A 56,394-nucleotide genomic window follows, 5' to 3' on the forward strand; every position below is an offset into this window, starting at 1 on the left:
TCGGTCAGCCAGAAAAGATCGCTCATGTTACCGCTCCGTTTGTGGAGCCGTGAATCACGCGGCGCGGCGGAATTCAATGCATCCTGACCCTAGGAGAGATCTGAAGCTTTAGTCATCGAATAGTGGAAGTTTTATGTCAGAGCACTGGCGATACCTGAAAATACTTGACGACGATATTCAGAAAATTTCTCGGTTTATAGAGCCGACAGAAGGTAATCTTTCGTCTTTTTCACTTGAGCTGGCGCGTTTACTTATGATCGCAACGCAAGAGTGCGATGTTCTACTTAAAGCGATTTGCCGCAAATTGGGCGATGAAGATTCGACCAAGGAGGGCGGCTACAGAATGACGATCCCGCCATCGTTACCGAGTTTCTCGATAGTGAAGGTCGCACTTGATCCACTCGGGCTGTCCTTTCAACCGTTCCAGGCGTGGGTAAGTGGTGATACGCCGGAGTGGTGGACTGCCAACAACAAAACCAAGCTCGACCGAATTTCTCACTTTGAAAAAGCCAATTTGAGCAATGTTCTCAATGCGGTTTCGGCTGTTTTGGTGGCAAATCTCTACTTTCACCGTGATGATCACAACAGAGCTTCTGTGGTCCACCCACTACAGCACTTTCGGCCAGAATTGAGAGTTGCGCAGTCTACAACGATTATGCAGCGGTCGTACCAAGTACCAGACTGAAGAGCGCAACGGTGTACTGAATAAACAATAAGGAGAGGCAGGTGGGGAGAATTGCATTTCTGTTCGCTGTTATTTGCTTGGGCGGCCAGGCGTCTGCTTTGAACAAGGAAAGCTTCACATGCGTTTTCCCGGAGTGGGAGATTAGTGATGAATTTCGAAAGGTTGGGTCTCCGGTATCCTGAGTTTAAAATCTTTGGGTGATGGGTCGAAGTTTAGCCAAGAGTTCGTCTGTGACACGGGGTTTGGCAGGAGTCGTGGTTTCAGGTGCAATTCTCTTCGGGGATTCCTGCGCGACGTTCACTCTCGGACATGCCGTAGTTCGGATCGGGATATCCATGGTCCTTTCGGTCTTGACTTTTACAATGGGGCAGTACTCAAAGATTCCTGCCAAACGCTAGAAATACCTGATTGAGAAAATCAACAATAAGGAGCGGGATCTGATGGAACTTTTATTGCTCTTAGGCTTCTGCGTTTTCATCGGAAACATGATCGGCAAGGTGCTAACACGCAGGGTGAATCGCAAGCTGGATCAACGGGCAGAACGTAGGGCAAACGGTCAACAATAAGGAGGCGACGTTCGCTATGCGGACTAAGCTGCCGTTCGCCGAAGTTTCAAGCGTTTGTCACATCACGTAGCGGCAATGCATAGATCTGCAATAGGTCTCATGGCCGTCCTCAGAAGCCAGAAATGCACCTTTTTTGCTCCCACCACGGGATCACGCTGTTAGAAATTTTGCAGGCTTTGTGCGCAGGCTTCTCCCACAAAGCGGGAGAAGCGGTTTAGCTTGTCAGAAGCCGAGATGTCGAGGCGCTACTCTAAGCATCGAGCTTGTTTCCACGTGGCTTGCTGAAACTCACCACTTGTTTCAGGATGCTGCTTGAATTTTTTCGACTGCTTCGTCGGTGGTCCAGAGACCGTTAGCAACATAACGGAAATTGATTAATGCTGCCAGATACCCGTCCCCTTCCGGGAGCTTCGCTGCCGCAGTGGCATCCCGAACAACGGCCACTTGATATCCCTGCTCCAATAGCTCGTATAGATGGGCCTGTAGGCATAGGTTGGCCGACATGCCAGCCAAAATAACCTTCGAAACGCCATGTTTGCGCAATTGTAAACTCAGATCGTTGTTTTCGGGTCCGTAGACTTTGTGCGGGCTGGCGACAATGGTTTCACCGTCCAGGATGTACTCTTTGTACTGGGGCATGAAGTCGGCACCCGAGCCGTCGAAGCCGTCAAGTGTCAACGGTCCTTTCCGATCGAACATTCCGATCTTGTGCATGAGTTTTTCGAGTGGACCACCAAAGGTCCAGCCATGATCAGACGGGTAATAATAGTGAGGCGAAATGGCGACCGTCATTCCGCGGGCCTTTGCAGCTTCAAACAAGCGGCCAATGTTTTCAACGGTGTTGTGTTCCTGAACAGACGCTCCGACAACTCCCCAGGTGACGCCATCTTCACTCAGAAAGTCTACCTGCGGGTCGGTCACGACCAACGCTGTATCAGACAATCCGACTTCCACGTCAGTCGGCGGCAGAGCTGGTTCACTCGGATCAGAGTAAGTGCTGTCAGTATCTGAAGCTGCAAGTGCTTGTCCGGAAAACAAAGCGCCACCAGCGGCCAAGGCGACGGTGCTGGTCAATATCTCTCGACGGCCGATATCGGTTCGATTGTCGCATTTTGGGTTGGTGCACATGACACTTTCTCCTTGAATGGACTAAAACTGCGAACATAATAAGAAAAAGACCGTGCCTTATCGTCTGAAAGGCGTCTTCTGATACCGAAGTTGAGTGCGGCCAGACATGTCAATCGAACGCGTTCTGGAGACCCTGGAAATCAATATGAGTCCCTTCGCCCTATGCGAATTGCGTGGGGATTGTCGCGTGGACTTTGGCGTTCGGCCTTTTGCTATTCTGCATTATGTACTGGATGGTTCGGCAACAGTTAACATTGGGAATAATGTTGACGTTCAGTTGACCCCAGGAACAGTGTTGCTGGCACCGGCCTATTTGACCTACGCCTTTCATGTGTGTGGTGCTGGTGGTGGTGTCCGTCCACGCACTTTGCCGCCAATCGATGGAATGACAAACATTGTGGTCGGTGATAGTTCCGTAGGGTCTCCTTTGTTTGCCATATGCGGACGCCTCGAAATCGCGTACCGGGGCAGTGGTGGGGCATTGAACCTTCTTCGCCATCCGATTGTCGAACACTTGTCACCGACAGACCGCGTGAGGTTGGCGCTGGATCAATTCGTCTATGAGGTTAGTCACCCGGACATAGGGTCTCGGGCATTGGCGGAATCCCTTCTAGAGCAATGCGTAATTCGACTATTTCGGCGGCGGCACATTGCTGGAGACCCGTCGTTGTGGTGGGTTGATGGTGCAACGGATGAAAAACTCTGGCCTGCGATGGAGGCTATGCTCGAATATCCGGAATATGCCCATAATCTCGAAAGCCTCGCTGAAAGATGCGCATTGAGTCGATCGGTTTTTGCTTCGCGATTTGGCAAGGCGTACAAGATTGGCGCCATAGAAGTACTTCGAAAAATTCGCCTACGCAGGGCCGCCGAACTGTTAACCCGATGCGATCTACCCATAAAACGGATTTCGGTAATGGCGGGATATAGAAGCCGAACCTACTTTTCGCGGGCATTTAAAGAAGAGTTTGGTATTTCGCCGAGCGAATTCAAAAAAGTTGCGGCAGAATAAGGCTTTGCTGCTAAGTGTCGTTAGCAGCATTAGGCATTTGCAGCATCTAAATTCGACAATAATGTCCGCTCGGGGCTCAAAGCCGACCTTAGAAGTTCAACAATAGGGAGGGTCTTCCGGGTTTGGACGGCGTCTATGTTATACTGGGTTGGTGGCTCTACGGGGAAGCCAGTAGCTTAACAACCAGGGGGACCGAGATGGAACATCAACTGATGATAGGCGATACGTTTCCGCACCCAACTCACTCGCGCCACCAGAGATGCCATGTTCGGGGTTTTGTAGACGGTTTGCTAGTGGCGAGGTGGTGGCGACTGTCCAGACAGTATTGGCAGTACGAAGTCTTCGACCCGGACGAAGTCCAACTAACAGCTCATGCGAAAGCTGGGTGAAACGGCGAGAGATCGCTCGCTGAGTCTCTCTGCCTGCCTCATATCAAGGCTGTGACATGGCCCAACCGAATCCCGTTTGATCTCCATAAGCAACTTGAGACCTGCCGGGTCGATAACTGGCGGGCGGCGCTACGTACTTGCGCAAATCGCCATGTGCTCAAGCTCAAAATCCAATGGTGGCGGGTGCTAGGGACAAAGATCGCCGATCTGCATTCAATGCGCTTCACCGCCACGCCGCAGGGCCATTGGGCGGTCATCCGGGAGTGATTGGAAAAGCATTACGTGCCCGCGCCCGAGAAACTGCCGGAATGGCCCGAGCCGGATTCGGTAACAAGTTACTGAAATTCGTGGGACACTTGGCTTGCAACTCATTGATTTCATATGGGTCACCCCAAGCATTTTGTGGGACACCCGGTCATTGATTTTAAAGGAAAAAATGCGGTTTTTGGTAGGCCCGGCAGGACTTGAACCCGCAACCAAAGCGTTATGAGCGCTCTGCTCTAACCAATTGAGCTACAGGCCCGCCTGAGCGCTTTGAGTACCACGGTGAACGCCCGCGTCAAGCCTGACCGTTGCAACAGGACGCACAATCGAATAACCCGCGCGGGAACCATTCATGAGGGGCTGGCCATGACGACGGGCAAGAACGGAATCACTTATGCCGATGCGGGCGTTGATATTGATGCGGGGAACGCTCTGGTCGACCGGATCAAGCCCGCGGCGAAGCGGACCAACCGCTCGGGTGTGATGAGCGGGCTGGGCGGGTTTGGCGCTCTGTTCGATCTGAAAGATGCCGGGTATCAGGATCCGATTCTAGTGGGCGCGACCGATGGTGTCGGCACCAAGCTGCGGATTGCGATTGATACCGGCGTGGTGGATGGCGTTGGCATCGACCTGGTGGCGATGTGCGTCAACGACCTGATCTGCCAGGGCGCCGAGCCGCTGTTCTTCCTGGACTATTTCGCCACCGGCAAGCTGGACACCGACACCGCCGCGCGGATCATCGAAGGTATTGCCGAGGGCTGCGTACAGTCCGGTTGCGCCCTGATCGGCGGTGAGACGGCAGAGATGCCGGGCATGTACCCAGACGGAGATTTCGATCTGGCCGGGTTCTCGGTCGGCGCAATGGAGCGGGGCGCGCATCTGCCTGCCGATGTGCAAAAGGGTGATGTGCTGCTGGGTCTGTCCTCGAACGGGGTGCATTCCAACGGCTATTCATTGGTGCGCAAACTGGTTGAAATGTCGGGTCTTGGCTGGGATGCCGCGTCGCCCTTTGGTGAAGGTTCGCTGGGCGAGGCGCTGCTGACACCGACGCGCCTGTACGTCAAACCTGCGCTGCAGGCGATCCGGGCAGGGGGCGTGAATGCGCTGGCCCATATCACCGGTGGTGGCCTGACTGAGAACCTGCCGCGGGTTCTGCCCGAAGGACTGGGCGCCGAGATTGACCTGAACGCCTGGGACCTGCCGCCCGTCTTCCGCTGGATGGCGGAAACCGGTGGGATCGTCGAGGCCGAGATGCTGAAGACCTTCAACTGCGGCATCGGCATGATCGTTGTCTGCGCCGAGGACCGGGCCGATGAGCTGACCGCGTTGCTGGCTGAGGCTGGCGAGACGGTTTCGCGTCTTGGCACCGTCACTGATACGCCCGGTATGGCGTATTCGGGCCAGCTGCTGTGAGCCACAAGCGCGTCGCCATCCTGATTTCCGGGGGTGGGTCCAACATGGTGTCGCTGGTCGACAGCATGGTCGGAGACCACCCGGCGCGCCCCTGTCTGGTGCTGTCGAATGACGCCGAGGCCGGCGGTCTGAAAAAGGCCGCCGAACGTGGTATCCCGATTGCATCGGTGGATCACCGTCCGTTCAAAGGCAACCGCGCCGCGTTTGAAGCCGAGTTGCTGAAACCGCTGGAAGAGGCGCAGCCGGACATTGTTTGTCTGGCCGGGTTTATGCGGGTTCTGACCGGCGATTTCGTTTCACGCTTTCAGGGGCGGATGCTGAACATCCACCCCTCGCTTCTGCCGAAATATAAAGGGCTCAATACTCATGCCCGCGCGATCGAGGCAGGGGACGCAGAGCATGGATGTTCAGTCCACGAGGTCACTGCGGCGCTGGACGATGGCCCGATCCTGGGGCAGGCGCGGGTGAACATCGAACCCGGCGACACGCCCGAAGACCTCGCCGCCCGGGTGCTGGTGTGGGAGCACAAGCTCTACCCTGCAGTGTTGCGCCGTTACGCCAGTGAGGATCGGACTCCGGTGTTGCTGCCCTGAACGTCTCAGGGTGATTTACACATGTGTCATAATCGGCCTATGGTCTGCACTACGGCTGGGTACGGACAAGATGATCAGCCGAAGAAAACAAGAGCAAGAACAGCACCGCGCATGAAAACCCTGACAACGACGCAAGAGCTGGCCGATTTCTGCAAGGCCGCGGCGGAATATGACTATGTCACCGTAGATACCGAGTTTCTGCGCGAACGAACTTACTATTCCAAACTCTGCCTGGTGCAACTGGCCGTGCCGTCGGAAGGTGGAGACAGCGCGGTTCTGGTCGATCCTCTGGCCGATGGCCTGTCGCTGGACCCGTTGTATGAGCTGTTCGGCAATGAGAACGTGGTCAAGGTCTTCCACGCCGCCCGGCAGGACCTTGAGATTTTCTGGGTCGAGGCGGGCGTCTTCCCCACGCCGTTGTTCGACACGCAGGTCGCGGCGATGGTCTGCGGTTTTGGCGAGCAGGTGGGCTACGAAACGCTGGTGCGCAAGATCTGCAAGCAGGGGGTGGACAAGACCTCTCGCTTTACCGACTGGTCCCGGCGGCCACTGTCTGAGGCGCAAAAGACCTATGCGTTGGCCGACGTGACCCATCTGCGTCAGATTTACGAACATCTTGCGGCCCAGCTGAAAAAGTCGCAGCGCAGCCATTGGGTCGCTGAAGAACTGCAGATTCTGACCCTGCCGACGACCTATGACATTCGCCCCGAAGATGCCTGGAAGCGGGTGAAGACCCGGACAAATTCGGCCAAGTTCCTGGCCGTGGTGCGCGAACTGGCGCAATTCCGCGAGGCTTACGCGCAGGAAAACAACGTCCCGCGCAGCCGGGTGTTCAAGGATGATGCGCTGATCGAGCTGGCCTCGACCAAGCCCAAGTCCCCGTCCGATTTGGGCGGGTCCCGCCTGCTGCTGCGCGAAGCGCGCAAGGGTGCGATTGCCGATGGCATTCTCGCTGCCGTGAAGAGGGGCGTGAACTGCCCCTCAGACCTACTGCCGCGCGTCGACAACAGCCGCGACAAGCTGAAGGTGAACCCGGCGCTGGCGGATTTGCTGCGGGTGCTGCTGAAATCAAAAACCGAAAGCTCGGGCGTAGCGGCCAAATTGATCGCCACCAGCTCGGAACTGGATCAGATCGCTGCGGGCGAGCGGGAATTGCCCGCCATGTCAGGCTGGCGGTTCGAGGTGTTCGGCGAAGACGCTCTGAAACTCTGCGAAGGCAAGATCGCACTGGCCGCAAAGGGCCAGAACGTCGAGGTCGTATCCCTATAAGCCTTTACCGGCGCCGGGATTCCAGCGCGTTCTGCTCTCCCACAACTCGCACCAGACGGGTGCTTTCCAGATCTTTCTGGCTGATATTGATGGCATCAGACACCATACGCGACCGCTCGGTGCCCTGATTGGTTGCCCTGTTCGGATAATCCACGCGGAAGGTAAATTCCAGAACACCGTTCTTCTGATTCTCTTCGCTTTCCGTGCGAACAAGCCGAGCGTTATAGGCCCCTTGCCGCGCCGCCGTGGCCGCCGCATAGACGATCGCGCCACCCGGGGTTGGTTCGACCCGCAACTCGTCGATACGGGTGATCGGAATGCTGGTGTCCTCTTCCTCGCCTCGTGAGAACAGCCCGCCACCCTCTTTCTGCTCTGGAACCAGAGCGTCGGCGTCATAGGCAGACGATTCAGCCGGATCAGCCGATGTGCTTGATCCGAACCAGTTGGACGGGTTGGCCCGCGAGTCCCTCCAGCTGCTGCAGGCAGAGACGGTCAGGGCGGCGACCAGAAGAACAGTAAACGATTTTTTCATGGTGCAGTCGTCCAGAGCAGTAATTCCAGCAATGGGTTATCGCAAATTCCCCTGTTTGAAAAGCCACGCTGGGGGGTGGACAGGCGCAGGTCGGCGGCATAGTTCACAGGTGTGATCGTAACAAAAGGACTGCCGCAAATGGCCACGCCTGCCTTTGAGGAAATCGTCGAGGATTTCGAATTTCTGGAGGACTGGGAAGACCGGTATCGCCATGTCATCGATCAGGGCAAGGCGATGGAGCCGCTGGACGATGCGCTCAAGGTGCCGGCCACCAAGGTTCACGGCTGCGCCAGTCAGGTTTGGTTACACCCGATCATCGAAGGCGGTGTCTTCCGCTTTGACGGCGACAGTGATGCGTTGATCGTACGGGGGCTGATCGCGGTTCTGCGGTCGTTGTATAACGGTCTGCCGGTCAACGAGGTTCCCACGGTGGACGCAGGCGGCGAACTGGCGCGTCTGGGCTTGAACGATCACCTTTCGGCGCAGCGCTCGAACGGGTTGCGCTCGATGATCGAACGCATCCGCGAGGTCGCGCAGGAAAACGCCTGACGCGAATCAATCCACCGGCTTGCGGGTTGCCCAATCCGTCAGCGTGGATTCCAGATCGCCATAACCGGTAAAACGACGCTCAAACTCCAAACCCATCCGCTCGGCGCAGTCACGGGCGCGGGCGGTCAGGTCAGGGTCGTCGATCTGAGCCTGATAGACCAGCTTGGTGTAATTTCCGAAATACATGTCGCGTAGCTCGGGGTGCCGGTCGAGGCCCAATGGTTTCCAGACAAAGGCATCGAATTGCCGCGCCAGAAAGTCGGTCAGGTAAAAGGCGGTGGTTTCATCCTCGCCCCGAGCCTCAAACGCCTGATTCCCTTCGAAGAAGGAGTAGCAGTGGGGGCCCTTGACCATCTCGACACCCATTTCGGCGCACGCTTTTTCCAGCAGGCCTCCGGTGCCGCAATCGGCGTAGACGACAAAGATCTGATCGTACTGATCGTGATGCTTTGCGACCGCCTCCTGAACCGCTTGGGTGATTTTTTCTGGATGGACATGCAAAATCGCCGGCAGGCAGGTCAGCGCCATGTGATCCCAGCCGTTGCGGTTCTTAAGGTCCAGAATCTCACGCGCAAGCGCGCCGCAGGCCAGCAGCAGAATTTGCCCCTGAGTATCAGCGGCGTAGCCCTTGGTCGTCAGGCTGGCATCGTCCGGCAATTTGTCCTGCTGCATCGAGTGCTCCTTGGAATCTATCCGACAGATAGTGTGGCCTGCGGAAACAAAAAGGGCCGCCCGAAAACCGGACGGCCCCTGAACATTCTACTGCGTCGGATCAGCCGGCCAGTTGGTTGTGCTTGCGCGAGACGAAGTCCTTGGCCATTTCCACGGCCACGGCTGCGTCACGGCAGTAACCGTCTGCGCCGATTGCTTTGCCGAATTCTTCGTTCAGCGGAGCGCCGCCGACCAGAACGATGTACTCTTCGCGCAGGCCTTGCTCTACCATAGTGTCGATCACGACCTTCATGTAGGGCATGGTTGTGGTCAGCAGGGCCGACATGCCCAGGATGTCGGGCTTTTCGGTTTCCAGCGCTTCCAGGTAGTTTTCGACCGGGTTGTTGATACCGATGTCGACAACCTCGAAACCGGCGCCTTCCATCATCATCGAAACAAGGTTTTTACCGATGTCGTGGATGTCACCCTTCACGGTGCCGATGACCATCTTGCCAACGCGCGGTGCGCCGGTTTCGGCCAGCAGCGGCTTGAGGATCGACATGCCGCCTTTCATGGCGTTTGCGGCCAGCAGAACCTCGGGGACGAACAGGATGCCGTCGCGGAAGTCATGGCCGACAACAGTCATACCACCGACCAGGGCTTTGGTCAGGATGTCGTAGGGTGTCCATCCGCGTTCCAGCAGGATGTTCGTACCTTCCTCAATCTCTTCTTTCAGACCGTCGTAAAGGTCGTCGAACATCTGTTCGACAAGCTCTTCGTCATTGAGTTCGGACAGGACGATGTCTTCTTCGTCGGACATGGGGCGCTTCCCTGAGCTGTGCGGACCGTCGGCCCGTGGTGGCATTTTTGCCGTTTTGGCCAAATCGCCGCAGTTTGACTGTGACGATTGCGACCTCAGTGGTTTCGAGACCGACCTATACGTCAGATTTTTGCACGGCTCGACAGAATTTTCTGCAAGATCATCCTGCATTCCGTTCATTTTCCATTTCCGCCTGTCTCGTCGGGATCAAGTGGCTGAAATCAACGCGAAACCGTAAGGTCCGCTTGTCGGATCGCGTAAATGAATATATATCCCAAGAGAGAACATAGCGGGAACAAACATGTCTGAACCGCATATCCGAGGCCGTGGGGCCGTCACAAACACAGCAGGCCGGTTCGAGCAATTCGACACCGTACCCTGCGATGATGGCTGGGAAATCGAAGAGGATATCCCACCCTTGCGAACAGACGTCAGGGATGAGATCGCGCGCAGCCTGATCACGTATAACCGCTCGCCGGACTTGCCGTTTGATCGCTCGATCAACCCGTATCGTGGGTGCGAGCACGGCTGCGTTTATTGCTTTGCCCGCCCGACTCACGCCTATCTGGGATTATCGCCGGGTCTGGACTTTGAAACTCGCCTGATCGCCCGTCCGAACGCGGCGGATATCTTGCGCAAAGAACTGTCCTCCAAAGGGTATAAAGTCGCGCCCATCGCATTGGGAACAAATACGGACCCGTATCAGCCTGTTGAGAAAAGCCGCAAGATAACAAAGGATTGCCTGTCGGTTCTTCAGGAGTTTAACCATCCGGTCGGCATTGTGACCAAAGGTGCCTTGATCGAACGGGATCTGGATATTCTGGCGCCTATGGCGGCGAAGGGGTTGGTGCGGGTCGGGGTTTCACTGACCACACTGGATGCGAATCTGTCCCGACGGATGGAGCCGCGCGCGCCGTCACCGCAGCGGCGGCTGGCCGTCATTCGACGCCTGACCGAGGCTGGTGTCCCGGTGCGGGTTATGACTTCTCCAGTGATTCCGGGACTGACGGATCATGAGCTGGAACACTTGCTGGAAGCGGGCAGGGATGCGGGTGCCGATGCCGCCAGTTGGATCATGTTGCGTCTGCCACGCGAAGTGTCGGAGTTGTGGCAGAATTGGTTGAAGGATCACGAACCCGCACGCGCCGAAAAGATCATGTCCAAGCTGCGCGAGATGCACGGGGGCAGGGACTATGACCCGCGCTGGGGTCACCGGATGCGTGGTGAAGGGGAATATGCGGGGCTGATTGCCAAGCGGTTCGCACTGGCGGTGAAGCGCCTTGGGTTGGCGACGCGTACAGCGCCCTTGCGATGCGACTTGTTTGCCCGCCCGGCCCAGGTCGGGGATCAATTGAGCCTGCTATAAAAAAGCCCCGGACGCAGGTCCGGGGCTTTGGCATTCAATCGCGGCGATCAGCGGTTTTCGATGTCCACATAGTCGCGCATGGTCTCGCCCAGATACAACTGGCGCGGGCGACCGATCTTGTTCTGAGGATCGGCGATCATTTCTTTCCACTGGCTGACCCAGCCAACGGTGCGCGACAGCGCAAAAATCGGAGTGAACATCGAGGTCGGGAAGCCCATCGCCTCGAGGATGATGCCCGAGTAGAAGTCGACGTTCGGGAACAGTTTCTTTTCGGCGAAATACGGATCTTCCAGCGCCTCGCGTTCCAGTTCCTTGGCGACCTGCAGTTTCGGATTGTCTTCGATACCCAGCAGGTCCAGCACCTCGTCGGCCGATTGCTTCATCACCTTCGCGCGCGGGTCGAAGTTCTTGTAGACGCGGTGGCCAAAGCCCATCAGACGGAACGGATCGTCTTTGTCCTTGGCGCGGGCGATGTATTCGGGGATGCGATCGACCGAGCCGATTTCTTCCAGCATTTCCAAGCAGGCCTGGTTCGCACCACCATGGGCCGGACCCCACAGGCAGGCGATGCCAGCTGCAATACAGGCGAACGGGTTCGCGCCCGAAGACGACGCCAGACGCACGGTCGAGGTCGAAGCGTTCTGCTCGTGATCGGCGTGCAGGGTAAAAATGCGGTCCATCGCACGGCTGAGGATCGGGTTGACCTCGTATTCTTCGGCCGGAACGCTGAAGCACATGCGCAGGAAGTTTGACGCATAGTCCAGATCGTTGCGCGGATACACGAAGGGCTGACCGGTGTGGTACTTGTACGCCCAAGCCGCAATGGTGGGCATCTTTGCAATCAGGCGGTGCGACGCGATCTCGCGCTGGCGTGGGTCGGTAACGTCGGTCGAGTCGTGGTAGAAGGCCGACATTGCGCCGACAACACCCACCATGATCGCCATCGGGTGCGCGTCACGGCGGAAACCGCGGTAGAAATACTGCATCTGCTCGTGCAGCATGGTGTGCTTGGTGATCGTGGTTTCGAACTTTTCCAGATCCTTTGCGACAGGCAGCTCTCCGTACAGCAGCAGATAGCAAACCTCGAGGAAGTGGGACTTCTCGGCCAGTTGGTCGATCGGATAGCCACGGTGCAGCAGTTCACCCTTTTCACCGTCGATATAGGTGATGGTGCTGTCGCAGCTGGCGGTCGATGTGAAGCCGGGATCGTAGGTGAACACGCCAGCCTGACCATAGAGCTTGCGGATATCGATTACGTCGGGCCCCGCTGTTGGCGAATGAACCGGCAACTCGTAAGTTTCCCCATGGACTTTCAGAGTGGCTGTTTTGTTGTCGGTCATTTTTGTCCCTTCCTCGTTCATGCGCGTGCCGAAAGAGTGATCGGCTGAGCGGTCAGCGGTCATACACATATGTGCTGACCGGGTCGTAGCGGAGCAGCGTTACCTGAATATGAACCCAGGATTAGTTTGCTGCGTCGGAAAGCCGCGCCAGGGTTTCTTCGCGCCCCAGCACAAGCATCATGTCAAAAACCGAAGGCGTTACAGCGCGTCCAGCCAGTACCGCCCTGAGCGGGCTGGCCAACTTGCCGAACTTGATCCCCTGCGCCTCTGCAAAGGCGTTGAGGGCCTCCTCCAGTTCGTTCCGCGACCAGCTAACATTTTGCACGTGCGGCGTCAATTCTTTCAGTATACCGTCGGATACAGATTGTAGCGCCTTTGCTGCTTTCTCATCCGGCTCAACGGGGCGTGAAATCAACGCAAAGTGAGCTTTTTCAAGCAGTTCCGGGAAAGTGCGCGCACGGTCCTTAAGACAATACATCGCACGTTCCAGATCACCGGATTGTGTCGTGGTAAGAGCGGGAAGTTCCGCTGCGTCCAGATAGGTTTCGATTTCCTGCCGCAGTGCAGCGTCATCCGAAATCGCAATATGTTGCCCGCAGAGATTTTCGAGCTTTTTCAAGTCGAAGCGGGCCGGACTTTTACCAATACCGTCCAGATCGAACCACTCTTTTGCCTGCTCGTCGGTAAAGAACTCGTCGTCACCGTGGCTCCAGCCGAGGCGCGCCAGATAGTTGCGCATGCCTGACGCAGGGTAACCCATCGCCTGATATTCCTGCGCGCCCAATGCGCCGTGGCGTTTCGACAGCTTCTTGCCGTCCGGTCCGTGAATCAGCGGGATATGCGCCCAGACCGGAACGTCCCAGCCCATTGCCTCATAGATCATCATCTGGCGCGCGGCGTTGTTCAGGTGGTCGTCGCCACGGATCACATGGGTCACGCCCATGTCGTGATCGTCCACCACAACAGCTAGCATATAAACCGGCGTCCCGTCCGAGCGCAGCAGGATCATGTCGTCCAGCTGATCGTTACGGATGGTCACGTCGCCCTGCACCTGATCGCGGATTACAGTTGCGCCGTCTTGCGGGGCCTTGATGCGGATCACGAACGGCGCGTCCGGATGGGTCGCCGGGTCGGCATCGCGCCAGGGGCTGCGGAATAGGGTCGATTTGCCCTCGGCCCGGGCTTGTTCGCGGAATTCGGCGATTTCGTCCTGCGTCGAAAAGCACTTGTACGCTTTGCCCTCGGCCAGCAGTTGATGCGCCACTTCGGCGTGGCGCGCGGCCCCTTCGAACTGGCTGATCACGTCGCCATCATGGTCCAGACCAAGCCATTCCATGCCCTGCAGGATCGCTGCCGTCGCCTCGGGGGTCGAACGTTCGCGGTCGGTGTCTTCGATCCGCAGCAGGAACTTGCCGCCGCGCCCACGGGCATAGAGCCAGTTGAACAGCGCGGTGCGGGCGCCGCCGATGTGCAGAAAACCGGTGGGCGAAGGGGCGAAACGGGTGACGACCTGATCGGACATTGTGTGGATTAACCTTTTGGTAACCGTGTCTGGCATAGTTTTGCGTCTGTCTAACGAGCCCGAAGGACGGGGGCAACCATGCGTGTTCTGGCACGGGTCGAGGCCGCATTGCTGAACCAGACAGGGTATTTGTTCCAGTGGTCTCCGGTATGTCTGGCTGTCGGTATTGGTCTTTACTTCAGTCTCCGGTTTGAACCGGGCTTGCAGGTGTATTCGTGCCTGCTGGCGCTGGTGTTGGGTCTTGTCTGGACCGGTCGCAGGATGCGAACCGGTTGGGCCGCGTTGGCAATGGGGTGCGCGTTGATTGCGGCAGGCTTTGTGCTGGCCGGTGCGCGAGCCCACTCGGTCGCAGAGCCGGTTCTGTCTTGGCGTTATTACGGCCCGGTCGAGGGGCGGGTCGTAGCCATGGACCGCTCTGCTTCGGACGCGTTGCGGGTAACGCTAGACCAGGTGCGCATAGGGGATGTGCCCAAGGACCGCAGACCGCAGCGCGTCCGGCTTTCCTTGCACGGCGACCCGGCCTCACTGGCGCCGGGTCAAAGGATAATGACCACAGGCCACCTGTCACCGCCGCAAGGGCCGGTCGAGCCCGGAGGTTTTGATTTTCGCCGTCACGCCTGGTTTCAGCGTCTTGGGGCGGTCGGATACACACGCGTGCCGGTGATGACGGTTGCGCGACCGGAAGAGGCGGCCGAAGGGGTGCGCATCACGGCGTTAAGAATGGCGATCTCGCAGAGGGTGCGATCAATCCTGCCCGGTGAGATCGGAGGGTTTGCAGCCGCGGTCACAACCGGTGACCGCAGTGGCATGGGGCAAGAGACGCTGCAATCGCTGCGGGCGTCGAACCTTGCGCATTTGCTGGCGATATCCGGCCTGCATATGGGGCTGCTGACCGGGTTCGTCTACTTGGTTTGTCGACTGGCCCTGTCTGCGATTCCAGCTGTGGCCCTGCGCCTGCCTGTGCGTAAACTGGCGGCGCTCTGCGCGCTGGTTGCTGCGGTCATATACCTGATGCTGTCCGGCGGTAACGTCGCCACCGAGCGGGCCTTTGTCATGGCCAGCGTCATGCTGGGGGCGATCCTGATCGACCGTCGCGCAATTTCTCTGCGAGTCGTTGCCGTGGCCGCTCTGATCGTCCTGGTGCTGCGTCCCGAATCCCTGCTGAGCCCCGGGTTCCAGATGTCCTTTGCCGCGACGACTGCGCTTGTCGCCGTGTTTGGTCAATTGCGGGATTATGGACCGATGCCGGGGCCGAAATGGACGAAACCTGTGCTGGGGTTGCTTTTATCCTCGGCCATTGCCGGTCTGGCGACGGCTCCGATCGGGGCGGCGCATTTTAACACGATGTCGCATTATGGGCTGTTGGCCAACATGTTGTCGGTGCCGGTGATGGGGACGGTTGTGGTGCCGGCGGCCTTTGTTGCCGCACTGTTGGCCCCGTTCGGGTTGGAGGCGCTGGCACTGCACGTCATGGGATTGGGGTTGCAGTGGATTCTGGTTGTTTCGGACAAGGTGTCCGGTCTGGATGGCGCCCAAGGGTACGTCGTCAGCCCGCCGCACTATGTTTTGCCGATGTTCGCCCTTGGTGCCTTGTGGCTGGCGCTGTGGCGCGGGCGGGCAAAATGGATTGGAGCCGCCGCGGTAGCGGCGGCCTTTTTGCTTTGGGGGCAGGGGCATCGACCAGAGGTTCTGATTGCGGATTCCGGCGGGTTGGTGGGTGTCATGACTGAAAACGGTCGTGCGCTCAGCAAGGAAAAGGGCAGCGGGTTTATTGCGACCGTTTGGCTGGAAAATGACGGGGATGGCGCAGACCAGATCAATGCTGCCCGTCGCTGGCCCGACACGTCTGGCGGGATTCAACGGTATATTTGGCAGGGTAAGGAACTGGTCCACGTTACCGGAAAACACGCTGCACAAGGGTTCGAGGAATGCCGGAAGAACCAGATCGTTGTGTCGGCGGTACCTCTGGACCTGATCGGTGATTGCGGCCTCTTTGATCCGGATCGATTGAAAGAGACCGGAAGCGTGGCTTTGTCCGGTGTCGGAGTAACAACCAGCCTAGAGGTCATCGGCCATCGATTGTGGTCCCCGGAAATGACCGGGAACCACCGTGCAAAACAAACTCAGTAGCTGCGGATCAGTCCAACCAGCCGCCCCTGAACCTTGACCTTGTCCTCGGGCAGAACGCGGGTTTCATAAGCGGGGTTTGCCGCTTCGAGCGCGATGGCGTTGCCGCGGCGGAAGAACCTTTTCAGCGTAGCTTCCTGATCCTCAACCAGTGCCACAACGATGTCGCCGTTATCCGCCACTCTGGTTTCGCGGATGACCACAACGTCGCCGTCGTTGATGCCCGCATCGATCATCGAATCTCCGCGAACTTCCAACGCGTAGTGCTCACCTTTACCCGACACCATGCTGCCCGGAACGGCAACACGGTGCGACACGTGGCTGATTGCCTCAATCGGGACACCGGCCGCGATGCGTCCCATCACCGGCAGTTCCATGGCGTCCACGGTGACTGGTTCGAAATTCGCCGGGCGGGGACCTTCGGGCTTGTCACCCTCGATCACACGGGGCTTGAAGGCAGCAGTGGGCTCACCGCCCAGGCTTTCGGGCAGCTTGACGATCTCAATCGCGCGGGCGCGGTGGGCGAGGCGGCGGATAAAGCCGCGTTCTTCCAGTGCGGTGATCAGGCGATGGATGCCGGACTTGGATCTCAGATCCAGCGCGACCTTCATTTCGTCGAAACTGGGCGGAACGCCATCCGCCTGAACGCGTTTGTGGATGAATTCCAACAAATCCAACTGTTTCTTGGTCAGCATTGCTCACACCTCGTCGGTCATGCGTTTTCTTTTGTTCTACGCATGTTCACGTTTTGTGTCAACGGATTTGAGCGCCGATTAGATCGGCAGGTACAGCACCTCATCCCCGGCGGGGCGTGCCGGATCATGAGGTTCGCGCACCAACAGCGCATTGGCCTGCGCCAGAACACTCAGCAGAGAGCTGTCCTGATCCGCACACGCGCGAATGCCCGTGTGGTCCAGTATCGCGCGCATGTAGTGCTCGCGCGGGCCGTTTTCGCCAATAGGTTCAGCCAGACGCGCGCGCTGAAATGGGGTCAGGGCTTGTTCAATCCCCAGCATCCGCCGCACCATCGGAATCAGGAAGAGGTATCCGCAAACCATTGCGCTGACAGGATTTCCCGGCAATCCAACCATCGCGGTGTCGCCCAGCCGACCAGCCATAAGAGGCTTCCCCGGGCGCATCCGGATCTTGTAGAAGGATCGCTCCATCCCCAACGATTGCGAGACATCGGCAACCAGATCGTATTCGCCTACCGAGGCACCGCCGATGGTAACAACCAGATCGGCGCCCTCTGCCAGCCCAAATGCCGTTTCAAGAGAGGCAACTGTGTCGCGCGCAATCGGCAGAATGCGCACCTGCGCACCCGCGTTATCCAGCAGGGCTTTCAGGCCAAATGTGTTCGACGCGATGATCTGATCCGGACCGGGGGTTTCGCCCGGCATGACCAGTTCATCCCCGGTCGAAATCAGCGCAACCACGGGTTTGCGCGTAACTGGCACTGCCGGAATGTTCATGGCCGCCATCAACGCGACGACCTCGGGGCGCAGTACGCGCGGTGCCGAGATTTGGGCGCCGGTTTGGAAATCGATACCGGCAGGGCGGATGTTGGATTTGGACCCGGGTTCGTCGGTGATCGTCAGCAGATCACCGCGACGGTCGGTATCTTCCTGAATAACAACGAAATCAGCACCTTCAGGAACCGGAGCGCCGGTGAAGATACGCACCGCCTGACCCGGCCCGACGGTGCCGTCGAACCGACGACCGGCAGCGGATTCACCGATGACCTTGAACATTGCGTGCAGTTCGACCTCGGCCGATTTCAGGGCATAGCCATCCATCGAAGACGCGGCAAAAGGCGGCTGATCGCGGGTGGCGCTGACATCCTGTGCCAGCACGCGACCGGCGGCGTCGACAAGCGGAACCGTTTCGGCGTTCAGCGGGGAAACGAGATCAAACAGCAGCGCCCGGGCGTCTTCGACCGTAATCATTTCGCCTCGTAACGCCCTGATTTTCCGCCGTCTTTCAACAAAACGCGGATGCCGCCGATCTCCATCGCCTTATCGACGGCCTTGGTCATGTCATAAACGGTCAGCGCGGCAGTGGAGGCTGCAGTCAGCGCCTCCATCTCAACCCCAGTCTGGCCTGAGGTCTTGACGGTTGCCTCGATCCGAACGCCGGGCAGGTCGGGGTCCAGTGTCAACTCAACGGCCACTTTGGTCACTGGCAGAGGGTGGCACAGCGGAATTAGGTCAGGCGTCTTCTTTGCCCCCATGATCCCAGCCAGACGCGCGACGCCTAGAACGTCACCCTTCTTGGCGCGGCCTTCGGAAATCAGATCAAAGGTTTCCTGCGCCATTTTGATATGGGCGGCGGCAACCGCCACCCGGTCGGTGACGGCCTTGTCCGACACATCGACCATATGCGCCTGTCCTTGCGCGTCAAAATGGGTCAGAGGCATCACATCACTCCAGGGATTAGCGGGTTTGCCAGCAATTGACGTGTGGCGGCTGTGACATCGTCCTGACGCATCAGGCTTTCACCGATCAGGAAACAGCGCGCGCCATAGCGGGCGATATCGGCCAGATCTGCGGGCGTGCTCAGGCCGCTTTCGCAAACAATAGTCCGGTCGCCCGGCACCAGTTTCGACAACCGGCGCGTGGTATCAAGCGAGGTTTCGAAAGTCTTTAGGTTTCGGTTGTTTATCCCGATCAGAGGGCTTTTCAGCTGGGTCGCACGTTCAAGCTCGGCTTCGTCATGAACTTCGATCAGAACATCCATACCCCAGTCGAACGCGGTTTGCTCCAGCTCAGCGGCCTGGCTGTCTTCGACCGATGCCATGATAATCAGAATGCAATCTGCACCCAAAGCGCGCGCCTCGATCACCTGATAAGGGTCGTACATGAAGTCCTTACGCAGCGCGGGCAGCGATGTGGCTGCACGGGCTTCGGTCAGATACTCTTTGGCGCCTTGAAAGCTGGGCGTGTCGGTCAACACCGACAAGCAGGCCGCGCCGCCGTCTTCGTAGGCTTTGGCGAGAGCGGGCGGATCGAAATCGGGGCGGATCAACCCTTTGGAAGGGCTCGCTTTCTTAACCTCGGCGATCAGGCCATAGCCCTTACGCGTGGCCTTTTGCAGTGCGGCTGCAAAGCCTCGAACTTCAGGGGCAAATCGTGCCTCACCTTCCAGAAGGTCCAGAGGTTTCTCTGCCTTGTCAGCAGCGACTTCCTCCAGTTTATAGGCTTTGATTTTGTCCAGTACCGTCTCTGTCATGCGGCCTCCTGAGTCTTTCGGGCCAGTGCGGCGATTTTTTCTTTGGCTTTTCCGCTGTCTATGCTTTCGACGGCCTTGGCAACCCCGTCCTTCAGGTCGGTAGCCGCGTCTGCCACCACCAGTGCGGCGGCAGAGTTCAGCAATACCGCGTCACGATAGGCCGAGGGCTGCCCATCCAGCAGCGCGCGGAAGGCGACGGCGTTTTCTTCGGGTGTGCCGCCGAGGATATCCTCGAACGGGTGCACCGGCAGGCCTGCGTCTTCTGGGTGAAGCTCAACCTCTTTGACAGTGCCGTCCTCAAGCGCGGCCACCCAGCTGATGCCGGTGATGGTCAGCTCATCAGTGCCATCCGACCCGTGCACCAGCCATGCGCGATCCGAACCTAGAAGGCCCAGTGTTTCTGCCATCGGGCGGATCAGGTCGCGGCTGAATGCTCCGGTCAGTTGGCGTTTGACACCGGCCGGGTTGGTAAGGGGCCCGAGGATATTGAAAATCGTACGAGTCCCAAGCTCTTGCCGAGAGGGCATGACATGGGCGATGGCCGGATGGTGCATCGGTGCCATCATGAAACCGATGCCGACCTCTTCCAAAGCGTTTTCAACCACTTCCGGGCCGACCATCACGTTGATGCCCAGCTGTCCCAAAGCGTCTGCCGCACCGGATTTCGAGCTGAGGTTGCGGTTGCCGTGCTTGGCCACGGTCACACCGGCTCCGGCCACAACAAAGGCCGTCGCGGTGGAGATGTTCAGTGTGCCCTTGCCGTCGCCCCCGGTGCCGACGATGTCCATCGCTCCGGCGGGGGCTTTGACCGCATTACACTTCGCGCGCATGACGGCAGCGGCAGCGGCGTATTCCGCGACTGTTTCACCTCGAGTGCGCATCGCCATCAACAACCCACCGATCTGGCTGGGCGTGGCTTCGCCTTCAAACAGGATACCAAAGGCCTGTTCAGCCTCGTCGCGGGTCAGAGGCCGGTCGGCGGCGGCTCCGATCAGCGGTTTCAGAGCGTCGCTCATGCGGGAACTTTCATCTCAGACAGGAAATTCTTGAGCAGGGCGTGGCCGTGCTCGGAGGCGATGGATTCCGGATGGAACTGGACGCCGTGGATAGGCAGTTCTTTGTGCTGGAGGCCCATGATGGTGCCGTCCTCCAGCTCGGCTGTCACCTCAAGGCAGTCGGGCAGGGTGTTGGGATCGACCACAAGCGAATGATAGCGCGTTGCCTCGAAGGGCGATGGCAGCCCTGCAAACAGGCCTTTCCCGGTGTGGTGCATGGTGCCCATCTTGCCATGCACGATTTCATGGCAGCGAATGACGTCGCCACCAAAGGCTTGCCCGATGGTTTGGTGACCCAGGCATACGCCCATCAGCGGGGTTTTCGTCTCGGCAGCGGCCTTGGTCAGGGCCAGACAGATTCCCGCCTGATCAGGATCGCAGGGACCCGGACTCAGCAGGATGCCTGCCGGGTTCATCGCCATGGCTTCCTGAACATCCAGGGCATCATTCCGCCGAATGACCATTTCGGCACCAAGTTCGCCTAAATAGTGTACGAGGTTGTAAGTAAACGAGTCGTAGTTGTCGATCAGCAGCAGCATTTGGGCACTTGTCTCGGCTTGGGCATTTCGGGCTGGCGATACAGCCCCGAGCCACGGTATAATGTCTGGACATACATGCTCAGGCTTGCGCGGCAGCGTCAAGGGGACATCCGGTTCCAGGTGCCGAGGCAAGTAAATGCCGCTGCAGACGGCGAACATGCGATCGAAGCAGGACTAGGACGAGAGGCAATAGGTATGGGCGGATTTGTCGGCGGGATGATCGTGGGAACGATCGTTGTCCTAGTGTTGGGGGCAGTGGTGTCTCTGAACACGCCTCTGACGAGAAAACCGGAAGTGGCCGTGTCCGCTCCGCAACCTGAAGCGGCAGAGGTTCCCGACACCACTGCAGAAGCGACCGACACCGTTGGCGATGCAGATCTGTTGGACATTCCGCCAACCGAACCCGAATCCACCTTTGACCAGACCGACACACTGGCCGAATTGTCGGATGTTGAGGTCGAGCCCGAAGCTCAGCCCCAAATGAAAGAGCCTGCCCCACAGGTAGACGAACCCGCCACAGCACCCTCAGCATCGGTCACCGTATCCACAGAAGCACCCGTTGCGCCGCAGGCACCGCCGTCGGCGCAGGGGGCACCCAACGCCGAAGCCTTGCCCGAGGTGTCGCTGGATGCGCCCAAAGCTCAGCCCGAACCGGTTGTCGAGGTAGAGGCGCAGCCTGAAGTCGCCGAAACTGCGGCCCAGCCCGAACCCGAAGTTGCAGGCGTCGAACCTCAACCTGAACTCGACAGTGCGCCGGAAGCCGAATCCGAAAGTGCCCCGGAGTCCGAACCCGAGGTGGCCGACACTGCGGTGACTGAGGAAGAAAAAAACCCATTCGAGAACAGCCCGATTGCCGTCGAAGGCGACGAAGATGCAGCGCCCCGCGATCTGCCCCGTATCGCGTCCGTTCCCCAGATCGGAGGAGATGCTGAAGCTGCCGCTGGGCCAAGTGTTGGCACGCGTGTTGTGCCCCTGACCGAACGTGATGATGCCACTCAGGCCACTGAAACCGGCACTAATCTGCTTGCTCCGGGCAAGCCGATTGAGGCCTACGCTGCCGATTTTGAGAATCCTGAGGCCAAGCCCCTGATGTCAATCATCCTGATCGACGATGAGGGCGCTTACGGTGCCGAGGCTCTGCAGGATTTCCCGTACCCGCTGACCTTTGCGGTTAGCCCCTCTGATCCGGAAGCCGCGGATAAGATGAACAGGCACCGTGAGGGCGGTTTCGAAGTTCTGGCTCTGGCCGATCTGCCCGAAGCCGCCAGTGCGCAGGATGCCGAGGTATCTTTGGCCGTTTGGCTCGAAGAACTGCCGGAAACGGTGGGTATCCTCGAGGGGGTGGACTCGGGCATTCAGGGCAACCGAAAACTGGCCGATCAGGTGGCTGCGATTGCCGCTGGTACCGGGCGTGGTCTGATCACGCAGGATAACGGGCTGAACACCGTGCAGAAGCTGGCTGCGCGGAATGGCGTGCCGTCGGGTGTGATCTTTCGGGATATCGACGGCGCGCGTCAGGATCCCAAGATCATGCGCCGTTTCCTGGACCAGGCCGCGTTCCGTGCCGGGCAGGAAGGGACCGTCGTGATGCTGGGCCGCCTGCGCCCCGACACGATCTCGGCCCTGCTGTTGTGGGGGCTCGAGGATCGGGGCAACCGTGTCGCCATGGCCCCGATATCTGCGGTGATGATAAATAACGCAAAATAATTTCAGCCCGCGTAGGTTCTGAACCAATGATTTGCTTGCCGTCACCTGGTCCACATCTTGCAAGTCCCTAAGTTTCGGGCGGCGGATGATGAGCAATTTGTTCTGATTGATCGACAAGCAGAAGGCGCGCCTTCTGCCTTTCTTGCCAAAGAGCTATGACAAGCCGAAGGTTGATGATCTACGTGTGCTAAGAGGTTCAATGTTTAACAAAACAATAGTTTGTGGTGATCCGATGAGCCTCGCGAGTTTGGTCCGCTAAAGGCCCAGTACAACCGATCGAAACGGCGGATACACGGGTGCCGGAGCCCTGTTTAACAGTCCACTATTGGCTGGCTTGTGGGAGATCGCGGCTATGACACGTACTGGTTCCGCAGAGCCCTAAATGACAAAGGAATAAGGCTCTGCGTTCCAAGTTGAAAATCGCGTTACAAACCTGTCTGGTGTGGCAAGCGGCGCTACAGACGCAGAAACCGAATCGAGATCAGGTTCGGACGCCGGAAGGATTGGCGGCGCGTCGCAACCCGAGATGATAGACGCCCGATGGCCGTCCTTTCATCCGTCGCGCCCACAGCCACCAAAATACTCTGGCCGTAAATCAATTAGCCCGGAACCCAGTTACCAAGGCATGATACCGCAACGAATTGTTCTTGCGATTGCTTGCGCAGTATTCATCTATTTATGCAAAGATTTTTAGGCGTCCAAAATCGGCGGCGAGTGTTCTACGCGGTAAAGAACTCCGCTACGAGTTTCCGTTTCCGGTGAACCGGGCGGCATTGGCTGCGGCGCGGCGGATGGCGCTCGATTTGTGAACGGTCTCCATGTATTCGTACTCGGGGTCGCTGTCGTACACGACACCGCCACCGGCCTGAATATACAGCTTCTGATCCTTCACGATGGCCGTCCGCAGGGCGATACACATATCCATGTCGCCACCGGCGCTGAAATAACCGACACCGCCGCCATAGACGCCACGTTTTTCCGGCTCCAGCTCGTCGATGATCTCCATCGCGCGCACTTTCGGCGCGCCTGAGACGGTGCCAGCTGGCATCCCGGCAAAGAACGCATCCAGTGCGTCTTTGTCTTCGGCCAGCTCTCCGACTACGTTCGACACGATGTGCATCACGTGGCTGTAGCGTTCGATGATGAACTCTTCGGTCGGGCGCACGGTTCCGATCTTGGACACGCGACCGGTGTCGTTGCGGCCCAAATCCAGCAGCATCAGGTGCTCTGCCAGCTCTTTCTTGTCGGCCAGCAGATCGGCCTCGTTGGCCTTGTCCTCTTCGGGTGTCGCACCACGCGGGCGAGTGCCTGCGATTGGGCGGATCGTGACCTCATCCCCGAAGACGCGAACCAGAATCTCGGGGCTGGCCCCGACGACCTGAAAGCCACCGAAGTTAAAATAGAACATGAAGGGTGACGGGTTGGTACGCCGCAGCGAACGATAGAGCGCAAATGGCGGCAGCGGGAAATCCTGCGTCCAGCGCTGCGCCGGGACCACCTGAAAGATGTCACCCGCGCGGATGTATTCCTTGGCCTTTTCGACCGCTTCCATATAGCCGGACTTGGTGAAGTTCGACACCGGCGGCGCAATTTCGGAGGCATCGCCCAGATCGCGGGTTTCGGCGGGCATGGCGCGTTCCAGATCGCGAACCGCGTCCATCACACGTTCAGCGGCCTGCGCGTAGGCGGCCTTGGCCGATTGCCCCTCGGCCACCCAGGCAGGCGAGACGACGGTGACCTCACCTTTGACACCATCCAGAACAGCAATGACCGACGGGCGCAGCATGATCGCATCGGGCAGGCCGAGCGGGTCGGGGTTCACGTCTGGCAGGTATTCGACCAACCGCACCATGTCATAGCCCAGATAGCCGAACAGCCCCGCCGCAGCCTGTGGCAGGTCATCGGGCAGCGCGATGCAGCTTTCGGCCAGCAACGCGCGAAGGTTGTCCATCGGGTTACCGTCCTGCGGGTCGAACGCCTCGGCATCGAAGCGAGCCGAGCGGTTCAGTTCGGACGTTTCCCTGCGACAGCGCCAGATCAGGTCCGGCTTCATACCGATGATCGAATACCGCCCGCGGATCTCTCCACCAGTCACGGATTCCAGCATGAACGCGTCTTTCTGCGCACCTGTCAGCTTGAGCATCAGGGACACGGGCGTATCCAGATCAGCTGCCAGACGGGTATAGACGACCTGATTTTCGCCAGCCTCGTAGGCGCGGGCGAAGCTGTCAAACTCGGGGGTCAGGGCCATATTCGGTCTCTTTTAATAGCTCGACTGCACGGCGTTCAGCGCGCGCTGATCAATCACCGGGCGGGCGCGGGCCTGCGCATCGCGCACATAGGCGTCGAAGATGTTCTGGGCCAAAGCCTGGTTCAACTGAGCCTCAAGCGCGGCCTGGGCCTGACGCAGCTCGTCGGTTTCGGCAGGCGCCAGCAACTCTTCCAGACGGATGATGAACGCGGAACCGTCACCCGGAACGGTGCGCAGCTCGCCGGGTTCCATTTCGAAAACCTGCACCATGAAATCCGCAGGCACATCGTCCAGGAACGCGGTGCGTGTCAGGGCGTTTTCTACGCGGAATGGCAGGCCGGTGGTGGTGAAGTCACCATCCGCTTTCAACTGCTCCAGAACCGCGTTGGCTTGTTCTTCCAGTGCCTTGTTCGTTTCGGCCTGAGTCCATGCTGCCACCACGCGTTCGCGCGCTGTCTCCAGCGGCTCGGGGCGTTGGGGCAGAACTTCGTTCAGGCGCAGGGCAAAGATCGAGCCGTCCTCAAGGAACGCAACCTCGGGGAAATCACCTTCGTTCACAGCTTCGGCGGCGGTGCGGAAGCCATCATAGGCCGCTACGCCGTCGTCGCTCTGGCGGGTCCAGTCGATCTGACCCAGTTCCATCTCGGTCTCAGAGGTCAGTTCTTCCAGAGTAGCGCCTCCGGCCAGCAGATCATTGATGTCTTCGGCCTGTGCCTCGATCTGACGGCGGGCGCGGTCGGCGGCCAGTTCCTCGCGCAGGGCGGGGGCGGCGTCTTCGAACGAGGTTGTGTTTTCAGCCAGCGAGCCATTGATGCGGAACAGCGCGGGACCAAAGGTCGACGGCAGCGGGCCGACCACGGTGTCCAGATCAGCGGCAAAGACGGCATCGGCCGCTTCGCCCAGATCCTCGCGGGTTACGTCGCCAAGATCGATATCGCTGAGTTCCAGTTGGCGGTCACGCACCAGCTGTTCAAACGTGGTGCCACCGACCTCAAGCTGCGCCATTGCGGTTTGCGCGGCCTCCTCGCTGGGATAGGTCAGACGTTCGACCAGACGGCGCTCAGGCTGGTGGAATTCCGAGGCGCGCTGATCATAGAGGCGACGCACCGAGTCTTCATCAACCTCGACGCTGTCCAACAGCATTTCCGGCGACAGGATCGCATAGGTCAGCTTTTTGGTGCGGGGCAGGGTGAACTGATCAGTGTTCTCGTCATAGTAGGCCTGAACCTGCTCATCCGTCGGCGCGGCGACAGGGACGTCCAACGCATCCGGCCCTACTGTGGCCAGGGTAAAGCTGCGGCGGGCGCCGACATAATCGGTCAGTACTTGCGTCAGGACCGACGGCATCTCAACTCCGCTGACCACCGCGTTTTGCACGATGGTGCGCGAGGATTCCTTGCGCAGGTCGGTTTCGAACTCGGTATCCGTCATACCGACCTGATCCAGTTGAAACTGATAGGCATCACGGTCGAACGAACCATCAACACCCTGAAACGCTTGAATAGCGACGATTTCCTTTTGCAGGTTCTCGTCGCCGATCGAAATGCCCAACTCACCAACTTCGTTGTCCAGCGCGGCCAGTGCGGTTAGGCGCGACAGGGCCAGTTGGTCCAGACCGAAGTCTTGCGCCTGCGACATTTGCAGGGGCTGGCCGGTCTGACTTTCGACCGCGCGGATTTCGCGCTGCAACTCGCGGACATACTCGTTGATCGAGATATCCTCGTTCCCGACCTGTGCAACGGTGCGCACGGTGCCGCTCAGGTTGGTTGCGCCAAAGCCCGCAAGGCCCAGCATCACTAGGCCGATGATAATCCAGACAAAGGTCTTCGATAGGTTTTTCACGCGCGCGGCCATGGTGCCCTCTTATTGGTGTGGCAAGTTACTGCCCTGTCGGTTGCGGCCCTGAATACGACGCGCGCAGCCGGGGGGCAAGCTCAGAAGGACAGGGCCTGCAGGCGGTCGAACAATTGTGCGATTCCGGCGCGGTCGAGATTGGCAAACGCGATGCGGACCTGACGTTTTCCGGCCGGATCGTCGGCGGGCATGAACATCGTACCGGGCAGCAGCAGGATACCGGCCTCGGGCACCAGACGGCGCGCCAGTTCGTCCGAAGGGATGTTGAACGGATGCTCGAAATAGGCGAAATATGCCCCCAGCCCCAGTAGGCGCCAGCCCTTGTCGGCCAGGCGGGGCAGTTCTTCCTGAATCGCCGCACGGCGATCGAGGATTTCAGCGTGTTCTCCGGCCACCCATTGCGACAGGTTTTGCATCCCCCAGAGCGCCGCGAACTGGCCGATCTGACTGGGGCAGATTGCCACTGTGTCCAGAAACTTTTCGATTTCTGCCAGAAGCTTCGCACCGGTTGCAATCGCGCCAACGCGGTGACCTGTCAGGCGGTAGGCTTTGGAAAAGGAATAGAGGTGGACCAGCGTGTCCTGCCAGTCCGGTTGGCTGAACAGGTCATGCGGCGGGCCGCTGCGGCTGTCGAAATCGCGATAGGTTTCATCGACCAGCAGCCGAATGCCCGCCTCGCGCGCCAGATCATAGAAGGCGCGCACCAATTCCGAGGGGTATTCCACGCCGCCCGGATTGTTCGGGGTGACCAGAGCGATTGCGCGGGTTTTATCCGTGATCAAGGCGCGGGCCGCATCGGGATCGGGCAACAGATCATCATCGGTTTTCAGGTCGATGGCGCGAACGCCAGCCATATCCAACCACATTTTATGGTTGAAATACCAAGGGGTTGGCAGGACGACCTCGTCCCCTTCGTCGGTGATTGCCGAGACCGCCGCCGCAAACGCCTGATTGCAGCCCGAGGTGATGGCAACCTGATCGGCCGCGAGTTCAGCGGCGTAATGCTGGCCGATCTGCCTTGCCAGTTCCGCGCGTAAATCGGGATTGCCCAAAACCGGCCCATATAGATGCGCACTGTCCTCGGTCACGGCGAACTCGGCCATGGCCTGACGCAGCACCAAGGGCGGTGGATCAACCGGTGCGGCCTGACTGACATTGATCAGAGGCCGATCTTCGGGAAAGACCACGCCTTCCAGCCAACGCCGCGCCTCCATCACCGGAGGGGCAAAGGTGGCGGCGGTGCGTGTCCGGGTCATGCGTGGTCCTGAATGTTCAGCAGAGGATCAGTCGGTGCCGCGATAGGGCTCGACATATTGCAGGGCCATATCCCACGGGAAGAAGATCCAAGTGTCCTGGCTGACCTCGGTGATGAACGTGTCCACCATCGGGCGGCCTTTTGGCTTGGCGTAAACGGTGGCGAAATGCGCCTTCGGATACATCGCACGCACCAGTTCCAGCGTTTTGCCGCTGTCGACCAGATCGTCGATGATCAGAACGCCCTCACCATCGCCCATCAGATCGGCATCGGGGGCTTTCAGCACCTCGGCTTCGCCCTGCGCCTGATGGTGGTAGGACCGCACGCTGATCGTATCGACGGTACGAATGTCCAGCTCTCGGCTGACGATCATCGCGGGTGCCATGCCACCGCGGGTGATGGCGACAACGGCGCGCCATGCGCCGTCATCAGGGCCCTGACCGTCCAGCCGCCACGCCAAAGCGCGCGAGTCGCGGTGAATCTGGTCCCAGCTGATGTGAAAGCCTTTTTCGTGGGGCAGGCGGTCTTTGGCACTCATTGTTCTTAACCTTTCTCAACGTCCGGGGCGTCGACGGCCTTCATGCCGACGATGTGATAGCCCGAATCCACGTGCAGATTCTCACCGGTGACGCCGCTGCTGAGATCGGACAGCAGATACAGCGCCGACTTGCCCACATCGTCGATGGTCACGTTGCGGCGCAGGGGCGAGTTATACTCGTTCCACTTCATGATATAGCGGAAGTCGCCAATGCCGCTGGCAGCCAGGGTCTTGATCGGACCGGCCGAGATCGAGTTGACGCGGATACCGTCCTTGCCCAGATCCTCGGCCAGATATTTGACCGACGCTTCCAGCGCGGCCTTGGCAACGCCCATCACGTTATAGTGCGGCATCACCTGTTCCGCGCCGTAATATGTCAGGGTAACGGCGCTGCTGCCTTCGGACATCATCTTCTCGGCCCGCTGCATCACGGCGGTGAAGGAATAGACCGACACATCCATGGTCAGCTTGAAATTCGCCCGGCTGGTGTCGACGTAGCGACCGCGCAGTTCGTTCTTGTCCGAGAATCCGATCGCGTGAACGATAAAGTCCAGCTTGCCCCATTTCTCTTCCAGCGAAGAGAACAGCGCATCAATCGACGCCTCATCGCTTACATCGCAGGGCAGGACAATTTCGCTGCCCAGTTGCGCTGCCAGCGGGTCAACCCGTTTCTTCAGTGCGTCGCCCTGATAGGAAAAGGCAAGTTCGGCTCCGGCTTCGGATAAAGCGCGGGCAATTCCCCATGCAATCGATTTATCATTGGCCAGTCCCATGATGAGGCCGCGTTTTCCGGCCATCAACTGATTTGACATGTTCGGTTCTCCGCCTGTCTTCGCGTCATGTTGAGTTGGTTTATGCCATTGGTTGCGCTGCTTCAAGGCCACGAACTCTTGCTCACAGCGGGTTCTCGCCCTAGGGTAGTTAATAAAAGTTTCCGGGGGATGGAAATGACCGAGCATGGTGGCATTTTCGCCGGCACCGATCCGTTTGAAATTTCGGAGCGGTGGCTGGGAGAGGCCAAAGACAGCGAATTGAATGATGCCAACGCCATAGCGTTGGCGACCGTGGACTCGGACGGGATGCCCAATGTGCGCATGGTGCTGTTGAAAGAGATCGAATCTGATGCCTTCGTGTTTTACACCAATTACGAAAGCACCAAGGCGGCCGAGCTTGAATCGGCGGGCAAGGCGGCATTTGTCATGCACTGGAAATCTTTGCGGCGGCAAATCCGGGTTCGTGGTACAATCACCCGGGAAAATGGGCCGCAAGCCGATGAATATTATGCGTCCCGCTCATTGAAGAGTCGTCTTGGGGCCTGGGCCTCGAAGCAGTCTCAGCCCCTCAGCAGCCGGTCTGCCCTTATGGCAGAGGTTGCAAAGGTGACCGCGAAACTGGGGCCGAACCCTCCGCGGCCGCCGTTTTGGGGTGGATACAGGCTGGTGCCGACCGAGATCGAGTTTTGGGCCGATGGTGCATTCCGTTTGCACGACAGGTTCCAGTGGCGCCGGGATCAGGTGGGCTCAGCATGGGAAGTACAGAGGTTGAATCCATGACGTTCGCGTATCGTGAAATGCAACGCGCAGGAAACAAAGGGTTTTTTCAGCTTGAATTTGCGCGTCATTCCCATACACATCGGACCCTTAACGAACTGTTAAAACTCGCGATGGGAAAACCGTGCCAGAAGATCTGAACAACATGTACCGCGTCCGTGGACACGTAAAATGGTTCGACCCTGCCAAAGGGTACGGGTTTGTTGTGTCCGACGAAGGCGGTCCGGATATTCTGTTGCACGTGAACGTGTTGCGCAATTTCGGTCAAAGTTCTGTCGCCGATGGTGCCGGGATTGAGATCATGACGCACCGCACCGACCGCGGTGTTCAGGCGGTCGAGGTTGTTAGCGTCGATCCGCCCGCACGAACCGACTCGATGATGCTGGCGGATTTTGCCGAGCTTGATCCCGTGGTGATCGCCGAGGCACCGCTCGAGGCTGCGCGGGTGAAATGGTTCGATAAGGGCAAGGGTTTTGGTTTTGCCAATGTCTTTGGCCGGGGCGAGGATGTCTTCCTGCATATCGAAGTTCTGCGCCGGTCTGGTCTTGCCGACCTGCAGCCGGGCGAGGCGCTGGCGATGCGCGTCATCGACGGCAAACGTGGGCGTATGGCGGCTCAGGTCCTGGCCTGGGAAGCCGCATTGGACGACTGATTGTTGATGACCAGACTTTTCGCGGTTCTTGCAAGTGTATCAATGCTGTGGACCGGAGAGGTTCTGGCCGCGTGCCGTGACGATCGTGTCGGACTGCGCAACGATAAGACTCAGATTAACTTCAATATCGAACTGGCAATAAGCCCGCAGGACAGGGCGCGCGGTCTGATGTTTCGCGAATCGTTGCCGCAGCGCTCGGGGATGCTGTTCGTCTTCGATCCGCCGCAACGCGTGGCCTTCTGGATGAAGAACACACTGATTCCCCTGGACATCATTTTTCTGGATCGTACTGGCACCGTGACTCGTGTGCATGAAAACGCGATCCCCGGCGATGAAACCCAGATTGACGGCGGAGATTCGGTATTTGCGGTTCTAGAAATCAATGCCGGGCTGGCGTCCCGCTACCTGATTACTCCGGGAACCCAGATGCAGCACGAAATTTTTTCGCAAGGCCCTGCAATTTGGCCCTGTTAGGGCTTTTCAAATCAGATGGGCATCGTTAGGAAGGCGCACGGTCCGGGGCGTGGCGCAGTCTGGTAGCGCACCTGTTTTGGGTACAGGGGGTCGTAGGTTCGAATCCTGCCGCCCCGACCACTTCTCATAGCTGTTCTTCGAGAAAAACAATGACCTTCTAAGGTCTTATATGGATTCGTTGGTTTAGCCGCCGATACCATGTGAAACGGGGACGAACGCGGGCGGGCGCAGGAATACCCAAAAAAAGCTGGGTAAAAGTGGGTTAAAGATCTGAACCTGATCCCTGATTCTTGTAAGAATAGAATTAGACTTGTCTGTTCTTGGAGGATTTTTCAGTGTCCTGGATGCGGTAGTACAATAAAACTGCTGCTATTTATTCCTTTACCAGGAAGTATAGTACCGGACTTTCGCTTCGTTCAGTTCCAACAGTGGCTATGCGCAGAAAGCTGACTTTGCAAAGCTGGGCACGTGGCCCATACCAGTAGTTCATCAAACCTGCGTCGAACGGCAGGTTTGGGTCAAGAATTTGATGCTGTATTCCTTTTGTATTGCCCACCGTCAAAGAATCCGACCCACAGAAATAGCTATCCACAACAGCAGTCACCTAACTGAATTGGCGGGCACGGGACGGTTGCGTAGGAACAAAAGACACAGCAATCGCCTTCCAATGGTTTCAAGACTGCCTTGCATGATACGCATTCATAAAACCACTGGCACGAGTCAGTTGGCATTTTCTCGATTTCAATGTGCCCACACTCAGGGCAGGTTAAAACGCTATCGAGCACCACAGTATGTTTTGTCATAGTCTCACATCTGCATGATTAGATAATCGTTGATTTGAGCCTCATTGAACACGATGACCCATGCCAACGCGGTAATCGCCGTGCTTCCAACAAGCCACCATTTCAGGTCTACCAATTTCCCGTTTCGATGCGATACGAACCACGAAACTACCACCAGCGCTGATGAGATGGCGAGAACATAATAGCTTGCTGCCGCTATCTTTCCGAATACCGCCAACCAACTGCCACCCAAGCCTAACAACATCATGACCATTGGAAGAACACAGCATGTTGCAACCCCGAGAGCGGAAACCGACCCTAGGTAGCTGAGGGTCACATATTTCTTCATCTTTCGCTCCCTGGATACTCGATTTGATTGTGTTGAGACACCGGCATTCAGAGCGTATAACTCCTGTAGCAACTACAGGATCAATAGGGGGCACGTCACATGATTGCGATAGGTGAGGCTTCCCGGCAATCCGGGGTCGGGATAGAAACCATCCGCTATTATGAACGCGAAGGTATCGTACCAAGACCCGCACGAGCTCCGAATAATCGTCGCCTCTATTCAGCAAGCGATGTTGGAAGACTTCGATTTTTGAAGAAATGCCGCGACCTGGGGTTTCCTCTCTCAGACGCAAAGGCGCTTTTGGAGCTGTCAAAAGGAAGTGCCGAAGACTGCCGGTCAGTGAAAGAATTGGCCGAGGCACACATTGCCAGCGTTCGAAGCAAAATTGATGAGCTCAGACGCCTTGAGCACGCCTTGAGCGAGCTTACGGCCAATTGTGATAGCGGAAACGTTCAATGCCCGATGCTGCAAAGACTGAGAACGATGGATGATATCTGACCCTGGCCGCTGGGCGCAAACAAAGGGTCTGAGATTTTGCCAGATCGCGTCAGACCAAGGTCTGTGGTGCGGTAACAGATTGTAGTTCATAGTCGATTTTACGATGAGAGCGAAAGTAACTGACCTGACGATTGGCAATTGGTCGTTGTCGCGAGTGTTTCTTGCGGCCAGCATCGTTGTGATGGGCACTGCTACCGCAATAGTCGGGGATTGGGTGTCAAATCGAATCCAGAACGCAGTCGTGCAGAACTCCGCAAATTCCGCGGCGCTGTATATGGAAAGCGTGGTATCCCCGCTCAGCCAGGAATTGGCACATGGCGACCGCCTTTCAGACCAGGCGAGGCTGGCGTTGGACGAGATTTTCATGACCCAGCCAATGCGTGACCGCATTGTCTCCTACAAATTCTGGAAGCAAGGCGGTGTGATTGCGCATGCCTCGGATACAGACATCATTGGAAACCGTTTCAAACCAACGGATGACTTAAGGCGGGCGTGGAGCGGTGATATCACCGGCTCTTTCGAAGAGCTTGATCATGCCGAAAGCGCTGCTGAGGCAGCACTGGGGATACCATTACTTGAAGTTTACAGCCCCATCCGCGAACTCTGGTCCGGCGAAATCATCGCAGTTGCGGAGTTCTACGAAAGAGCTGATCAGCTGGAGTTAGACTTAGCCAGGGCCAGGCGAACAAGTTGGTTGGTCGTCGGTTCCGCATTTCTGGCAAGTACTATTGTTCTGTATTCCATCGTCGCAATTGGCGACAAAACTATTCGACGACAGGGGGTTCTTCTTAGACAACGCCTGACAGAAAGTGAGAGGATGGCTGAGCAGAATGCGCTGCTGCGGTCGCGTGTGGTCGAGGCGTCGGAAAGATATGCCACGCAAACAGATCGGTTCCTCAAGAATCTTGGAGCTGAACTACATGATGGCCCTGCGCAATACCTGTCGCTCGCCGCCCTTAGACTGGAGGCGGCGTTTTCCAAAGGGTCAGAAAGACCTAAAGAGGCAGAGGAAATTCAGCAGTCTCTGCAAAAATCTCTGGCTGAAATTCGTGCGATATCGCGAGGGCTGTCCGCGCCGGATATCGATGGTCTGTCACTCGTCGATGTTGTGAAGAGAGCCGTAGAGGATCACGCCGAACACAGCCCGTTGCGACCGGATATTTCATTCCTGGGTAGTCAGGCCCCAGAGCTGTCATTATCCGACAAGCTATGCGTTTTTCGGTTCCTTCAGGAGACGCTTTCCAATGCCGCGAGATATGCTCCAGCTTCCAAGTGCACTGTTATCTCTGAGGTGCAGAGCGACTGCATAGTTGTGAAGGTCAAAGACGACGGACCTGGATTTGATAGGTCAGAAGAAACCGCGTTACGAGACGATGGTGGCCAGGGGCTTATGGGCTTGCGAGATCGGGTCGAGAGTATTGGTGGCAGTTTCGAAGTCGCATCGAGACCGGGCGAAGGCACCACCATTGCTATGACACTCTTTCCCAGAAAGTTAGACACATCATGACTACATCTGTCGTAATAGCTGATGATCACCCGATATTCAGGGATGGTTTGCAACGAACGTTGGATGAAGCTGACGGCTTCGAAGTTTTGGCCGCTGGGTCCAACGCTGAAGAGGCAGTATCGCTGGTCGGCACGCATCAGCCGGACATAGCTATTCTTGACCTCTCTATGCCCGGTGGCGGGATAAGCGCGACACGTAAAATTGCGGCAATGGAAAATCCACCCGTCATTGCAATCTTGACGGTCTCAGAGAACAGCAGCGATGTCGCGGACGCATTGGAGGCGGGCGCGATTGGGTACGTTGTGAAGGGTGTAACCGCGAACGAACTAACCGCTTCCTTACGCAGCATCGCCGCAGGTGAAGGGTTCGTTTCTCCGGGCTTGGCCTCGCGGGTATTGCTTCAAATCAACGCTGACACCGGCATGTCTGTTAACAGCAGCATTCTCGATGACCTTACGCATCGTGAGGAAGAAATACTTCGACGAGTGGCCAAAGGACTGAGTAATCGTGAAATTGCTGACGAGTTAGACCTTCAGGAAAAGACCGTGAAGCACTACATGACGGCAATCCTGTCCAAGCTTCATGCGCGAAATCGGGTAGAGGCCGCGCTCATTGCCCATGATGTTTGGAACAAGGGAGACTAAATTCGGTCTCTATGACAACGATGGCGGCCTCTCACTAAGAGAACCCGCCAACGGATTATCGAATAGAGTTGCAGTTCAGTTGGCAACCGACTGTAATCTCCGGCGATCAGAGGCCGTTGCGTTTCTTTCAACAACAGTCCGGTTGTACGGGTCTTTCAACTCGTAGCGCCCAAACCCGATCTCCTCTTTCCAACCATTGGCATAGTTCACTTCGATATTGTTGCCCTGGCGTTCGATTTTTGTAGGTCGACTTCCAACAGTACCGCCTTGCCCTGAAGAGCGCACGTTGTCGATTGAGATACCATTCGCCAAAGACCGAAGCCTTGAGACGTCAGCGCCGGTCGCGGGGCGTTCCTCAACAGTTCGGTTCTGAGCATTCTTTCTCTCATACCGCCCGTTTTCGATCTCCTCCTTGGTTCCGTCGGCGTAACGTACTTCAATGCCGCTGGCGTTTGTCTCGACCTTTGTTATCCTAGCCGAACCCGACGGTTTGCCCCCCGCTTGAGACCGATCCTTCTTTCCGCTGCCTCTATTGGAGCGTTTCGAGTCGTCATCGTCATCGTCGTCATCATCGTCGCGACCACTTTTGCCTGATCCTGAATTGTCGTCACGATCATCGTCTCTGTCGTCGTCACGATCATCGTCTCGGTCGTCGTCGCGATCATCGTCTCTATCGTCATCACGATCATCGTCCCGGTCACCACCACGGCCGCTATTACCCGACCCCGAGTTGTCGTCGCGGTCATCATCTCTGTCGTCGTCACGATCATCCCCGTCTTTCCCCTTGCCGCTCTTGGCGAAGGCATATGACGGTTCAAAATGTAGGCGACCATCGGCATCAAACGCTGGCACATAAGGCGTCGCCGCAATCAACGAAGCCAACGCCGCTGTACTAAGAAGTTGACCCAGCTTTCTTTGAATTTTCATTTTCGCCTCCAATTCTGAGCATCACGCTTCGTGACGTTGGAGACAGGTTACTTCTGGTTCGGCTTTCCCACATCGGGCTTAGGTCTGACGAACTTCAAGCCGAAAGTCTTAGTCAGATCAGTCAAACCAATAGACTTTTTGCTGAGCCATGTGACCAGTTTAGTGGGATCTAACCCCGTCACCCTTCAGCTCGTCATCAGGTTCGAGGTGAATGACAAAGACGGAACCCGGATACAAACGATCCAATTCGTCCTCGATGTCATTGCATATATCATGCGCCGCGCTGACTGGCATTGTGCCGTCCACAACAAGATGGAACTCCACGAAGATGACATTTGCGGATCTGCGCCCTTTGAGGTCGTGGTACTCTAAGGCTGCGCCGAGATTTGCTTCGATTGCGTTGGAAACAGTCTGCAAGTCATGGTCCGAAAGTGTCACATCCATCAGGCCATCGACGGACGCCCGAATAACTTTCCAGCCCTCCCACAAGATGTTCAGTGCAACAAGAATTGCCAGGATCGGATCAAGGATCAGCCAGCCTGTGACAAGTGCAAGTATCAGGCCTGCGATGACACCAACTGAGGTCATGACATCTGTGAAAATGTGCCGGGAGCTTGCCTCCAATGCAGGCGAACCCTCGCGCCTGCCGATTTTGAGCAATAGGTAGGCCCATGCGCCATTCACGCCCGTTGCAATGATATTGATGGCGATTCCAAGCAGCGGCGCATCCTCAAGATGCGGGTTTGGGAGTGCCAGCACAGCTTCTCTGATGATCAAGAACGCCGCCAGCACAATCAGTACGCCCTCGGCGACGGCGGAAAGATACTCGGCTTTTTTGTGACCAAAGGGGTGGTTTTCGTCAGGGGGTATGTTGGCAATCCGAACCGCAAAATACGCCAGCAGTGCCGCAACAACATTCACGGTAGATTCCATCGCGTCCGACAATAGCGCCACCGAGCCTGTCAGCCACCAAGCCAACAGTTTTAGGGCCAGTACCGCAATGGATATCGGAATGGACCAAAGAGCGATTTTTTGTGTCATTCCGTCACGACCCTTAGTCAATCGTTACAAATGATCCTGGGAACAGGTGAGCGACCGTACTTAACACGTAAGACAGGAGTTGGGTAATAATGAATAGGGCCACAGGGTCGGTCATGCACGACCGGCTTTAGTGAATGGCTCCAGCACCATAGTGTCATACATCCGTTACTTGGATGGACCTGATGGTTACATATAGCTAGCATCTGTGATCAAACAGCACGAAGGGAGACACACATGTCGAAGTTCACCAACAGAAAAACTGCTCATGGGGTTGTTGCACTCGTAATCTGCTGTATCGCGGCGACTGCACACGCGCAATCGGCAGGCGAGGAGATGTCGTTTTTCATCACTAGTGTGGGCAAGGGGGACGGTGCAAATCTAGGCGGCCTCGAAGGCGCCGATGCTCATTGCAATGCGCTTGCTTCCGCGACCGGTTCTACCAAGACTTTTGCGGCCTATCTGAGCACCTCAATGTCCATTGATCGCAGCACCGACCCGATGACAATCACCAATGGCGTTTCTGCTCGCGACCGGATCGGATCGGGTCCGTGGTACAATGCCAACGGAGAGCTCATCGCCAACAACGTTGAGGACCTGCACAACAACAGCGTGAACATTAATCTACAGACCGCGCTCGACGAAAACGGAAACCCTGTCAACGGGCGTGGCAGTCAGCCAAACAAACATGACATTCTGACCGGCTCCGATTCCGCGGGATACTTCTCGACGGCGGGTGGCGATACGACATGCAGCAACTGGACTTCGAATAGTGAGGACGGATCCGCAATTGTCGGGCACCATGACCGTGTAGGTCTCAACGATGCCCGAAATATGGTGTCTTGGAACTCATCGCACGGCTCGCGCGGTTGCGGAGAGGAACATCTGCCACGTTCTGGCGGGGCGGGTCTGTTTTATTGCTTCGCAACTGACTAATCGGGCAGCATTGTTACGCGTGTCGCCCGCATTGAACCTGATATTACCAAGTCAGTTTGGGGGATCGTGTTTTGGAAGCAGTTTTGCGCGGAAACAGTCTAAATGCCGCTTCGTTGCGAGTTTAATATATTACAAAGTTTGGTTGAAGAGGTCCGCTTTGGGCTGCGAGCAACCGGGTCAGACATCAAAAAATGGCGCATGCCGGTGTTCGACTTCATAGGAAAAATCTTGTTGATCGCACGGCCGCGCCTGTCAGTTTACTAACCACGCCGCTGCCAACTCAAAAGACTTTTGCGCTACTTCGATGCTGATGCGAGCGCTGCTCCGATTCCAACAAATGCGCCGCCGGTGATCCTGTTGAACCATCGTCCGCTTCGGGCAAGCCAGGGTGCAATGCGTTGAGCAAACCCTGCGAGCAAAAGCTCGTAGGCAACCTCAACGAGTACAAACGTTCCGCCAAACACAGCGAGCTGTAGCAGGAAGGGGGATCCAGCAACCATGAACTGTGGAAGGAACGCGGCAAAGAACAAGAGTCCCTTGGGGTTGGAAACAGCCACTAGGAAGCCCTGCTGGAACAATTTGTATGATCCAAGCTTGTTCGCTGGCGACAAATTGGCCGCTGCACTGAAATCGGGGGGTGCGGCGCGCCATACCCTAATGCCGAGGTAGACGAGATATGCGGCACCAATCCATTTTGCGACGAGAAAAGCACGCTCCGATGCAGCTAGCAAAGTGCCAAAGCCTGCTAGGGAAATCGCAATTAGAAGGAAGAAGCCAAGCGCGCCACCGAGAACGGTGGAAACTGTTGGGCGGAAACCGTAGCAGGCCCCATGTGTAAGGGATAACAACCCATTCGGACCAGGAGTCAGGGACAATCCGACCGCAGCAGCCAAATAAACCAGCCAGAGTTCGAATGTCATTTCTCTCTCCAAAATCTCATACGAAATTGCCATGCGCTGATACGAGCTAAACAGGTTTTACGGGAGTGAGACAAGCCGAGTCGGAATGAGGATTCCTCAATTATCGGGGCGCTCATAGCGACCGCTTTGGGTTGCGAGCGCAGTGGGAGAATTGAATTTGATGTGTCCTTGAAGTGAATTAGACTGAGAACTAACTGTTCAGATAGCTCATTATGAGGACATCATGGCAGCTCCTTTAGTCCAAAACTGGGAACTGACCGCCGCCATACAGGACATAGCAGATTGGCTGGTTCAACAGGGCTTAGAGAATGCGCCGGTTGAAACCTGGCTCGAAGCATTCTGCAATCGTCTTGTTTCGGCGGGCATTCCACTTCAAAGAGCAAACATCACTGTGCGCGCTCATCATCCCGAGATTGGGACAGTCGCTTTCCGCTGGCACAGGGACGGAGGAAATGAGCGAGAAGAGTTTATTCGTAGAACAGATGCACCTGAAGAATACATTCTGAGCCCAATTTACTATCTTTTGGCAAACAACGTTGAAGAGATCAGACAAGACCTGACGGTCGAAGACCCAGATCTTAATTTTCCTTTATTTGACGAACTTCGCGAGCGTGGTGCCACAGACTACTTCGCTGTCAAACGGTTCTTCCTTCTTCCAGATAATGCTACACCCGTCGATCCAATGCAGGCCGAGGAAGGCGCCATTATCTCGTTGGCAACTGACGCGAGTGGGGGCTTCACAAGGCAACAACTTGACGGGTTGCGTCAACTAATATCTCCACTTTGCCTGACGCTGAAATGTGGAGCAAACAGGCTGATGGCTGAAGATATAACCGCCGCTTATCTGGGCCGAGACGCCAGCAGGCGCGTTCTTTCCGGGGACATCACCCGAGGTTCATCCGAAACGATTTCGGCGGTGATTTGGTACTTTGATCTACAAGGATTTACCAAATTGTCAGAGGCGCTTCCGGGACATTCAATCATTGAATTGCTAAACGATTACTTCGCGGAAGCTGTTGATGTAGTTGAACGCCATGGCGGTAATGTTCTGAAGTTCATGGGAGATGGAATGCTTGCCATCTTCGATATCAATCAAGTTCCGGACGCGCGCCGCGTCGCAATTCACGCGGCAGCGGAGTTGCGAGATACCTTTGACGAACTCAACCAACGACGGCAAGCAGACGGTTTGCCAACGACCGGCTTTACTCTTTCGTTGCACGCTGGCGATGTTCTTTATGGCAACATTGGCGGTAGGTCTCGCTTGGATTTCACAGTGGTCGGCCCCGCAGTCAATACAACGTCCCGTATTTTAGGCATGTGCAACGCGCTCGATCAGAACATTGTTGTTTCCGACAAGGTGGCCGGCGACTTGGTGAACTCCATTCCAAGCCTTGTTTCCTTGGGGCAATACAGATTGCGCGGTGTTGCTGAAAGACAGGAGCTGTTTACGATAGATTAAACGCGAGTTGAAAGGCGCCGCCGAAACAGAGTAGACGGGCAGTCGTCTTCTGATACGTAACGAAAGTCTTGTCTGAAGAACGTGGGATCATTGGGCAGAGCACTTGAGCTGGCTCCAACTTTCAAAAAAGTCCTTCATGCGCGCGATTTCCGGTCCCGAGATCTTCCGAACATAGGCGGCTTTGGGTTGCCCACTGCCGATCATGAAAACCGCGAAGAACGGCAACACAGCGAACGCCAGAAACGGTTCAAAAGACAGCGTCGAGTTCGCTGCTGTACGGATGATTAGTTTGGATCGTCGGTGCAGGTCTTTTGGTCAGGGTTTCCAGTCTATTCGAACAATACCAACCTAATTGTCTCCATCACCTTTCCGATGGTTCCCGATGACGCGTCGAACGGCGCGCGTGGGGTATTGCCAGCCACATCTTCCAGTTTTGGATCAACAAACAGCTGTTCATTCCCCGCCCAAGGTACGTTCGGCGTGAAAACCCAAACGGACCCATCGCTTCCAATGTTACCTGCGAGAGGCGTATTGGTTGAATCTACGACGCTGATCCGCCCCATCGAGGAGCCAATGTCCATCACTCGAAGGAACTGCACACGGAGCGGGTCTCGCGTTCCAATTCGCGGCGATTGAATGCCCCACTGTCTTGGATCAATAGCGTCGTGCTCTGCAACACCGATATGAAGCGGCAAGCGGATTTCGTGGTCTAAAGTTGGGCCTTTTGCGCTCTTGAAATGATCTGCCACGATCAAGACATAGCTATTCCCGGCTTGCAGCGGCGAACCGTCACTTTGGTTCGGGCCAACACCCTGTTTGATGCGGCCTGGATCAAACAGCAGTGTCAAACGGCGTTGCTCACTGTCCCAAAGCTCGGTGCTGAGATTGAGAAACGGACTGTCGACGATTGTGCCATCTGATCGTTCGATCCAGATGGCCTCGCGCGCGAAGCCTTTGGCCATCGGCTCGGAAAACATCAGGTACAGGCGCAGCGTGTTTTCTGGGATTATTGTGGCATTCGGCGCGTGCCACAGGAGTCGCGGCGGCTCGGCTTTCGTTCCTTGGACCAAAACTATAAATTTGGATACCTCGCCGCTCTTCAGATCAAGTCGAAGGTCATATTCAGTTCCAGGTAGGAGAGAAAAGCTCGGGCTGATCACGAGCGTATTGGCGATCTCGGTCGCTGACAGAGCCATACTACGCTCGCTTGATACGGCGCGGCTCTGAAGAAAAACTTTCTCTTGGTTGGCGATCAGATAAGCCCGATCTTCGGCGGCAAGGCCGCTGACCTTGACGGCTCCCGTCGATGGATCGAGCGCTGCACGAACCTCTGCCCACGCTGTGGTGGGCGAGAGGAGAAGTACGGCAAGCAGTACCTGCCGCACAAGTTTTCCGACGCCGAGCATCAGTTGTACTGCAAAGGCGGATCGACATGGAAGCCGAACGGGTCAGGGGCACCTTCCCAATTCATCTCTACAATGTGATCCGAGCGCTCGAAGAACATCGGCATAGCCAAGGTATGCATCTCCAACACACGCGGATTTTCCGGGTTCTCGCGGATCGTCACGGACCAAGTCTCATCGACCGTGTCGAGGTGGATCACACCGCTGATCGGGATCGGTGTATATTCCGCACCGCCAATGCCAAAGAGAGGCTGAACCCCTTCGCCGTGGGGCATGGCTTCTGCATTGGCCAGAGTGTCGAGGGTATAGGATGCCGCGCTCCGGTGGGTATTGGTGACCAGCACATTCTGGGTGCCTGTCCATGCATTGGTGTAGACGACCGTATCCACTGGTGAGTTGCCGTAGCCAAGTTCGGCAATCATCGTGCCGCGCACCTGCTTTCCGTCTTCTAAATCGCTGAGTGGAATGCGAACCACCGGCGTGCAGCCATAAAGCGCGATCATCGTGGCTACCCCGTTTAGTTCAGCGATGGTTTGCGTGATGATCGGTGCGCGGGTTTCCCACTGGGCGTGAACCGCGTGCCAAATCTCAATATTGGATGCTGCAACGTCACCGTCGAACGGATAGGCGATGCGGCGCAGGGTAGAATCGAACTCTTCGTTCGACACGCCTGCCACGAAAATCTCGCCTTGGTAGTAATCGATGTCGGTGATGGCAATAGAGTTGAGCGAACGACCAAACTCAATCGCTTCGTCCTCCGCGATGGCACCGATGTACTGGCTTGAATGCGTGGCAAGGCTCAAATCGACAGGCTCGATCTCGCCCTGGTTCACTTTTAGGATCAAGGCCTCGGCATCGGGGCCCAGACCACGATGGACCGAGAGAAAGATCTGCTTGGTCGGATTATGAACCACCAGGTCATTGATCTGAACTTGTTCGGCGGGCACGCCCAGCAGTGCCGCGATCTCAGCATTGATGTCTTCAAAGATAGTACGACCTTCGAAAGTCTGCGCACGACCAAGTTCGTAAGCGGATTGATCTATCAGTTGGCTATCGGCCAAGTCGAATGCATGGACAATACCAGCTTTGCCGTCACCGACGAACAGCGTATTAGCGTCATCGAAAGCCAGTGTACCAGCACTTTGCAGTGTAACGCCTTCAGCAAGCGCCGCGCTTGCGGTGGAGAGCATCAACGCGCCGATGCTCATGTGCTTGATCAAGGAAGTCATTGGGTTTCTCCCATTTGTTGCTGTGCTTCCCAGATTAAACCTTGCAAACTTTGCAACAAGAGGTGGATTGACAACATTACGTTCCATGAAATTGAACCTTTATTGCGGCGCAGAACGCAAACTGTCCGGCAACCCGTAGGGCCGCCGGACAGTCTTCAATCGTTAACTTGTCCTGAGTGGTGGACTTCTACGATGATCAGTCAGCCTTCGCCATAAACGCCTCGAAAGCCTCCTTATAGTCTGGATGCCATCGGCTTAGTGGGGGGCGATTTTCGATGACGTCTCCCACGCTCCAGGCAATGCGTTTCTCATCGATATCACGTGAGACATCATTGTCGGGGCAGAGGATGTAAAAATCCCCGCGGTTCACACTGTCGAAAAAGAAGTCGACCGTCTGCGCTGCGGTCCAAGCGGAGGCAGGTTTTTCAGGCAGGGAGATCATACCAGTATAAACAAAGCCAGGCACAAGGAGATGCGCTGTGATCTGATGGCCGGGGCTGTTTCTCAGCTCATGTGATAGCGCCTCGGTGAATGCTTTCAGAGCCGCCTTTGAGACGTTGTAAGCCGGGTTGCCCGGCGGTGTGGTGATACCTTGCTTGGACCCTGTATTGATTATTGCACCTGGTCTCTCTCGCGCGATCATGTTTGGCGCGAATACCTGAGTGCCATGGATCGGACCCCAAAGGTTCACACCCAGCATCTTATCCCAAGCCGTGGCGTCCCCAATGGTCGATGATTTGCCGCCGACACCAGCGTTGTTCATTAAGATGTCTGCCCCGCCGTAGCGGTCTGCTACCATCCGTTCCAACGCCTCCAACTGCGCGCGATCACTGACATCTGTCGCAGACGTCATCACATCGGCCGCACCGGCGGCAGACACCATGTTTGCCGCGGCAGCCAGTTTCTCGGTGTCTTGATCAACAATAACAATGCGCATGCCCATCTGAGCGAACTTGACTGCGGCGGCGAGGCCAATGCCGGAAGCACCCCCGGTGATCACGGCCACAGAGTCTGAGGTAAATGCGGGGTGTGTCATCGGCTAGGCTCCTCCTATGCTCGTGTTGGAACGACAGGCCCGGAAAAACCCCAGACCTGCCGTTGTTATTAGGCCGCGTTGGCAACGTTAGTTTTAAGCTTCATCATACCTTCCATACCGTAGGCGGTGAAGAGCACCTCGGTTGCCTTTTCCGCTTGCCTGTTCATCGGAATGACAGGGTCCGCCATGCCGCTCTTGTCCACTTCATTGCGAAACTGTCGCTGTCCAGGCGTGGCATGGATCACCTCAAGCACCGCGTCCGACACGATCTGCGGAACCTGTAGCGGGTTGTTGGATAGGGATTCCCCCATGCTTTGCAGCATGGCCTCGGGCGCTCCGGCAAATTCGCCATAGCTTGCATCCCGGTCGCGCGAGGACGGCTGAATGAGGTTGGTGAAGAAGTTCGTGGGGAAGCCGCCGGGCTCGATGACAGCGACGTCGACACCAAACTGGCTCAACTCCCAGCGGTAGTTTTCGCTGAGCGCCTCCACGGCCCATTTCGCCGCGTTGTAAGGGCCAAGGAAGGGCACTGTCACGCGGCCAAGAAGGCTAGTAACGTTCAAGATCAGCCCGGATTGCCGTGCCCGCATTTTGGGTAGGACGGCGCGGATCATCCTCTGCACTCCAAAGACATTGACGTCAAAGACACGCTGAAAATCGTCTCCAGAGAAGTTCTCTTGCAGCCCGTGTGCACCCGCACCGGCGTTGTTGACCAACACATCGATCTGCCCGAGCGTGGCTTCTGCCGCGGCCACGCCCGCTTCGACGGAAGCATCGTCTGTCACGTCGATATCGACAACCTCAACGCCGAGATTGCGCAAGGTCTGCGCGACCTCCTTGTTGCGTCCTCCGGGATCGCGCACAGTCCCGGCTACGCGATGCCCGGCCCTGACCAAATCCGCCACCATCAGATTTCCAAATCCGCTGCTGGCACCTGTAACGAGTATGTTCATGTCTTTTCTCCTGAATGTGGCCCTGCAATGGACCCTGTGATGGCTCGAAGTTAGAGATTGCCAACCAGGAGCAACAGAGGTATCAAAATGAACTAATGGTTGCAGATATTAGAACAATTGGTATGCCTGCCTTGATCAGCTTCCACACCGTTGCGCGACTCGGTGGGATCAGCGTTGCCGCCGATCATCTCAACATGGCGAAATCGGGTGTGTCCCGGCACATTTCGCGGCTGGAAGACCATTTTGGCGTGAAGCTAGTCGAACGGAGTGGAAGATCCGTTAAACTCACCCCGACAGGCGTCCGACTTAACCAGCGGGTCCAGTCCATTTTGGCTGACATTGATTTGCTTAGTGACATCGCCCGTGAAGAAAGCGGGGACGTCTCGGGTCAGGTGAACTTCGCCGCAACAGCAGAATTCGGCTCGGTGATTGCCTCAGTAATCCTTCCGGCCGTCCAAGAGCGCTTTCCAGATCTCACGTTGGTCATGCGCCCAGCTTATGATTTCGAGGATATGCAGGATCCCAATACGGATTTGGCATTCCGGATCGGAACTTTCGAAGATGACAGACTGGTCGCGAAGCAGCTTGGCAGCTTTCGTTGCTGGCTCGTAGCGTCACCCGAGCTTGCAGCCCGGACAGCGATCAACACACCAGACGACCTGAAGGACCAACCCTGTCTCACCTTCAGAGGTGATGTTGCCAACACTACCTGGACTTTCTTTTCCCCAGACGATGTCTCAACCATCAAGGTAGGCGGACCCTTTGCCACACGGAGTTTTTCTGTCTTACTTGATCTTGCAATGGCGGGGCGAGGATATGCGTTTCTGCCGGAATTCATGCTTGATGAGGTCTTGCAAGAAGGAAGGCTTGTCCGCTGCTTGCCCAAGCACGTCTCGCGGCCATATTCGGTTTATCTGACGTTCCGTCCGGGCTCGCGGCGCATCGCACGAGTGGACGCAGTCGCCTCCCTTGCCGAGGAACTTGTCCCGAAACTCCTTTCTGGCGGTTCGACTTAGGATCTTCACCACAAAGGTGCACATTCGCCGGGCGGTCTTCATTTCAAGAGCCTCTAACGAAGGTGAACACCGGGTTTCAAGATCAGGCAATATGGCTTGTAAGCTGCCATTGGATTGAGCGGTTTGAAGCGGCGCTTAGTTGCGTTTCTCGGGACTTGCAAAGTCTAGTTTCGAAGGTCCGGTTTGGGCTGCGACCAGCCAATTGTGCTTACTGCGGAGAACGGCAACACTGAGCCCTTATCAACCGATGCTGCGGGGTGCACGAATTAGTAAGAAGCGGCAATAGCCGCCATTCTGAAAGTCATCTATCGGTAGGTGGCGTTACCAGAAAACAGCTTGCGTCTTCTTTCGAAAACAATTCGCGCAAGCTTTCGGTGAAGTATTTCACGACGCGTCGTGGATTGTCTGGCAGGTATCCAAGGACAATTTTCAGCGGGTCAGCGGCTGGGTCCAACGGTACTTCCAAAACTTTTTGCCCCGAATAGGTCACCTGCGTTCTCGGGCGCATGTGTAATAGCGAACACCCAACCCCCGCGCTAACCAAACTGCGCACCATTTCGAGCGTTGTGGCCGTGCAGGCGACATGCGGCATGATTCCTGCGGCTTCAAATAGCCGGCTGTAGTAGTCGCTGATCACCGGCAGATCGAGGAGTACCATAGGCTCGCTGTTCAATTCGGAAAGAGAGATAGTGGCTCTGCCTGCAAAGGCGTGCTGTTCAGGCACGAGAAGGTAAGCCGGAACATCAATCAGGGTTTCATATGTCACGCCTGGCGCCATGCTTTCAGCCACACATAAGATGACGTCGTAATCGCCCAACAGCAAACCAGCCTGGGCGGATTGGGTGTCACATTCGATAAACTTGATATCGACACGAGGATTATCAGCCAGCAGGTCGCGTGCGATAGCTGGCAGAAAAGCCGGGGCAACGGGCGCGTAGTAGCCAACTCGCAATGTACCGATCAATTGCGTTCGCATCTCGGCGCCCTGGCTCATCAGAGCCTCATATTCATCAAGTAAATGTTGTATGCGGGCCATGATGATTTTGCCCGTGGATGTTGGTGCAATCCCTTTGGAGCGATGCCGGATGGTGAGTTGCAATCCGAACGCATCTTCCACCTGGTTGACAGCAGCTAGAATGGCGGATGGCACCACGTTCATCTTTTTCGAGGCCTGAGTCAGACTGCCGCTTTCGGCGGCTGCCATGAAGTATCGTAAGGCTTTCAGGCTGGTATTCATGTTCGCTCACAATTCATAATTTATGACTTTTGTATTTCAAATATTCTGTTTTTCAAAAGATGGAATTTGACAGATGTTTGTGCGTGAAATCTGAATTATTGGAGGGAGGCCATGCAAAGCCACGCGCGTGTCGTTATTGTTGGTGGGGGCATTGGTGGTTTATCGGCGCTGTACCACCTTTGTCAGGAAGGTTGGACCGATGCTGTTTTGTTGGAGCGCAATGAGCTGACCAGCGGCACCACTTGGCATTCAGCAGCGCAATGCCCCAGCGTGGCCTTCAACCAACTGCTGTTATTACTGCGGGACTATACGATTAAACTCTACAAGGAACTGGCCGATGATCCGGCCTATCCGATCAACTATCACCATGCCACCGGTGGTATGCGCCTGCTGACCAATCCCACCCATGTAGACGAGGTGCACCATATCATATCGGTGGCCAAGGGGCTGGGAATCGAATTTGATCTGCTGGATGCAGCTGAGGCTAAGCGGCGCAATCCATTGCTGAACATCGACGGTGTTCTGGCGGCAATGTGGGATGAACAGGACGGTGACATCGATCCTGCACAGCTATGTCAGGCATTGGCTGCACGATCTCGTAAAATGGGGGCGCAAATTCACCGAAACACGCCTGTGGTCGCGCTGAAACAACTACCCAATGATGAATGGTTAGTGACAACCGAAAAAGGCACGATCACCGCCGAACACATCGTGATTGCTGCAGGGTACAGAGCAAACGAGGTCGGCGCGCTGATGGGGATCGAATACCCTGTCATCGCAATGGAGCACATGTATTTTGTGACCGAGGACATTCCGGGGCTTGTGGAGCGAGAGACTCGTGTGCCCATGGTGCGCTGCCCACGTGACACGTTCTATATGCGCCAGGAAAAGAAAGGGCTGCTGGTAGGAATATACGAATATGACTGCAAGACCTTCGGCATGGATGGGATCGACCCGGATTTTGTCAATGCGCTCTGCCCAGATGATCTGGATCGCTTGCTGTCGAAGATGGAACCGATCTTTGACCGTCTGCCATGCCTGCAGGAGGTTGGTATCAAATCGGTGGTCAATGGCCCGATTGCCTATGCTTCGGATGCAGGGCCATTGGTGGGCAAACAACCGGGTCTGCGCAATTGCTGGTCGATGAACGGACTGCGCGTTGGTATCGGCGAAGGCGGCGGATATGGCAAGATGATCGCGCAGATGATGGTGCATGGTGAAACTGAATGGGATTGCTGGCAGCTTGATCCGCGCCGCATCACCAGATTTGCCAATACCGAATATACCGCGCTGAAATCCATCGAGGATTACCAGCACGAGTTTCGCTGGCACCTGCCACATGAACACCGCCCTGCCGGTCGTCCGGCCAAGGCATCACCACTTTATCCGGTGCTGAAGGCCAAAGGCGCAGAGTTTGGTGTCGTCAATGGATGGGAGCGGACAGAGTTCTACAAGCCGGACACAGAGTTCGAAACCACTCACGGATATACGCTCCAGAACTGGCATGATGTTGTAGGGGACGAAATAGACACGCTCCGCGCGCGCGTCGGGCTGGCCGAGTTGTCGGGTTTCAACCACTACCGCATCAGCGGAACCGATGCGCTAGATTGGCTCAGCAGCCTGACCTGTTCCAAAGTGACGACCAAAACCGGCAGGGCAAGCCTGTGTTATTTCCTAACACCGAAAGGCAATATCTCGGGCGAGGCGACAATTGTGCCGCTGCCGGACGGGAGCATCTTCTATGGTTCCGCCGCGACTGCTGAGTACCATGACATGGACTGGCTGACCGAGCACCTTCCTAAAGATTCGGATATTCGCATCGAAAGCCGCACCAACACCCATACGATGATGGTGATTGCCGGCCCCAGAACTCGTGGCCTGCTGGCCTCTGTGTCGCCGCGCACCCAATGGGAGCAGTCCGACTTCCCTTGGCTGACGGCGCAGCGCGTCTTTATCGGACATGTCGAGGCATTGGCCGTCGCCATTAGCTATTCCGGAGAACAGGCGTTTGAACTGCACATTCCCAACACCCAGCTTTATGCCGCCTATGACATCCTGACCAGGGCAGGCGAAGCGTTTGGTCTTACGCATTTTGGTATGTTTGCGATTGACTCGATGCGTCTGGAAAAAGGTTATGGCCACTGGAAAGGTGATTTCATCACCGAGTTCAATCCAATGGAGGCCGGGCTGCATCGGTTCGTGGATATGACCAAGGATTTCCCAGGAAAGCCCGGTCTTCTGGCCCAGATAAACGCGGGAAACCGCAAGGAGCGGGTCATACTGGAAATCCACAGCGACAAGGGACCGGCACAACCGGGTGAAGGTGTGTTTGTGGATGGTGCGCCAATCGGATCAATTACGTCGGCCGCCTGGGGATATCGCACCGAAAAGAACCTCGCCATGGCCTATATCGATCCGAACCATGTCGAAACCGGCACGGAAGTGGAGGTTCTGTTGTTCGGCAAAGCCACCCGAGCCACGGTTTGTCCTCCTCGCCTGTTCGACCCTGAAAACACACTGCCCAGAGGTATCTGATGACCAAGCCCCCCGCACGCCGCACACGAGCCGGAGGTCGTGCTGCCCGTTTGGCATCGCGCCAGAATCCGGGCGATGAAGTGCCAAACCCGGCGCCAACGGGCCTGCCGGGCGGTCAGTACCGCCCCCTGACGGACAGCCAGTGCCCCGCGATCATCGACGCCGCGTTCACCCTTCTGGCGACCGTGGGCATCGGCGATGTGCCCGAACAGATCAAAAAACTGGCGGTTGAACGCAGGTGTCAGATCGATGCGGATGGCCGGTTGCTCTACACAAGGGATTTCGTCGAGGACATCATCGCCTCAACACCCAAATCCCTGACCTTGTTCGGTCAGGACCCGCGCCACGATTTCGAAGTGAAAAAAAAGGACGTCCGGTTTGGCACCGGTGGTGCCGCCGTGCAAACGCTTGACCTGGAAAGCGGTAGCTATCGCCCCTCTACATTGCGCGATCTCTATGATTTCGCCCGATTGGCGGATCAGTTGGATAATATCTGCTGGTTTACGCGCTGTTGCGTGGCCACCGATGTACCCGACATATTCGATCTGGATGTCAATACCGCCTATGCCATCGCCAACGGCACGACCAAGCCCATTGGCAACAGCTTCAGCTTTGGTAGCCATGTGGATGCCTGTATCGATATGTTCGATATGATTCTGGGCGAACCCGGGGCGTTCGTTAAACGGCCCTTCTGCAAGGCGCATATCTCTCCGATTATCTCGCCAATGCGCTATGGCGAAGATGCGGTCGATGTGGCCGAAGCCGCATTGCGCCACAACATGCCCATCAACACAATCATTGCCGCCCAGTCCGGCGCAACAGCCCCCGCACCATTGGCAGGAATGCTGGCGCAATCCCTTGCAGAGACCCTTGCCGCACTGGTTTTGATTGATCTGTTGAAACCCGGGCACCCTGTCATCTTCTCAAACTGGCCTTTTGTGGTTGATCTGCGCACCGGCGCGTTTGCCGGTGGAAGTGCGGAAATGGCGATCTTGAATGCCTGTTCTGCTCAACTGACAAATTCACTTGGTCTGATTTCCGGGGTGGCAGCATCCATGACGGATTCCAAACTGCCCGACGCGCAAGCTGGATATGAAAAGGGGCTGACAACTCTGGCTGCAGGATTGGCTGGGGGAAATCTCATCTATGAATCCGCCGGTATGTTTGGCAGTCTTCTGGGTGTTTCATTTGAAGGTATTGTGATCGACAACGATATACTCGGCTCGGTCCAGCGCATCGTACGCGGCGTAGAGGTTAATGGTGACACTCTGAACCTGGAGGCCATCGAACATTCCATTCGCACAGAGGGGCATTTTCTGGGTGGTGAACAAACCCTCGCGGCGATGCAGCGCGACTATTTCTATCCATCCCTCAGCGATCGGGAGAGTCCCGATGCATGGGCCGAAGCTGGTAAGACTGATATGCAAGCGCGCGCCCGTGAGCAGGCTCTGTCGCTCCTGAGTCAGCACTTCCCGTCGCATATCGATCGCACAACAGATGATCTAATAAGGTCACGCTTTAAGATCCATTTATCTCCCCGGCATATGCGGTAACTCAACCAGGTCGACCGCATCTATTAAAAACTTGCAGAGTGGCAGTTTGCTGAGAATTCGGGTGCAATGTGCACATAGGAGACTTTGGTTCGAACGCAGCGAACTGGCGCTTTGTCCGCAAAGCTGGAATTGCAAAGCTCGGTATTGAAGGTCCGGATTCGAGCTGCGACCGGTCGCTGACGCGAGCTGCGGAGAATGCCAGTAGTGAGCCCGGAGCAGACTCATTTTCCTGTTTGTGTTAAAGTAAAGTACGGGGGATGCCCTATGTTCGATGTCGATAATTTCATTGCTGACTGCTGCGAAGCCGTTGAGAAAGACCCGACGCACAAATCCGCCGCGGAGGTGGTGCGGCGCGCAATGTCCGAACCTTCGAAAATACTAGCAGCGCTAGGAGAGCCGACGGAACCAGGGATCACGCCGCTCTATCAATCCCCGAAGCTGACAATTATAAATCTCGCCTGGAAGCCGTCTACAACCATTCCGCCACACAACCACGAAATGTGGGCTGTTATTGGAATCTATGGAGGGCGGGAAGACAACATCTTTTGGCGACGGATCAAAGACCATCCAGAGGGCCTAATCGAAGCGGCGGGTGCAAAGGCTCTGTCGACTGGCGACGTTTGCCCTATGAGCGCGGATGTCATCCATTCTGTCACCAATCCAATACCCAAGCTAACGGCTGCTTTGCACGTTTACGGCGGCGACTTCTTCGAGGCGGAAAGAAGTGAATGGGAGCCCGAGCGGTTAACAGAACACCAACTCGACATGGACGCCGTGCGGGCTCGATTTTCGAGTTAGAAACCTGGTCCGGTTAACGTGCGCTTCCTCCCGCTTATCGGGATTTGCAGAGTTTAGTTGGGAATACCCGCTTCGGGCTGTCATCAGTCACTGATGTGAAAAACAGCCAATGGCGAAACTGAGCCCATTGTTACCAGCTTTCTGTGATGCGGCGAAGGTCTGCTTCAGCTGATGCAATCGCGTTACAGAGCGATGTTTTAGAATTATGTTTGCCGTGGTGGTATCGCCGGTCGAGTGTTCCCACCTACGCCTGCACCCTAACGCGTGCCTGTTTCAATCCAGTGGGCACAAGCATCACCCAGTTGCTCGCGGGCCATCTGCTCGTACCTTTGACTTAAGTCTTGGGGTAAATCACTTTTCCAACGACCATTGGCCCCCTTGTGGATGAAAGTCTTTGCCCCACCTTCCCAGAACGCGCCCCCAAGTGGAACCGATTGTTCTGCATTGGATTTCATGTAGTCGAACGAACAGTGTTTCAACACATCCACCATCATTTCGTCACCTATGCCGACGCCGATAAATTCAGCGATCTCACGAATTTGACCTTCCATGTCGGCTTTTAGGTTCGCGAAATGCACCAACTTGACATTCGGCAGGTCACGCACCGCCCACCATGATCTTACGTTTTCCCAAAATGACCAAAATGGTGCGCCGTCGTTCTCTAACCAATTCTTAAAATATGTTGGAGGTTCTCCGATGGGCGGCGCCAGAGGCGGACCGACGAGTCCGGGCGTATTGTTCAGAGCATCGTACCAGGCTTCGTTACCATTGACGTGATGATTGTAGAGTGACCAGACGATATCCCGGCCGTCGCGACCAATGTAAATATATTTGGCCTTTTCCGAGAACACGAGCGCATCGACTGGCAGGTGGGTTTTCAAGAATCTGCGGTGAGTTTGTGCTTCAATCATCGGGAGTTTCACTTCCGGCGGCGGCACCCGCAGATCAACCCACGGGCTCATCTCGGCGACAGGCAGGCCCTCTTTGCCACGAAAAATCAGCTGGCTGATGATCTGCTGCATCCAAGTGGTGCCGGATTTTGCGTAAGTCGCAATGACGATATCGTCGTCGCGAAAGCTGAATTTGTCCCAGATTGTGCTGTCGATGTGATGGTTTTGAATGTCTCTGGTTTTCTCTGGTATGGCGCTCATCGTTCCAGCTCTCCGTTCCCGTTGTATTCAAACTTAAGCTATCGACTGGTCTGATCTGCAAAAATAGCGAATAGTAGGGTATGACACTGCAAAATTGCAGAATGATCGCCGGGGTACGTCCGTGTTCAACTGGAATGACATTCGCGTTTTTCTTGCTGTCGCTGAAGAGGGCTCGACCCTGGCGGCAGCCAGCGTCATCGGCATGAACCAGACCACAGTTGCGCGCCGGATCGAAGCTCTTGAACACGCTCTTAAATTTCAATTATTTGAACGGGACAACCGCGGGTACAAGCTCACAGCACAAGGTTTGGCACTGCTGGACGACATGAAAGGCATGCGCCGCGCGGCGTCGAAAATATCTGTCTCGGCTGAGCAACTCGCAAGAGACGAACATGGTGTTATTCGTTTCTCAGGTAACGCAGAAGCCATGCAGCGTTTCGGTGCCGGGCTTGTATCCGCCTTTCGAGAGAAAAACCCAGGTATCAGTTTCGAACTTCAGATCGACATAGCCTGGAATAAGGATCAACCGCCACTTGAGACGGGAAAATCCGACGTAGCCCTCCGACCTCTCGACGAGATATCAGGGGACACACTTATTGCCAAAAAAATTGCCCAGTTCCCGCTCGGTGTATACTGCAATCTCGCGTATCAGAAGATTCACGGTGCACCCGGAAATTTGGCGGAGGCCAGCGGGCACAAGTTTCTGATTTACTCCGAAGACATCGCAAGTGTTATGAAGTCCGTGCGTTGGTTGAATGATCAGATTGATCCGTCGCAAGTTCTTTATCAGGTGAATGCTGTGTCTAGTATGGTGGCAGCGCTTCAAGTTGGCGATGCATTGGGTTTGTTACCGTGTGTAACAGGCGATGCGACCCCCGACTTGGTCCAGTGCTTCAAACATGAAGAGCTTCACCACAAGCTTTGGCTGATAGCTTCCCGCGAAAGTTACAGCCGCCCTGCGGTGAAAAAGTTCATGGCATTCGCCGGGGAGCACTTCAAGGCGTTGACATGAAACAACCACTCAGGCGTTGCCAACAATAAGTGTTCGGATGAGCGTTTCGTGGTTGAAATATGAGCACAAGTTGCTGACGCTAGTCGCAATAGCCTCTTCAACATTCCTGCACGCAAAGCTGCCATTCGCTTCAGATGATTGCCCAGTCGCCTTGGTGCGCCTAGCTGCTGAAGCTCCCATGGGTGCTGACGTCAGACAGCTGGCAGCCGTACTGGCTTGAAGTAGTGCAGACACATAATCAATGAAGTATTCAAATCTGGTGTCCTATTGAAAGCTCGACTCATCTTCCAGCCGCACTCAGAAATTTTCGAAAATTTGGCAGCTTGTGCGCAAATATTTCCTCCACTCAGGAGCTTTGTGATAAAATGAACTAATGGAGCCTGATCAGATCATTTCAATCTTCGCCGTCGGCATCGGAGTATTTGGTTTAGCAGCATGTTGGCTGACATGGCGAAGCCTGCCCGAAGAGCCGAAAGCGGCTACAGACGAAGAAATTGAAAAAGTTTTCTTAGATAAGACCAAGACTCGAGCAATTTTTGTTGATGACATCGAATATCAGAAAAGGATTCGAAAGGAATTCTCCGAAAAAGACGACGAGTGACTTTTTCATCTTCCTTTTGACAGTGGATCCTTAAGTCAACCAAGCCTTGGCGAGCACGCTCGTTTTCGTTGTTCCAAATACTATTCCTGAGACTGCGGAACCAACAAAGGCTACTCGCATCAAGTGTTCTCAGGGTTTTTTCTGACGCTCCAAGCACGAACAACCTGAGCATCAGGATCGGTCGATTCTTCACTTAGGGAGGTCACGGGAGCTGATACTCAAACCGCACACTCGTAAAAAGTTGATGGAAATAACTTATTATTTTCAACTTATTATTGGTCATTTCTTTTGGCGCTTCAGTTTCCGTCTTGACGTGGGCGCAGGAATTGGACCAGCCTTAACGTATGTCAAACGCACGCGTCATCTGCCACCGAATATCGACCTGAGGTCGATAGCCCACGCGAAACCCCGTGGGAGGCAGCATTGGTATGCGGGCGGGGCTTATACCCCTGTGATAGCTCCAGATTAGAGTGCACGAGTCGGTTCGATTCCGACGCCTCCTACCATCCTCTGGAGGTATTCCATGTCACAAGAATCCAATACGACTGAAGATTTCGAACATCCGATGAAGGCGTGTACCAACGACGATCTCGTCTCAGAAGTCAAAACGCGCATCGAGACTGGTGCTTTGAAGGAGACACTCCTGTTCGACGGCAACACAGGTCGTATTTACTCAGACCTCGGAAAAGAAGACAGACGCTGTCTTCGCCCAAATGACATTTTACGCTTGGTCTTCCCCTTTCAGAATTTCAACCCAGACAGTGTCATGCATCAGCAGGTTGCGGAATGCCTATTCGACTTGCCGGACGAAGACTTCCGCGCGCTCAAATCGACTGTGGCGGCGGAAACGGAAGAAAGTATGCAACGCCTCATTGCACGATTAGAGGATATCGGCGCTGAGATGCGATCCGATGAACCCGAAAATGGGGATCTGTCGGATGATTAACCCCTTCGACTACGATAACTCCCGCAGCTCCGTAGAAAAGCGCCTCGGAAGAGTCCATCTGGATTGGGTTCGGATTGTCATTGAGTGTTTTGAAGCGGCTACCAGCCAGATCGCCTGGGGCGCATCTGGCCGCGCACGGCGTCACCGTCGAGAAACATGGGGTCTGACATGTCCGTGATTGATTGGGATGACATCCATAACGGCGTCGTCAGCGAACTCGGAAAGGAGTGCCAGGGCTGGGTCCGGATCGTCGAAGAGGCGCTTGAGCGCGTCAAGAAGCGCGCGATTGAGCAAAAAAGGCCTGCCCCCGAGGTTCATCAGATCAAGCAAAAGTTTGGCGAGCTGCGTATCTACTATAGCCGCGCGAACACAGACGGCTACCAGGATTCGGACATTGTGGCCGCGATCACTGAGGCCAATCGCAGTTGCGAGTGGTGTGGAAACAGCTGCCGGACGCAGGTCTTCGACGCCTGGATCGTCAACATGTGCTGCTGGTGCATGCACCGCATGGTGGAAAACACCGACAAGTCGACGC

At 56.3% G+C, this 56,394-nt stretch carries 53 protein-coding genes, 3 tRNA genes and 1 pseudogene (1 of these 57 only partly in view); 28 read left to right on the plus strand and 29 right to left on the minus strand.

Features of this window, described 5'->3' with window-relative positions:
* Nucleotides 1–133: 133 nt before the first annotated feature.
* The gene (locus ACR0KW_RS00005; protein WP_480803182.1) at nt 134–685 is read left to right on the plus strand and encodes a hypothetical protein; all 552 of its coding nucleotides are present in this window, start codon (nt 134–136) and stop codon (nt 683–685) included.
* An 866-nt stretch (nt 686–1,551) separates the two neighbouring features.
* Here the strand turns inward: ACR0KW_RS00005 and ACR0KW_RS00010 are convergent.
* Nucleotides 1,552–2,379: a cysteine hydrolase family protein gene (locus tag ACR0KW_RS00010; RefSeq protein ID WP_480803183.1), complete on the minus strand. Its 828-nt coding sequence runs from the start codon at nt 2,377–2,379 to the stop codon at nt 1,552–1,554.
* 106 nt (nt 2,380–2,485) lie between these two features.
* Here ACR0KW_RS00010 and ACR0KW_RS00015 point away from each other — a divergent pair, with 106 nt between their 5' ends.
* Nucleotides 2,486–3,391 carry an AraC family transcriptional regulator gene (locus ACR0KW_RS00015; RefSeq protein ID WP_480803184.1) on the plus strand — a complete coding sequence of 302 codons (906 nt, stop codon included), beginning with the start codon at nt 2,486–2,488 and terminating at the stop codon, nt 3,389–3,391.
* 835 nt (nt 3,392–4,226) lie between these two features.
* On the opposite strand, the gene ACR0KW_RS00020 is transcribed toward ACR0KW_RS00015, so the two are convergent.
* Nucleotides 4,227–4,303 (minus strand) — tRNA-Ile (locus ACR0KW_RS00020).
* A gap of 107 nt (nt 4,304–4,410) precedes the next feature.
* On the opposite strand from ACR0KW_RS00020, the gene purM reads away from it, so the two are divergent.
* From purM to rnd, 3 genes are all read left to right on the plus strand, one after another.
* Nucleotides 4,411–5,457, plus strand: coding sequence for a phosphoribosylformylglycinamidine cyclo-ligase (gene purM, locus ACR0KW_RS00025; protein ID WP_480803185.1), 1,047 nt, complete (start codon nt 4,411–4,413; stop codon nt 5,455–5,457).
* Nucleotides 5,454–6,050 carry a phosphoribosylglycinamide formyltransferase gene (gene purN / locus ACR0KW_RS00030; protein WP_480803186.1) on the plus strand — a complete coding sequence of 199 codons (597 nt, stop codon included), beginning with the start codon at nt 5,454–5,456 and terminating at the stop codon, nt 6,048–6,050. The genes purM and purN overlap by 4 nt, the downstream gene beginning before the upstream one ends.
* A gap of 111 nt (nt 6,051–6,161) precedes the next feature.
* A complete protein-coding gene (rnd, locus tag ACR0KW_RS00035; RefSeq protein ID WP_480803187.1) occupies nt 6,162–7,319 on the plus strand; it encodes a ribonuclease D in 1,158 nt (385 codons plus the stop codon).
* A 4-nt stretch (nt 7,320–7,323) separates the two neighbouring features.
* Here the strand turns inward: rnd and ACR0KW_RS00040 are convergent, their stop codons facing one another.
* Entirely contained in the window at nt 7,324–7,851 is a 528-nt protein-coding gene (locus ACR0KW_RS00040) for a hypothetical protein (protein ID WP_480803188.1), read from the minus strand.
* Between the two features lie 138 nt (nt 7,852–7,989).
* Here ACR0KW_RS00040 and ACR0KW_RS00045 point away from each other — a divergent pair, with 138 nt between their 5' ends.
* Nucleotides 7,990–8,400: a SufE family protein gene (locus tag ACR0KW_RS00045; RefSeq protein WP_480803189.1), complete on the plus strand. Its 411-nt coding sequence runs from the start codon at nt 7,990–7,992 to the stop codon at nt 8,398–8,400.
* A 6-nt stretch (nt 8,401–8,406) separates the two neighbouring features.
* Here the strand turns inward: ACR0KW_RS00045 and ACR0KW_RS00050 are convergent, their stop codons facing one another.
* Both ACR0KW_RS00050 and ACR0KW_RS00055 read right to left on the minus strand, forming a co-directional pair.
* Nucleotides 8,407–9,072: a DUF1638 domain-containing protein gene (locus tag ACR0KW_RS00050; protein WP_480803190.1), complete on the minus strand. Its 666-nt coding sequence runs from the start codon at nt 9,070–9,072 to the stop codon at nt 8,407–8,409.
* A gap of 100 nt (nt 9,073–9,172) precedes the next feature.
* Nucleotides 9,173–9,871, minus strand: coding sequence for a corrinoid protein (locus ACR0KW_RS00055; RefSeq protein ID WP_475209234.1), 699 nt, complete (start codon nt 9,869–9,871; stop codon nt 9,173–9,175).
* 301 nt (nt 9,872–10,172) lie between these two features.
* On the opposite strand from ACR0KW_RS00055, the gene ACR0KW_RS00060 reads away from it, so the two are divergent.
* On the plus strand, nt 10,173–11,237 hold the full coding sequence (locus tag ACR0KW_RS00060) for a PA0069 family radical SAM protein (RefSeq protein WP_480803191.1): 1,065 nt from the start codon (nt 10,173–10,175) through the stop codon (nt 11,235–11,237).
* A 47-nt stretch (nt 11,238–11,284) separates the two neighbouring features.
* Here the strand turns inward: ACR0KW_RS00060 and gltA are convergent, their stop codons facing one another.
* On the minus strand, nt 11,285–12,577 hold the full coding sequence (gene gltA / locus ACR0KW_RS00065; RefSeq protein ID WP_170399236.1) for a citrate synthase: 1,293 nt from the start codon (nt 12,575–12,577) through the stop codon (nt 11,285–11,287).
* Nucleotides 12,578–12,698: 121 nt separating this feature from the next.
* Nucleotides 12,699–14,099 carry a glutamate--tRNA ligase gene (gene gltX / locus ACR0KW_RS00070; RefSeq protein ID WP_480803192.1) on the minus strand — a complete coding sequence of 467 codons (1,401 nt, stop codon included), beginning with the start codon at nt 14,097–14,099 and terminating at the stop codon, nt 12,699–12,701.
* A gap of 78 nt (nt 14,100–14,177) precedes the next feature.
* Between gltX and ACR0KW_RS00075 the strand changes: the two genes are divergently transcribed.
* Nucleotides 14,178–16,229, plus strand: a complete 2,052-nt coding sequence (locus ACR0KW_RS00075) for a ComEC/Rec2 family competence protein (RefSeq protein WP_480803193.1) — start codon at nt 14,178–14,180, stop codon at nt 16,227–16,229.
* Here the strand turns inward: ACR0KW_RS00075 and lexA are convergent.
* From lexA to ACR0KW_RS00105, 6 genes are all read right to left on the minus strand, one after another.
* A complete protein-coding gene (lexA, locus tag ACR0KW_RS00080) occupies nt 16,223–16,921 on the minus strand; it encodes a transcriptional repressor LexA (RefSeq protein ID WP_480803194.1) in 699 nt (232 codons plus the stop codon). The two genes, ACR0KW_RS00075 and lexA, sit on opposite strands and share 7 nt — an antisense overlap.
* A gap of 78 nt (nt 16,922–16,999) precedes the next feature.
* Nucleotides 17,000–18,172 carry a molybdopterin molybdotransferase MoeA gene (locus tag ACR0KW_RS00085; RefSeq protein WP_480803195.1) on the minus strand — a complete coding sequence of 391 codons (1,173 nt, stop codon included), beginning with the start codon at nt 18,170–18,172 and terminating at the stop codon, nt 17,000–17,002.
* A complete protein-coding gene (gene moaC / locus ACR0KW_RS00090; protein ID WP_480803196.1) occupies nt 18,169–18,642 on the minus strand; it encodes a cyclic pyranopterin monophosphate synthase MoaC in 474 nt (157 codons plus the stop codon). Before moaC ends, ACR0KW_RS00085 begins: the two co-directional genes overlap by 4 nt.
* A complete protein-coding gene (gene trpC / locus ACR0KW_RS00095) occupies nt 18,642–19,454 on the minus strand; it encodes an indole-3-glycerol phosphate synthase TrpC (RefSeq protein WP_480803197.1) in 813 nt (270 codons plus the stop codon). The genes moaC and trpC overlap by 1 nt, the downstream gene beginning before the upstream one ends.
* Nucleotides 19,451–20,470 (minus strand): anthranilate phosphoribosyltransferase, encoded by a 1,020-nt coding sequence (trpD, locus tag ACR0KW_RS00100; RefSeq protein ID WP_480803198.1) that lies wholly within the window; start codon nt 20,468–20,470, stop codon nt 19,451–19,453. Before trpD ends, trpC begins: the two co-directional genes overlap by 4 nt.
* Complete coding sequence (locus tag ACR0KW_RS00105) at nt 20,467–21,048, minus strand: anthranilate synthase component II (protein WP_480803199.1); 582 nt, start codon at nt 21,046–21,048, stop codon at nt 20,467–20,469. The genes trpD and ACR0KW_RS00105 overlap by 4 nt, the downstream gene beginning before the upstream one ends.
* Nucleotides 21,049–21,243: 195 nt before the next feature.
* Here ACR0KW_RS00105 and ACR0KW_RS00110 point away from each other — a divergent pair, with 195 nt between their 5' ends.
* A complete protein-coding gene (locus ACR0KW_RS00110) occupies nt 21,244–22,755 on the plus strand; it encodes a divergent polysaccharide deacetylase family protein (protein ID WP_480803200.1) in 1,512 nt (503 codons plus the stop codon).
* 106 nt (nt 22,756–22,861) lie between these two features.
* Nucleotides 22,862–23,349 (plus strand): annotated as a pseudogene (locus ACR0KW_RS00115) (transposase).
* 145 nt (nt 23,350–23,494) lie between these two features.
* On the opposite strand, the gene trpE reads toward ACR0KW_RS00115, so the two are convergent.
* The 5 genes from trpE to fabI form a co-directional block, all read right to left on the minus strand.
* Nucleotides 23,495–25,006, minus strand: a complete 1,512-nt coding sequence (trpE, locus tag ACR0KW_RS00120; RefSeq protein WP_480803201.1) for an anthranilate synthase component I — start codon at nt 25,004–25,006, stop codon at nt 23,495–23,497.
* Nucleotides 25,007–25,018: 12 nt separating this feature from the next.
* On the minus strand, nt 25,019–26,860 hold the full coding sequence (locus tag ACR0KW_RS00125; RefSeq protein WP_480803202.1) for a peptidyl-prolyl cis-trans isomerase: 1,842 nt from the start codon (nt 26,858–26,860) through the stop codon (nt 25,019–25,021).
* Nucleotides 26,861–26,940: 80 nt separating this feature from the next.
* Complete coding sequence (locus ACR0KW_RS00130) at nt 26,941–28,116, minus strand: aminotransferase (RefSeq protein WP_480803203.1); 1,176 nt, start codon at nt 28,114–28,116, stop codon at nt 26,941–26,943.
* 27 nt (nt 28,117–28,143) lie between these two features.
* Nucleotides 28,144–28,653 carry a xanthine phosphoribosyltransferase gene (gpt, locus tag ACR0KW_RS00135; RefSeq protein WP_170325041.1) on the minus strand — a complete coding sequence of 170 codons (510 nt, stop codon included), beginning with the start codon at nt 28,651–28,653 and terminating at the stop codon, nt 28,144–28,146.
* A gap of 5 nt (nt 28,654–28,658) precedes the next feature.
* Entirely contained in the window at nt 28,659–29,465 is an 807-nt protein-coding gene (fabI, locus tag ACR0KW_RS00140; protein WP_170325040.1) for an enoyl-ACP reductase FabI, read from the minus strand.
* A gap of 135 nt (nt 29,466–29,600) precedes the next feature.
* On the opposite strand from fabI, the gene pdxH reads away from it, so the two are divergent.
* The 4 genes from pdxH to ACR0KW_RS00160 all read left to right on the plus strand — a co-directional run bounded on the left by pdxH (nt 29,601) and on the right by ACR0KW_RS00160 (nt 31,449).
* Entirely contained in the window at nt 29,601–30,206 is a 606-nt protein-coding gene (gene pdxH / locus ACR0KW_RS00145) for a pyridoxamine 5'-phosphate oxidase (protein ID WP_480803204.1), read from the plus strand.
* A 142-nt stretch (nt 30,207–30,348) separates the two neighbouring features.
* Nucleotides 30,349–30,855 (plus strand): cold-shock protein, encoded by a 507-nt coding sequence (locus ACR0KW_RS00150; protein WP_174826701.1) that lies wholly within the window; start codon nt 30,349–30,351, stop codon nt 30,853–30,855.
* 6 nt (nt 30,856–30,861) lie between these two features.
* A complete protein-coding gene (locus ACR0KW_RS00155) occupies nt 30,862–31,329 on the plus strand; it encodes a DUF192 domain-containing protein (protein WP_170325037.1) in 468 nt (155 codons plus the stop codon).
* Between the two features lie 43 nt (nt 31,330–31,372).
* Nucleotides 31,373–31,449: transfer RNA gene (locus ACR0KW_RS00160), tRNA-Pro, on the plus strand.
* 464 nt (nt 31,450–31,913) lie between these two features.
* On the opposite strand, the gene ACR0KW_RS00165 is transcribed toward ACR0KW_RS00160, so the two are convergent.
* Nucleotides 31,914–32,132 (minus strand): GDCCVxC domain-containing (seleno)protein, encoded by a 219-nt coding sequence (locus tag ACR0KW_RS00165; protein WP_480803205.1) that lies wholly within the window; start codon nt 32,130–32,132, stop codon nt 31,914–31,916.
* Nucleotides 32,133–32,136: 4 nt separating this feature from the next.
* Nucleotides 32,137–32,460 carry a hypothetical protein gene (locus tag ACR0KW_RS00170; protein ID WP_480803206.1) on the minus strand — a complete coding sequence of 108 codons (324 nt, stop codon included), beginning with the start codon at nt 32,458–32,460 and terminating at the stop codon, nt 32,137–32,139.
* Nucleotides 32,461–32,559: 99 nt separating this feature from the next.
* On the opposite strand from ACR0KW_RS00170, the gene ACR0KW_RS00175 reads away from it, so the two are divergent.
* The 3 genes from ACR0KW_RS00175 to ACR0KW_RS00185 all read left to right on the plus strand — a co-directional run bounded on the left by ACR0KW_RS00175 (nt 32,560) and on the right by ACR0KW_RS00185 (nt 35,109).
* Nucleotides 32,560–32,958: a MerR family transcriptional regulator gene (locus ACR0KW_RS00175; protein ID WP_480803207.1), complete on the plus strand. Its 399-nt coding sequence runs from the start codon at nt 32,560–32,562 to the stop codon at nt 32,956–32,958.
* A gap of 103 nt (nt 32,959–33,061) precedes the next feature.
* Nucleotides 33,062–34,465 carry a sensor histidine kinase gene (locus ACR0KW_RS00180; RefSeq protein WP_480803208.1) on the plus strand — a complete coding sequence of 468 codons (1,404 nt, stop codon included), beginning with the start codon at nt 33,062–33,064 and terminating at the stop codon, nt 34,463–34,465.
* Nucleotides 34,462–35,109, plus strand: a complete 648-nt coding sequence (locus tag ACR0KW_RS00185) for a response regulator (RefSeq protein ID WP_480803209.1) — start codon at nt 34,462–34,464, stop codon at nt 35,107–35,109. Before ACR0KW_RS00180 ends, ACR0KW_RS00185 begins: the two co-directional genes overlap by 4 nt.
* A gap of 75 nt (nt 35,110–35,184) precedes the next feature.
* On the opposite strand, the gene ACR0KW_RS00190 is transcribed toward ACR0KW_RS00185, so the two are convergent.
* A complete protein-coding gene (locus tag ACR0KW_RS00190) occupies nt 35,185–36,036 on the minus strand; it encodes a hypothetical protein (RefSeq protein WP_480803210.1) in 852 nt (283 codons plus the stop codon).
* Between the two features lie 159 nt (nt 36,037–36,195).
* Nucleotides 36,196–37,077: a cation diffusion facilitator family transporter gene (locus ACR0KW_RS00195; RefSeq protein ID WP_480803211.1), complete on the minus strand. Its 882-nt coding sequence runs from the start codon at nt 37,075–37,077 to the stop codon at nt 36,196–36,198.
* Between the two features lie 234 nt (nt 37,078–37,311).
* Between ACR0KW_RS00195 and ACR0KW_RS00200 the strand changes: the two genes are divergently transcribed.
* The gene (locus ACR0KW_RS00200; RefSeq protein WP_480803212.1) at nt 37,312–38,010 is read left to right on the plus strand and encodes a hypothetical protein; all 699 of its coding nucleotides are present in this window, start codon (nt 37,312–37,314) and stop codon (nt 38,008–38,010) included.
* Between the two features lie 296 nt (nt 38,011–38,306).
* On the opposite strand, the gene ACR0KW_RS00205 is transcribed toward ACR0KW_RS00200, so the two are convergent.
* Entirely contained in the window at nt 38,307–38,930 is a 624-nt protein-coding gene (locus ACR0KW_RS00205; RefSeq protein WP_480803213.1) for a LysE family translocator, read from the minus strand.
* 223 nt (nt 38,931–39,153) lie between these two features.
* On the opposite strand from ACR0KW_RS00205, the gene ACR0KW_RS00210 reads away from it, so the two are divergent.
* Complete coding sequence (locus ACR0KW_RS00210) at nt 39,154–40,389, plus strand: adenylate/guanylate cyclase domain-containing protein (protein ID WP_480803214.1); 1,236 nt, start codon at nt 39,154–39,156, stop codon at nt 40,387–40,389.
* A gap of 329 nt (nt 40,390–40,718) precedes the next feature.
* Here ACR0KW_RS00210 and ACR0KW_RS00215 read toward each other — a convergent pair whose 3' ends face one another.
* The 4 genes from ACR0KW_RS00215 to ACR0KW_RS00230 all read right to left on the minus strand — a co-directional run bounded on the left by ACR0KW_RS00215 (nt 40,719) and on the right by ACR0KW_RS00230 (nt 45,010).
* Nucleotides 40,719–41,795, minus strand: a complete 1,077-nt coding sequence (locus ACR0KW_RS00215) for a hypothetical protein (protein ID WP_480803215.1) — start codon at nt 41,793–41,795, stop codon at nt 40,719–40,721.
* The gene (locus ACR0KW_RS00220) at nt 41,795–43,021 is read right to left on the minus strand and encodes a hypothetical protein (protein ID WP_480803216.1); all 1,227 of its coding nucleotides are present in this window, start codon (nt 43,019–43,021) and stop codon (nt 41,795–41,797) included. The genes ACR0KW_RS00215 and ACR0KW_RS00220 overlap by 1 nt, the downstream gene beginning before the upstream one ends.
* Nucleotides 43,022–43,217: 196 nt before the next feature.
* The gene (locus ACR0KW_RS00225) at nt 43,218–44,027 is read right to left on the minus strand and encodes an SDR family NAD(P)-dependent oxidoreductase (RefSeq protein WP_480803217.1); all 810 of its coding nucleotides are present in this window, start codon (nt 44,025–44,027) and stop codon (nt 43,218–43,220) included.
* Nucleotides 44,028–44,125: 98 nt separating this feature from the next.
* Complete coding sequence (locus ACR0KW_RS00230) at nt 44,126–45,010, minus strand: SDR family oxidoreductase (RefSeq protein ID WP_480803218.1); 885 nt, start codon at nt 45,008–45,010, stop codon at nt 44,126–44,128.
* Nucleotides 45,011–45,105: 95 nt separating this feature from the next.
* Between ACR0KW_RS00230 and ACR0KW_RS00235 the strand changes: the two genes are divergently transcribed.
* Entirely contained in the window at nt 45,106–46,026 is a 921-nt protein-coding gene (locus ACR0KW_RS00235; RefSeq protein ID WP_480803219.1) for a LysR family transcriptional regulator, read from the plus strand.
* Nucleotides 46,027–46,327: 301 nt separating this feature from the next.
* On the opposite strand, the gene ACR0KW_RS00240 is transcribed toward ACR0KW_RS00235, so the two are convergent.
* Nucleotides 46,328–47,263, minus strand: a complete 936-nt coding sequence (locus ACR0KW_RS00240; RefSeq protein WP_480803220.1) for a LysR family transcriptional regulator — start codon at nt 47,261–47,263, stop codon at nt 46,328–46,330.
* Nucleotides 47,264–47,374: 111 nt separating this feature from the next.
* On the opposite strand from ACR0KW_RS00240, the gene ACR0KW_RS00245 reads away from it, so the two are divergent.
* The 3 genes from ACR0KW_RS00245 (at nt 47,375) to ACR0KW_RS00255 (ending at nt 52,149) form a co-directional block, all read left to right on the plus strand.
* Complete coding sequence (locus ACR0KW_RS00245; protein ID WP_480803221.1) at nt 47,375–49,798, plus strand: FAD-dependent oxidoreductase; 2,424 nt, start codon at nt 47,375–47,377, stop codon at nt 49,796–49,798.
* Complete coding sequence (locus ACR0KW_RS00250) at nt 49,798–51,351, plus strand: trimethylamine methyltransferase family protein (RefSeq protein WP_480803222.1); 1,554 nt, start codon at nt 49,798–49,800, stop codon at nt 51,349–51,351. The genes ACR0KW_RS00245 and ACR0KW_RS00250 overlap by 1 nt, the downstream gene beginning before the upstream one ends.
* 264 nt (nt 51,352–51,615) lie before the next feature.
* Nucleotides 51,616–52,149, plus strand: a complete 534-nt coding sequence (locus ACR0KW_RS00255) for a cysteine dioxygenase family protein (RefSeq protein ID WP_480803223.1) — start codon at nt 51,616–51,618, stop codon at nt 52,147–52,149.
* Nucleotides 52,150–52,406: 257 nt separating this feature from the next.
* On the opposite strand, the gene ACR0KW_RS00260 is transcribed toward ACR0KW_RS00255, so the two are convergent.
* The gene (locus ACR0KW_RS00260) at nt 52,407–53,300 is read right to left on the minus strand and encodes a sulfotransferase domain-containing protein (protein WP_480803224.1); all 894 of its coding nucleotides are present in this window, start codon (nt 53,298–53,300) and stop codon (nt 52,407–52,409) included.
* Nucleotides 53,301–53,421: 121 nt separating this feature from the next.
* On the opposite strand from ACR0KW_RS00260, the gene ACR0KW_RS00265 reads away from it, so the two are divergent.
* From ACR0KW_RS00265 to ACR0KW_RS00285, 5 genes are all read left to right on the plus strand, one after another.
* Entirely contained in the window at nt 53,422–54,312 is an 891-nt protein-coding gene (locus ACR0KW_RS00265) for a LysR family transcriptional regulator (protein WP_480803225.1), read from the plus strand.
* A gap of 373 nt (nt 54,313–54,685) precedes the next feature.
* On the plus strand, nt 54,686–54,913 hold the full coding sequence (locus ACR0KW_RS00270; RefSeq protein WP_480803226.1) for a hypothetical protein: 228 nt from the start codon (nt 54,686–54,688) through the stop codon (nt 54,911–54,913).
* 412 nt (nt 54,914–55,325) lie between these two features.
* Nucleotides 55,326–55,419 (plus strand) — tRNA-Ile (locus tag ACR0KW_RS00275).
* Nucleotides 55,420–55,436: 17 nt separating this feature from the next.
* On the plus strand, nt 55,437–55,859 hold the full coding sequence (locus ACR0KW_RS00280) for a hypothetical protein (protein WP_480803227.1): 423 nt from the start codon (nt 55,437–55,439) through the stop codon (nt 55,857–55,859).
* Nucleotides 55,860–56,027: 168 nt separating this feature from the next.
* Nucleotides 56,028–56,394, plus strand: partial view of a hypothetical protein gene (locus tag ACR0KW_RS00285; protein WP_480803228.1) — the 5' portion only. It continues 125 nt past the right edge of the window; the window shows 367 of its 492 coding nt (coding positions 1–367); its start codon is at nt 56,028–56,030; its stop codon lies beyond the right edge, outside the window.

Source organism: Ruegeria sp. CG11 (assembly GCF_056537245.1).

Excerpts from the sequence above, each read along its gene's own strand:
- ACR0KW_RS00125 (WP_480803202.1), bottom strand. The coding sequence starts at position 26,860 with ATGGCCGCGCGCGTGAAAAACCTATCGAAGACCTTTGTCTGGATTATC.
- fabI (WP_170325040.1), bottom strand. The coding sequence starts at position 29,465 with ATGTCAAATCAGTTGATGGCCGGAAAACGCGGCCTCATCATGGGACTG.
- ACR0KW_RS00005 (WP_480803182.1), top strand. The coding sequence starts at position 134 with ATGTCAGAGCACTGGCGATACCTGAAAATACTTGACGACGATATTCAG.
- ACR0KW_RS00185 (WP_480803209.1), top strand. The coding sequence starts at position 34,462 with ATGACTACATCTGTCGTAATAGCTGATGATCACCCGATATTCAGGGAT.
- gpt (WP_170325041.1), bottom strand. The coding sequence starts at position 28,653 with ATGAGTGCCAAAGACCGCCTGCCCCACGAAAAAGGCTTTCACATCAGC.
- ACR0KW_RS00015 (WP_480803184.1), top strand. The coding sequence starts at position 2,486 with ATGTCAATCGAACGCGTTCTGGAGACCCTGGAAATCAATATGAGTCCC.
- ACR0KW_RS00150 (WP_174826701.1), top strand. The coding sequence starts at position 30,349 with ATGTACCGCGTCCGTGGACACGTAAAATGGTTCGACCCTGCCAAAGGG.
- ACR0KW_RS00180 (WP_480803208.1), top strand. The coding sequence starts at position 33,062 with ATGAGAGCGAAAGTAACTGACCTGACGATTGGCAATTGGTCGTTGTCG.
- ACR0KW_RS00060 (WP_480803191.1), top strand. The coding sequence starts at position 10,173 with ATGTCTGAACCGCATATCCGAGGCCGTGGGGCCGTCACAAACACAGCA.
- trpD (WP_480803198.1), bottom strand. The coding sequence starts at position 20,470 with ATGAGCGACGCTCTGAAACCGCTGATCGGAGCCGCCGCCGACCGGCCT.
- ACR0KW_RS00075 (WP_480803193.1), top strand. The coding sequence starts at position 14,178 with ATGCGTGTTCTGGCACGGGTCGAGGCCGCATTGCTGAACCAGACAGGG.
- ACR0KW_RS00245 (WP_480803221.1), top strand. The coding sequence starts at position 47,375 with ATGCAAAGCCACGCGCGTGTCGTTATTGTTGGTGGGGGCATTGGTGGT.
- ACR0KW_RS00170 (WP_480803206.1), bottom strand. The coding sequence starts at position 32,460 with ATGAAGAAATATGTGACCCTCAGCTACCTAGGGTCGGTTTCCGCTCTC.
- ACR0KW_RS00205 (WP_480803213.1), bottom strand. The coding sequence starts at position 38,930 with ATGACATTCGAACTCTGGCTGGTTTATTTGGCTGCTGCGGTCGGATTG.
- gltA (WP_170399236.1), bottom strand. The coding sequence starts at position 12,577 with ATGACCGACAACAAAACAGCCACTCTGAAAGTCCATGGGGAAACTTAC.
- lexA (WP_480803194.1), bottom strand. The coding sequence starts at position 16,921 with ATGCTGACCAAGAAACAGTTGGATTTGTTGGAATTCATCCACAAACGC.
- ACR0KW_RS00050 (WP_480803190.1), bottom strand. The coding sequence starts at position 9,072 with ATGCAGCAGGACAAATTGCCGGACGATGCCAGCCTGACGACCAAGGGC.
- ACR0KW_RS00155 (WP_170325037.1), top strand. The coding sequence starts at position 30,862 with ATGACCAGACTTTTCGCGGTTCTTGCAAGTGTATCAATGCTGTGGACC.
- ACR0KW_RS00200 (WP_480803212.1), top strand. The coding sequence starts at position 37,312 with ATGTCGAAGTTCACCAACAGAAAAACTGCTCATGGGGTTGTTGCACTC.
- trpE (WP_480803201.1), bottom strand. The coding sequence starts at position 25,006 with ATGGCCCTGACCCCCGAGTTTGACAGCTTCGCCCGCGCCTACGAGGCT.
- ACR0KW_RS00045 (WP_480803189.1), top strand. The coding sequence starts at position 7,990 with ATGGCCACGCCTGCCTTTGAGGAAATCGTCGAGGATTTCGAATTTCTG.
- ACR0KW_RS00210 (WP_480803214.1), top strand. The coding sequence starts at position 39,154 with ATGGCAGCTCCTTTAGTCCAAAACTGGGAACTGACCGCCGCCATACAG.
- ACR0KW_RS00055 (WP_475209234.1), bottom strand. The coding sequence starts at position 9,871 with ATGTCCGACGAAGAAGACATCGTCCTGTCCGAACTCAATGACGAAGAG.
- ACR0KW_RS00190 (WP_480803210.1), bottom strand. The coding sequence starts at position 36,036 with ATGAAAATTCAAAGAAAGCTGGGTCAACTTCTTAGTACAGCGGCGTTG.
- ACR0KW_RS00010 (WP_480803183.1), bottom strand. The coding sequence starts at position 2,379 with ATGTGCACCAACCCAAAATGCGACAATCGAACCGATATCGGCCGTCGA.
- ACR0KW_RS00175 (WP_480803207.1), top strand. The coding sequence starts at position 32,560 with ATGATTGCGATAGGTGAGGCTTCCCGGCAATCCGGGGTCGGGATAGAA.
- ACR0KW_RS00195 (WP_480803211.1), bottom strand. The coding sequence starts at position 37,077 with ATGACACAAAAAATCGCTCTTTGGTCCATTCCGATATCCATTGCGGTA.
- ACR0KW_RS00085 (WP_480803195.1), bottom strand. The coding sequence starts at position 18,172 with ATGATTACGGTCGAAGACGCCCGGGCGCTGCTGTTTGATCTCGTTTCC.
- trpC (WP_480803197.1), bottom strand. The coding sequence starts at position 19,454 with ATGACAGAGACGGTACTGGACAAAATCAAAGCCTATAAACTGGAGGAA.
- moaC (WP_480803196.1), bottom strand. The coding sequence starts at position 18,642 with ATGCCTCTGACCCATTTTGACGCGCAAGGACAGGCGCATATGGTCGAT.
- pdxH (WP_480803204.1), top strand. The coding sequence starts at position 29,601 with ATGACCGAGCATGGTGGCATTTTCGCCGGCACCGATCCGTTTGAAATT.
- ACR0KW_RS00220 (WP_480803216.1), bottom strand. The coding sequence starts at position 43,021 with ATGACTTCCTTGATCAAGCACATGAGCATCGGCGCGTTGATGCTCTCC.
- rnd (WP_480803187.1), top strand. The coding sequence starts at position 6,162 with ATGAAAACCCTGACAACGACGCAAGAGCTGGCCGATTTCTGCAAGGCC.
- ACR0KW_RS00280 (WP_480803227.1), top strand. The coding sequence starts at position 55,437 with ATGTCACAAGAATCCAATACGACTGAAGATTTCGAACATCCGATGAAG.
- ACR0KW_RS00250 (WP_480803222.1), top strand. The coding sequence starts at position 49,798 with ATGACCAAGCCCCCCGCACGCCGCACACGAGCCGGAGGTCGTGCTGCC.
- ACR0KW_RS00260 (WP_480803224.1), bottom strand. The coding sequence starts at position 53,300 with ATGAGCGCCATACCAGAGAAAACCAGAGACATTCAAAACCATCACATC.
- ACR0KW_RS00235 (WP_480803219.1), top strand. The coding sequence starts at position 45,106 with ATGGTTGCAGATATTAGAACAATTGGTATGCCTGCCTTGATCAGCTTC.
- ACR0KW_RS00040 (WP_480803188.1), bottom strand. The coding sequence starts at position 7,851 with ATGAAAAAATCGTTTACTGTTCTTCTGGTCGCCGCCCTGACCGTCTCT.
- ACR0KW_RS00105 (WP_480803199.1), bottom strand. The coding sequence starts at position 21,048 with ATGCTGCTGCTGATCGACAACTACGACTCGTTTACTTACAACCTCGTA.
- ACR0KW_RS00270 (WP_480803226.1), top strand. The coding sequence starts at position 54,686 with ATGGAGCCTGATCAGATCATTTCAATCTTCGCCGTCGGCATCGGAGTA.
- ACR0KW_RS00215 (WP_480803215.1), bottom strand. The coding sequence starts at position 41,795 with ATGCTCGGCGTCGGAAAACTTGTGCGGCAGGTACTGCTTGCCGTACTT.
- ACR0KW_RS00130 (WP_480803203.1), bottom strand. The coding sequence starts at position 28,116 with ATGACCCGGACACGCACCGCCGCCACCTTTGCCCCTCCGGTGATGGAG.
- purM (WP_480803185.1), top strand. The coding sequence starts at position 4,411 with ATGACGACGGGCAAGAACGGAATCACTTATGCCGATGCGGGCGTTGAT.
- ACR0KW_RS00110 (WP_480803200.1), top strand. The coding sequence starts at position 21,244 with ATGGGCGGATTTGTCGGCGGGATGATCGTGGGAACGATCGTTGTCCTA.
- gltX (WP_480803192.1), bottom strand. The coding sequence starts at position 14,099 with ATGTCCGATCAGGTCGTCACCCGTTTCGCCCCTTCGCCCACCGGTTTT.
- ACR0KW_RS00165 (WP_480803205.1), bottom strand. The coding sequence starts at position 32,132 with ATGACAAAACATACTGTGGTGCTCGATAGCGTTTTAACCTGCCCTGAG.
- ACR0KW_RS00255 (WP_480803223.1), top strand. The coding sequence starts at position 51,616 with ATGTTCGATGTCGATAATTTCATTGCTGACTGCTGCGAAGCCGTTGAG.
- ACR0KW_RS00240 (WP_480803220.1), bottom strand. The coding sequence starts at position 47,263 with ATGAATACCAGCCTGAAAGCCTTACGATACTTCATGGCAGCCGCCGAA.
- ACR0KW_RS00230 (WP_480803218.1), bottom strand. The coding sequence starts at position 45,010 with ATGAACATACTCGTTACAGGTGCCAGCAGCGGATTTGGAAATCTGATG.